We start from the raw sequence: 54761 nt of genomic DNA, 5'->3' as shown, positions 1-54761 counted from the left end.
CGCAGGCCGCCCGTGAGTTCGCCGAGCGCTATCCCGACCTGGTGGTCAAGCCGGTCTCCGGCGCACACCCGCAGGACCCGCCGCGGGCGGTGCCGACCAGCCGGGTCGCACCGGACACCGACTTCTCGGCTGTCGCGTTCGGCCCCACGCTGCTGCAACGGCGGGTCGCCAAACGGGCCGACATACGCCTGACCGTCGTGGGCGAGACCATGCTGGCCGCCCGGAAGCTCACCGGCGCCGATGACGAGGTGGACGTCCGTTTCGCCCCGCCCACCTCCTCCTGGCAGCCCACCGATGTCCCGCCGCGGGTGGCCGCGGCCGTCCGGGACTATCTCGGGGCGGCCGAACTGGCATACGGCGCCTTCGACTTCGCCGAGGACGGGGACGGGACCTGGTGGTTCCTGGAGTGCAACCAGTCGGGACAGTTCGGCTTCGTCGAGGTGGAGACGGGCCAGCCGATCGCGCGCAGCATCGCCGAGTGGCTGGCCAGGCCCGGTCCGGATCCGCGCTCCCGCGCCAACGGGGCGAACACCACCGTGTCCTGAGTCCGGGTCAGTAGGACCGCGGGGCGGCGGGGGGTAGGGCCGGGACCCATCCCTGACCGGGCGAGGCAGGGCGTTCGGGGACGGGCGGGGGCATGAGGGACTGCAGTGGCCGCATGACGTACTCCAGTTCCCTGCGTACGCGCTCGGCCTCCCTGCGGGCTAGAGCCGGGACGTCGCCGCGCTCGGCGACGAGTCGGTCGTAGATGGGGGAATCCTGGAACACCCGTCAACGCGCCTTTCGTTTTCGCGGGCCCACGCGCATGGGCACGGTTGACGAGTCTAGGCGCCTCCACGCACCGGCGTACGAATTCCGACGTCGGGCTTGACGGCTCGCGGGCGGTCATGCGCCGGTGGTGGACCCCGGGCGGACGATCATCAGGACGGTCACGGTTGCCCACAGAAGGTTGAAGATGCCGGTGAACATGGCCAGTTGGACGGTACTGCGGTGTTCGACGCTTCCCTGTCCGGTCAGTTCCTCGAGCAGTTCGCCCTGCCGGGGCAGGACGAAGGCGGCGAGGACTCCGGCGGCCGCGGCGGTCAGGGCCATGGACGTGGTCAGCCATGCGTCGCCCAGGACGCCCATCGCGGCTCCGGTGGCGATGCCGAGGACGGGGACCGCGATGCCGATGCCGGCGTAGACCCGGCAGATGCGGTGCAGCAGCCGTACCGTGCCGACCCCGGCCTCCTCCGCGTGGGCCCGGCGGGCCGCCGGCGGGAACATGCTGGCCGCGACGGTCACCGGCCCCACGGCGACGATGGCGACGAGGACGTGCAGGGTCAGCAGGAACTTGGTCATGGGGTGGCGTGTCCTTCTCGGTGCGGTCGGCAGTGCCCGCCAACCCTAGGAACCCGCCTAATGATCAAACAGGGGCTGAAACGACACGTTCCAACGGATTCCCGCCAACGTACCCGGCAGGGAATTCCCCTCGGTTCCCCTGGTCGTGGCTCTGGCGGGAATCCGCCTATCGTGGCGGTCATGCACTCCGTGGCGATCCTGGTTCTCGACGATGTGGTGCCGTTCGACATGGCGGCACCCATGCAGGTGTTCGACTGGACGCAGCTGCCCGACGGCCGCCCCGCCTACCGCGTCCGGCTGTGCGCCGAGTCACCGGAGGTCCGCGCGGACGGCGGTTTCACCCTGCGGGTCGAGCACGGGCTCGAGGCCCTGGCGGAGGCGGACACGGTCATCGTGCCGGGCTGCTCCCCCGCCGCCGGGCCGCCCTCCCCGCGCGCGCTGACAGCACTGCGGGAGGCCGCGGCGGCCGGCACACGGATCGCGTCCGTGTGCGTGGGCGCGTTCGTGCTGGCGGAGGCCGGGCTCCTGGACGGGCTGCGTGCCACCACGCACTGGGTGGCCGCGGACGACCTGGCGCAGCGCTTCCCCGCCGTCGAGGTCCAGCCGGACGTGCTGTATGTCGACAACGGTCAGATCCTGACCTCCGCGGGTGCGGCGGCGGCCCTCGACATGTGTCTGCACATGATCCGCCGGGACCTGGGCTCGGCGGTCGCCGCGCACGCCGCCCGGATGACGGTGATGCCCCTCGAACGGGAGGGCGGGCAGGCTCAGTTCATCGTCCACGACCACCCGCCGGTGCCCCGTGGGTCGACGCTGGAGCCGCTCCTGGAGTGGGTCGAGGACAACCTGGCCCACGAGATCACCCTCGGGGCGATGGCCGCCCGTTCGGGAATGAGCGAGCGCACCTTCAGCCGCCGATTCCGTGAACAGACGGGCAGCACGCCTCTGCAGTGGCTGCTGCGGGCCCGGGTGAGGCGCGCCCAGTACCTGCTGGAGAACACCGGCCACCCGGTCGAACGGATCGCGCGGCAGGCGGGGTTCGGTTCCCCCACGGCGTTCAGGGAACGCTTCCGCCGGGTCGTCGGCACCACTCCGCAGGCGTACCGCGCGGCCTTTCACGCGAAGGAGGCCGTCCCGGCGGGGGTGCGCTCCTGAACCGCCCGCCGGGTCCGGCCCGGTGTCACCCGGCCAGTGGCAGGCTGTTCTCGCTGTCCGGGTCCGCACATCCGGCGGCCGGCAGCAGAGCGTCCGCCCTGGCGACCGCTTCACGGACGTCGGTGGTGCCCATCATCACGCACAGTGTGTAACTGACGTCCTCCAGCTCACGAGCCGCCGCCGGTCTCTCCCTCTCCGCCTGAGCGATCCTCAATGACGCATACCGGGTCAGCAGGGTCCTGACGGCCTTCGGGTCCGGAACGAGCACGTAGCGCCCCTCTCTCGAATTTTTCGCTGCGTATGCCCCATCTGCACCGGCTCAATCCCATCCGCTGCCGCTCGGCACGCGATTGGCGCAATACCGTGCGGCCGGACCCGCTTCCCCAAGCGCCGCAAACCGTTGAACAAGGGGCATCCCTCGCACCATGAACGGTATACGCCCATGAACCGCTCCGCAGGCCTCCTCAGCGCCCTCTACCTCGCGACGAGCACCGGACTGGCGTGGACCGCGGTCCTCGCGCTGCGTCACGACCCCCCGGGGGTCGTGTGCCTGTTCGCCGCCGCGAGCCTGGTCCCGGTCATCGCGGTCGTACGCGAAAGCGTGCTCTGCGACCAACGGCGTGCCCTGGCCGAAATGTGGAGGCGGGCGGCGGGCCCCGGGGGGCCCGGCGCGGAGGCCGCCGACGACATGGTCCGCGCCGAGCTCGACACAGCGTGCTGTGAACGCTGGTGGACGAGCTGCGGCACCGACCACGACTCGGCGTGCCCCCGCCGGGTGCCCCGGAGCAGCGCGGCGTGACGCCTGGCAGGCGGCCTGGTCAGGCGACCTGTCCGGCGTGCAGCGCGGTGTAGGCCCCGCCGCGGCGCAGGAGTTCCTCGTGGGTGCCGGTCTCCAGGATCCGGCCCTCCCCCATCACCACGATGCGATCGGCGCCCCGCACGGTCGACAGCCGGTGCGCGACCACGAACGTCGTGCGTCCGTGCAGCAGCCGGGCGAGCGCCTGCTGGACGAGCGCCTCGGAGCGGGTGTCCAGGGCCGAGGTCGCCTCGTCGAGGACCAGGACCCGCGGATCACGGATCAGGGCCCGGGCGATGGCCAGTCGCTGGCGCTGCCCGCCGGACAGCCGGGCGCCGCGCTCGCCGACCAGGGTGTCGAGGCCCTGCGGCAGCCGGTCCACGAACTCCAGTGCGTTCGCGTCGCGAAGCGCCGCCCGTACCGTTTCCTCGTCCGCGTCGTCCATGCCGTAGGCGACGTTATCCCGGATCGTGCCGTCGAAGAGGATGGACTCCTGCGGCACGACGGACACGAACCGCCGGTAGGTGCGCAGGTCGAGGGTGTTCATGTCGGTCCCGTCGAGCAGCAGCCGTCCCGAGGTGGGCCGGATGAAACCGATGACGAGGTTCAGGACGGTGGACTTGCCTGCGCCTGACGCGCCGACCAGGGCGATGGTCTCGCCGGGGGTGACGGAGAGGGTGAAGTCCCGCACGGCGGGCCGCCCGTTGTCGTACGCGTGGCCCACGCCTTGGAATTCGACGGCCCCGCGCACCGAATCGACCTGGGCCTTGCCCTCGTTGTCCTCCAGCTCGGGCGCCTGGAGCACCTCACCGACGGAACGGACGGACTCCAGGCCCTTGGTGATGACCGGGGCCAGTCCCGCCAACGTTGTCGTGGAGTTGGTGAGCGTGGTCAGGAACGCGCTGAGCATCACGACGTCGCCGGGGGTGACGCCCCAGACGCCGTAGTACGACACCAGCGCGGCCGCGGCGAGAACGAGCACGCCGACCACGTTGAGGACGACCCAGGCCAGCGAGCCGAAGCGCCCGTTGACCAGGTCGAGACGCATTCCGGAGGTGAGCAGGCGGCGCAGGGTGCCGTCCATGCGGCGCAGTGCCTTGCCCTCCAGGCCGTGGGCGCGGGTGACCGGGATGAGGCGGGTCATCTCCGTGACGCGGGACGACAGGGTCTCGACCTCGTGCCGGAAGTGTTCGTTGTGGGTGCGCAGCCGGGCCCTGAGGCGAGCCACGACGAGGGCGGCGGCGGGCACGACGACGAGGAAGACCGGCACGAACTCCGGTGTCCTTACGGCGATGATGACGAGGCCGCCGACGAGCACGGTGATCGCGCCGAGGCCGGTCTCCGCGGTCTGCTGCACCATCTGTTCGACGGTCTCGACGTCCCGCACCACCTTCGCCTGCAGCACACCGGCGCTGACCCGTGAGTGGTAGCCGATGGACAGCTGCTGCATGCGGGTGCACAGGGCGGAGCGCAGGGTGGTGCCCATGCGGCGGACGCTGCCGTACAGGAGGCGGACGTAGAGGAGATGCAGGGGGTAGTTGACCAGCAGGATGAACAGGATGACGCCCGTGCTCGTCCAGAGCCGGGAGATCGGCTGGTGCTGGACGACGGTGTCGATGATGGACGCCGTGATCAGGGGCAGCAGCCACACCGGGCTGTGCTTGACGGTGAACACCGTGGCGGCCGCGGCCAGTCGGCGGCGGTCGGCGCGGAACAGGTAGGCGAGTGTGCGTATCGGGTGTTCGCCCCGATAGCGGTGGTCGAGCGGTTTCTCCAGCGACGAGGCCATCGTCGGCGGTCCTCCCAGGTTGCCGATGTGAGGGCAAGCGCTTTCTCCCCCTCGTCGGCAAGGGATACACCAGGTGGTGGAGAGGACTCCTACTCGTCCAGAGTGCGAGCGAGTTCCGTGGTGGCGTGGGCGATCGCGGTGTCCTCGTCGGCCATGAGCCGGCTGAGGGCGCCGCTCTTGGCGCGGACGGCCTGACGAGCCCGGCGCTCCCACACCACGGGGTTCTCGCGGTGGTTGAGCAGCTTGGGGTAGACGGCCGCCGTGCTCTCCCACTGGCGGGCGCCGGCGATGCTCCGAAGCAGCTGGATGATCTCCGCCCGGCAGGTCACCTGGGGCATTTGGGCGAGTTCCCAGAGGAAGGGGACCGTGGCGGCGGTGGCCTGCTCCACGACGAAGCCGTACTGGCAGATGCGCTTGCGCAGGTCACCGAGTGCGGCGCTGGCCGTGTCGGGGTCACCCCAGGCCACGCTGTTGAGGAGCAGAGGGATGCCCGCGGCGCAGCCGGTGGAGTCCTGGATCTCGGCCCAGGGGACCCGGCTCAGCGCCGCGAGGGGCGTGGTCGGCGTCACCCCGGTCGTGGACGCGGGGCGGCTGGTGCGCTCGTTGCTCGGCTGGTCCGAAGCGGTGCGCATGACGTAAGACCTTTCCACGGCAGTCATGTCAGGGAGGAGGGGCGGTCGACAGCTTGGCCCAGACGGACTTGCCGGCCGGGGGCTGCGAGGTCCAGCCCCACTCCTGAGCCAGGGCGTCGACGATGTGCAGGCCACGGCCGTGCTCCCGCAGGGCGTTGACGTCGGCGGGCGTGTACGCGGGCGGCTCGTCACCGGGGTCGGAGACGGTCACCAGCAGATGGGCGGGGTCCAGGGACAACCCCAGCCACACCTCGGCCGCACCGTCCGCCGCGGGCCGGGGCACCGCGTGCGCCACGGCGTTGGCCGCGAGTTCGGTGATCACGAGGGTGGCGTCGTCGCTGCGATGGTCGAGGGACCAGTAGCTCAGCGTCTCGCGGGTGAAGGCGCGGGCCCGGGCGAAACCCTCCTTGCTGCAGTTGACGAGCAGCGCGGCGGTGTCGAGGGGGCCCGGGCGCCGCTGTGCGCCGGCGGGACCGGGATGCCGCAGGGTCTCACCGGCCGGGCCCGCATCACCCGCCTCCGGCACAGCCTGGCTCGGCGGCCGGATCGCGTGGTTCGCAGGTGACGACACGGCATCTCCTTGATGCGACGTCAAGACGGGGCGCAACCGCAGGGGTTGACGCTGGAGCTAGTATCCACGCTGAAGGCGCCCGCGTGCAATTGCACGAGAAATTGCGCGAACATTGGGTGGGGCCGCGGAGGTTGCGGTTGTTCACCCCTGTCCCACCCCGCACGGCCGGGCACGGCGCCCGGCGAAGAACGTGAACAGCAAGGAGACTGCAGTGCCACCAGTGCAGAACGGAGTGCGGGCGAGTTCGCTCGACGCCCGCTGGGTCAAGAGCCGGCACAGCAACGCCGAGGGCAACTGCGTCGAAGTGGCCACACTCGTCGACGGCGGCGTCGCGCTGCGCAACTCCCGTGATCCCGACGGTCCCGCGCTGGTCTACACACCGGCCGAGGTCGCGGCGTTCCTCGCCGGCGCGAAGGACGGTGAGTTCGACCACCTCCTGTGAGGTGCGGGATCCGAGGTGCCGGTGGTCCCAACTCCCGTGCCGCCACCGGCACCTACGGAATGATGCGGAACGGCCACACTGCGTGCGATAGTGTGAGTCGTCTCTGTGCCGGTTTACTGGGAGTCAGGATGTCTGCCGCGTCCCATCGCACCTCCCGCCTGGAACCGTATCTGGACCGGTCCGAACCGGCTCCCACCCTGCTGAAGATGCTGGTCGGCGTCCAGTTGGCGGGATTCCGCGAGGATGCCGGACTCGCCCAGGACCAGGCGGCGCGGGCCCTCGGGTTCAGCCCGGCGAAGCTGTCCCGCATCGAGTCGGGCAAGGGCCGCAAGCCCCCGTCGGAGAGCGACGTCCGCGCCCTCCTCGAGCTGTACGGCACCGACGACTACGAGGCCTCGGTACTGCTCAAGCTGTTGCAGCGGGCCGGTGAGCCGGGCTGGTGGCAGCGGTACGACAAGCGACTGATGCCCGAGTGGTTCGACCGTCTGGTCGGGCTGCAGGAGGCGGCCGCGGCGATCCGTACCTTCGAGATCCAGTACGTCCCCGGCCTGCTCCAGACCCCGGACTACACGCGGGCGGTGGTGGAACGCGGCCTGCCGACCGCGGCGGCCGGCGAGGTGGCGCGACGCGTCGAACTGCGCACGCGGCGTGCGCAGTTGCTGCAGCGCGCGGACCCCCCGCAGCTGTGGGCGGTGATCGACGAGTCGGTGCTGCTGCGGGTGCTGGGCAGCCGGGAGGTCATGCGGGCACAGCTGGCGCACCTCGTCGAGATGGCCCGGCGCCCCCATGTGACGGTGCAGGTCGTCCCCTTGGACGTGACCAACGCGTCCGCCCCGGCCATACCGATCACCTACCTCCGCTTCGGGGGCCTCGATCTGCCGGACGTCGTCTACCTGGAGCACATCAAGAGCGCGAACTTCCTGGAGGACCGGGACGAGACGGAGGAGTACCGGCTCGCCCTGGACCGGCTGGCGGACGACGCGCTCAAACCCCGGGACTCGCTGCGGCTGTTGCAGCAGACGATGGAGCAGCGTTACGGCGGCTGAGAATCGGCAGAGGGCGGTTCGTGGGCTGATGTGCACCTCTGGGTGAGGCTGTGGTGGGGCTGGTGGTTCCCGTGCTCGGTCCTGTGTCCTACCAGAGGGTGGATGGTCCCGCGACGACCCAGCCGGCATCGGTGGCTTTGACCCAGAACCCCAACGCCACCTCGATCATCTGTGCGCGGTAGGTGAGCTCGGCGTAGACATGGCTGCCTGTATCACCCCAGTGGAAGTCCGCGACATCGAGTTCGCTGAACCATGACAAGTCCCGCTCCCACGCGTCCACGGCAAGGCCGCCACTCGCCGCGCCGGCCGCGATGGAGCCGTCCCACAGCGACTTGAGCACATGCCGGACGGGCGGGTGATCGACGAGCTGTTCGGCCTCAAGGATCTTCCCCGCTCGGAGCAGACCGAGGTAGTGACACATGGCTGCCTCGACGTCGGTCTTGGCAGGGCGCTCCGTCCAGGTCTTCACCGGCAGGAACGTAGACGTTGGACGGCGCGGACGCGCAAGCTCTCAGTGGTCACGGCCGAACAGTCCTGCCCAGAGGAAGGGTTCGCCGAAGCAGGAGGAGTCGGGCGGCTCGTCGCGCATGCGGCGCAGTTCGATCTCGGTCAGGTCGCGGAAGATCCGGCGCAGAGACCGGGCCGAGTAGGCGAGACCGCCGTCGAGTCGGCCCTGGCGATACACCTCCGCGTCCGGCAGGTCCGATCCCATGGCCCCGTCGGCGAAGCAGACGATGCCGAAGCGGCCGCCGGGCGCGAGGTGCCGTTCCAGGAGTGCCAGGTAGCTGACGCGACGGTGCGGCGGCAGATGGTGGAAACAGCCGGAGTCGTAGATCAGGTCGTAGGGGCCGCCAAGTCCGGTGTCCGGCAGTGAGAAGGCATCGCCGCACACGAAGCGGACGTCGGCCGCCGTCTCGTGCGCACGCTCCCTGGCCCAGGCGATGGCGCCGGGTGAGAGATCGACGGCGTCGACCTCGAAGCCGAGGGAGGCGAGGTGCAGCGCGTTGCGGCCCGGCCCGCAGCCCAGATCGAGGGCGCGGCCCGGGGTGATGAGGCCGCGGTCGAGGTACGACACCAGGTTCTCGTCCGGCTTCGGCACGAAGAAGGGAACGGGCTTGGAGCGGTCCGCGTAGAAGCCGTCCCACCAGGAACCGGCGTCCGCGCTCCAGCGATCGGCCTGGGGAGCGAACAGGCCGTCGAGGAGGTGGAGGACGTCCTCCACCGTGCGTACGGTGCGGTCCATTCGCTCTCCTTCCCGGTCGCGCCGGGGACGCTCGGGTCCGGATCAGACGAGTCGGGCGACGCCGCCGAACTCGATCCACTCGTGGGTGAGCTGGCGGGGGGCCACCTCGGAGTCGGGTCGCCAGGTGGAGACCTCCACGAGGCCCGGGTCGAGGATCTCCAGTCCCTCGAACCACTCGGCGACGTCCTTCTCCTCACGCACCCGGCCCCAGTGACCCTGGGTCACCTGGTCCATGAAGTTGGTGACGAAGTCGCGGACTTCGGGGTCCCCGCTGACCAGCTGGCACATCACCATGAAGCTGCCGGGCGCGAGCCGCTCGCGGACCCGGCGGGCCAGCGCGGACGGCCCGTCCGTCTCGCTGTCGGGGATGCAGTGCATGACGGAGTTGAACAGCACGGCGACGGGCTGCGAGAAGTCGATCAGCCGCTGGGTGTCCTCGTGGGCGAAGATCGCATCGGTCTCCCGCATGTCCGCGTGGATGACGGCGGTGCGCTCGTCCTGCTCGAGCAGCGCCCGGCCGTGGACGAGGACCATGGGGTCGTTGTCGACGTAGACGACGTGCGTGGTGGGGTCGATGCGCTGGGCCACCTGGTGGACGTTGTCCTGGGTGGGCAGGCCGGAGCCGTGGTCCAGGTACTGCCGGATGCCGTAGTCCGTCGAGAGGGTCCGCACCACCCGCTGGAGGAAACGCCGGTTGTTCACGGCGAGCCTGCGGGTGCTGGGGACGACCTTGTCGAGTTCCTCGCAGGCCGCCCGGTCGGCCGCGTAGTTGTCCTTGCCGCCCAGATAGTGGTCGTACATGCGTGCGGCCGTGGGTACGGAGGCGTCGATCTCCGTGGACAGCTTCTTACCGGTGCTCATCTTTCCCCCAGCTTGTGCCGCCAACTGGCCTGGCAGAACAGGGAGTCCATCCTAGAGACACCAGGATCGCCGGTGCCAGTCCGCACGCGGGCCTGGCCACGGAAGAGCGATGTGGCGGACGCGGCGGAAGGCACCGGCGGGGCCGGGCGGGCGAGGGTTCAGGCGGCGTCCAGCTCCGCGAGTTCGTCCGCGTCGAGCACGAGGTCGGTGGCGGCGAGGGAGTCGCGGATAGTCTCGGGGCGGCTCGCGCCCGGGATCGGCACGACCACCGGCGACTTGGCGAGCATCCAGGCCAGGCAGACCCGCTGCGGGCTCACCCCGTACTTCTCGGCGATCCGCGCGAACGGGGCGTGCACCGAGCCGAGTTCGCCCGCCCGGGAGATGCCGCCCAAGGGGCTCCAGGGCAGGAAGGCGATACCGAGTTCGTCGCACAGCCGCAGTTCCGGTTCGCTGGAACGGAAGGCCGGGGAGAACTGGTTCTGCACGGAGACCAGTCGGCCGCCGAGAATCTCGTTGGCCAGCCGGATCTGGTCGGGGTTCGCGTTGGAGATGCCCGCATGGAGGATCTTGCCCTCGTCGAGGAGGTCGCGCACGGCGCCGACGGACTCCTCGTAGGGGACCCGGGGGTCGGGGCGGTGGAACTGGTAGAGCCCGATCGCCTCCACACCCAGCCGGCTCAGCGAGGCCTCGCAGGCCTCCTTCAGATGCCGGGGGCTGCCGTCGAGCGTCCAACTGCCGTCCCCGGGGCGCAGGTGCCCGCCCTTCGTGGCGACGAGGACGTCACCGCCGAGGTCGTGGGAGGCGAGAGCCTTGGCGATCAGGCTTTCGTTGTGGCCGACCTCGTCGGCGTCCCGGTGGTAGGCGTCGGCGGTGTCGATCAGGGTCACGCCCGCGTCGAGCGCGGCGTGGATGGTGGCGATGGAGCGTTCCTCGTCCGGCCGTCCCTCGATGGACATGGGCATGGCGCCCAGACCGATCGAGCTCACTTCGACATCACCGATGCGGCGGGTGTGCATGGCCTTGGACCTCTTTCACCTGTCACGCGGATCTGGGTCTCCTCAGCCTGGCCGCCGCACACGCCGAAGGTCCAATAGAAGAATGAGAACGCATTGAGCGACGGGGGTGCTGAATCCCGGACCGTGCCGCTCCCGAGCCGACCGGGTGGCGAGACGCGGTTGCGTGTCAGCCGTGTCCGTGTGACACCCTCGCCTCGACCGGCGGATGATCCAGTCCGGTCGTCGTGAGGTTCCGCGGTACGACGAGAGGCGGCGGCATGCGTATCGGACTGCTCGGCACCGGTCCCTGGGCCAGGATGGCCCACGCTCCCGCGCTCGGCGCGCATCCGGGGCTGGACTTCGCCGGGGTGTGGGGCCGTCGCACGGACGCCGCCGAGGAGCTGGCCGCCGAGTACGGCACGCGCGCGTACGCCGATGTCGACGCGCTGCTCGCGGACGTGGACGCCGTGGCGGTCGCCCTGCCGCCCGCCGTGCAGGCCGAGCTCGCGGCGCGGGCCGCGCGGGCGGGGTGCCATCTGCTGCTGGACAAGCCCCTGGCGACGACGGTCGAGCAGGGGCGGGCGGTGGTCGAGGCCGTCCGCGAGACCAAGGTCGCCTCGGTGGTCTTCTTCACCTCGCGCTTCCTCACCGAGACCGAGGCGTGGATCGGTGAGCAGGCGGGCGTGGAGGGCTGGTTCACGGCGCGGGCGCAATGGCTGGGGTCGGTGTTCACCGACGACAGCCCCTTCGCCGACTCACCGTGGCGGCAGGAGAAGGGCGCCCTGTGGGACGTGGGTCCCCATGCTCTGTCGGTGCTGCTGCCGGTGCTGGGCGATGTGCGTGAGGTGGCGGCGGCCGCGCACGGTCCCGGGGACACCGTCCATCTGGTCCTGAGGCACACCGGCGGCGCGTCGAGCACCCTGACGCTGAGTCTCACGGCTCCGCCCGCGGCCGCGGGAGTCGGCCTCGAACTGCGGGGCGCGGGCGGAGTCGCCCAGCTCCCGGAGTCGTCCGAGGGTGTCGTGCCCGCCGTGCTCCGGGCCGCCGACGGACTGCTCGCCGCCGCCCGCACCGGACAGGCACACCCGTGCGACGCCGCGTTCGGTCTGCGGGTCACCGAGATCCTCGTGGCGGCGGAGGCCCTGCTGGACGGCGGGACCGGCACGCCCACCGCGTAGGCCGGCGGCTCAGTCGCCGGGCGCGTCCTCGTCGAACGGCTCGTCGCTCCACCGGAACCAGGCCCGGTCACCCTCGATGTGCAGCAGGAACTCGGGCACGGGACCGCCCGGCGCGTGCAGCGACACACGTCGCCGGACCTCGTCGTAGGCCTCCTCCCACTGCTGCTGTCGCTCCTCGTCGTCCTCCTCCACGAGGGCGAGTTCGCGCGCGAACAGCTCGCGCACACCGGCGAATCCGGGTCCCGCCGTGAAACGGCCCGCCAGCCACGGGAAGTCGGCTTCGTCGATCAGGATGTCCCCGACCGCCTCGTCGCCACTGCGCACCTTCCAGACCGCGCCCTCGAACCCCACCACGCCTCCCGGCACCAAGCCGACGATCACCACGACGAGCAGCATGGCACCCGGCACCGACAGCCGGACCGGACCGGCCGTCAGTGCCGGACGAGGGCTCAGCCGGCGTGCGGGGGACGGTAGTTCAGGCGTTCCCGTACGACGGGATAGCCCGCCTTGGCGAAGTTCGCGGCCATGGGGAAGTTCCCCCGGTCCGTCGCGCCGGAGACGAACTCGGCGCCCCGCTCGACCAGATAGTGGGTGCACTCGGCGAGCAGGTCGTAGGCATAGCCGTGACCCCGCTGTTCCGGCACCACCCCGATGAACCCGATGCAGGGCCCCGACGGGTTGTGCGCGGGAATGTGCATCCCGGCCACGTCTCCCTGCGGGGTGTGGGCGATCTGCCACCACTCGCGCGGCGAGGGACACCAGTGGAAGAAGTCGAGTTCCTCCTGGGCGGCCCGGTCGAGTCCGTCCTCCTCGATGGCCTTGAGGGCGTGCGCGTCGAGGGTGGCGGAATGGATGCGCCGCAGCAGGTCGAAGAAGACCGCGTCGTCCGGTTCGGGCCGGAACTCGAGGCGTCCGGGCCGCTCGGGCAGCCCGTGCTCCGGCGTCCACCGGTAGAGGAAGCGCTCGACCAGGAGCTCGTATCCGGCCTTCTGTACGGCGGTGCAGCGGGCCTCGGCGGCGGCCCGCTGCTCCGGATCCTCGCGCCAGCCCGAGGGCAGGTTCATCTCGAGCTCGACCTGCCAGGGGGCGGTGCGCAGGAGTTCGGCGCCGGCCTCCTCCTCGCCCTCGGCCACGTCGAACCAGTTGACGTTGACGGGTGCGGTGTCGTCGGGGCCGCCCCACCAGGCGCCGCGTGCCACGACCTTGCCGTCGCGCAGGGCGACGCGCTTCCAGTCGGGGCGGTGCCGGGTGAGCCGGTGGGACTCACGGGCGCCGAGAGGGTCGGGCAGAGCGTCGAAGAGAGGGGCTTCGCGCTCGTCGAGCGCGCGGATGACCAGATCGGTCATGGGTGGATTCCTCCGGGATGCGTACTGCGTGGAGCGCTCCCGGTCAGACGAGGCACGCCGGGGCGACGGAGAGGGAGCGCTGGACGATGGTGAACTGCACGGCACTCGCCTCCTTCCGCTGGTCTCCGGGCGTGGCGGCTCACGCTACGGGATCTTCGGGACCGGCGTCCATCGGTTTTCGCGGCGTACATCCGGTCTCCCGGCCGCCGCTTAAACGGTCCTTAAGGCCGGATTAAACGCTGTCCGCTCTGTATGCCGTAGAGCCCGCCGTCCGTAACATCGGGCCTCGTCCACACCCTGAGAGCGCTCTCAATTCTCGGAGGAGACCCCCCACATGACACCTCGTCACCAGCGTGATCTCGGCCGCCGCAAAGTCCTCTACGCCCTCGGTGGGGTGATGGCGGCCGCACCCGCCGTCGCCGCACTGGCCCCCCACGCCCTCGCCGAGGGCAACCGCACCACGGCGGCCGGAGCCCTGCCGCTGACCGTCGTCAACGACACCGGCGCCTTCGACAACGCGAACGTCCACGTCTACATCGTGGGCAACCAGGACGGCAGGCAGGTCCGCGTCACCCCGGACGGCACCCTCGCCCCGGTCGCCCTGTCCGACAACGGCGCCGACGGCTACACCGACTACGCGATAGGCCTGGCGGACAGCGGCGAGACCAGCCTGTCCCTGCCCTATCTGTCCGGCCGTATCTACGTGTCCCTGGGCGCGAAGCTGAAGTTCAAGGTCGTCACCGACGGCAACGGCAGCCCCGCCCTCCAGTACCCGGCCGGCTGGGTGACCTCGGATCCGAACCACCCGGTGCTGCACGACTGCGCCGAGTTCACGTACAGCTCGGCGGGCATGTTCTGCAACACGACCATGGTGGACATGTTCAGCGTGCCGCTGAGCATCCGGCTGACCGGGGCGCGGGACCAGACGACGGGCACCCTGCGCGCCTCCGGACGGGCCGGTGCCTTCGACGCCGTACGCCAAGTCGAGGAGTTCGCGCCCCTCGTGGTGGACGACAGGCGTGTCATCGCGCCCGGTCACGGTCTGGACGCCGGCCTGTTCCCGGCGGACTACTTCGCGCCGTACATCGACGAGGTGTGGAGCACGTACACCGGCAAGGACCTGACCGTCACCACGAACGCGGGCACCTTCACCGGCCGGGTGCGCGGCGGGCAGCTCGTGTTCGACGGGCCCGCGCAGGTGTCCTTCGCCCGGCCGTCGACACGGGACGTGCTCTTCTGCGACGGCGCGCTCGCCGCTCCCAACGACGGCACGACAGGGCCGGTCGCCGCGGTGCTCGGCGCCGGGTTCAACCGGTCGACGCTGGTGAGCACCGCCGCCCAGCCGACCACCGACCCCGCCTCCTTCTACCGGGCCGCGCTCACCAACCACTACGCCAGGGCCATGCACGCGGCAACGGAGGACGGCAAGGCCTACGGCTTCGCCTTCGACGACGTGGCCGACTTCGCCTCGTACGTCCAGGACACGGCGCCGACAGGGATCCGGCTGACGCTCACGCCGTTCTAGAGGCGGTCCGGCGAGCGGCTCGGGGTGCGGGGCCGGGCGGGTCGTAGCAGCGTAGTGGTGTGAGCGGAGCGCGCGACCGGGACGGGCGGAGCTGGCTGCGCGGCGCGCCGCCGCCGGGCTGGGTACGGGTGCTGCCCGCCCTACTGCTGGTGGGGGTGTGCGTGGCGACCCTCGTCAGCCCCGATCCGCTCGACATCGGGTTCCTGCTGGGCGCCATCCCGCCGCTGGCCGTGCTGTCGTACGGACCGGCGGCGACCGCGGTGCTCGGCGTGCTCGTCCTGGTCGTGCTGAGCGTGCCGGCCTTCCGGCTGAACGATCCGGGCAGCACGGATGTGCTGACCGTGGGCTTCGTCGCGGCGCTCAGTGTGATCGTGTCGTTCGTACGGAGCCGGCGTGACGCCCAGCTGGTGACCGAGCGTGCGGTCGCGGAGGCCGCGCAGCGGGCCGTCCTGCCGCCGCTGCCGGGAGTGGTGGGAGGCGTGCGGTGCGCGGGGCTGTACCGGGCCGCGCAGCGCGGGACGCTCGTCGGGGGTGACTTCTTCGACGTCCGGGAAGGGCCCTGCGGGGTGCGCGTGGTCATGGGCGATGTGCAGGGGCACGGGCTGTCGGCCGTCTCGACCGTCGCCTCGCTGCTGGGGGCCTTCCGGGAGGCGGTGCTGGACCGGACGGGTCCCGAGTCGGTGGCCGCGCGGCTGGACCGCAGGCTCGTGGTCGACTCCGCGGGCGTACGGCACTCGGAGCTGTTCGCGACGGCGGTGGTGCTGGACTTCGACATCGGCGCGAGGGCCGTGCGGATCGTGGCGTGCGGGCAGCCGGGCCCGGTTCTGCTGCGCGACGGGCGGGCCGTGGAACTCGACGTCCCGGTGGGCACCCCGCTCGGCCTGGGCCTGTCCGGCGCCGCGCCGCCGACCGGGGTCACGGTCCCCCTGCGGCCCGGCGACCGGCTCTTCCTGGCCTCGGACGGGGTCTGGGAGGCGCGGGACACCGCCGGAGTCTTCTACCCGTTGCTCGACCGGATCACCGGCTTCGCGGGGGACCTCCCGGATCTCGTCGAGCGGGTCTGGGCCGACCTCGCGCGCTACGCCCCGGCGCTCCAGGACGACGTCACGATGCTCGTTCTTTCTCCGGGGACGCCGGAGCCCCGCTGACCGCCGCGTTCCCCTCGGCGTCGATGTGCGGGAGCATCCGGTCGAGCCAGTGGGGCGCCCACCAGGCGTGCCGTCCCAGCAGGGTCATGACGGCGGGGACCATGAGCAGCCGTACGACGGTCGCGTCGATCAGCACACTCACCGCGAGGCCCAGTCCGAGCATCTTGACCACGATGTTGTCACTGACGATGAAGGCCGCGAAGACGCTCACCATGATCAGGGCCGCGCAGGTGATGACCCGGGCGGTGATCTCCAGCGCGTGCGCGACGGAGGCCTTGGCGTCCCCGGTGCGCAGCCAGGCCTCGTGGATCCGGGAGAGCAGGAAGATCTCGTAGTCCATGCTCAGCCCGAAGATGATCGCGAACATCATCATCGGCACATAGCTCTCGATGGGCACCTTGCCGGAGACACCGAGCGCCGGACCGCCCCAGCCCCACTGGAAGACGGCGACGACGACGCCGTAGGAGGCGGCGATGGACAGGACGTTGAGGACGGCCGCCTTGAGGGCGACGAGCAGTCCGCGGAAGACGGCGAGGATGATCAGGAAGGCGAGGGCGACGACCACACCGATGATCAGCGGCAGCCGGCTGGAGACGATGTCGCGGAAGTCGACCTGGGCCGCGGTCGTGCCGGTGACGTATCCCTTGGCGTCGGTGCCGGTGACCGCGGCGGGCAGGGTGGTGTCGACCAGACGGTTGGTGAGGTCGGTGGTGGAGGCGCTCTGCGGGGACTGCTTGGAGTAGACGGTGGCGAGCAGGACGTCCCCGTCCGTGGTGGGGGTCAGCTGGGTGACCGTGGCGGCGCCGGACACGCCGCCGAGGGTCTTCTGCGCCTGGGAGGACAGAGACGAGCGCTGGGACGACGGTACGGAGGTCTGGTCGATGACGACGGTGAGGGGGCCGTTGGAGCCCGGGCCGAAGGCGTCGGTCATCCGGTCGTAGGCGCGCCGGTCGGTGAAGGAGGTGGGGTCGGCGCCGTCGCCGATGTGGCCGAGCTGGAGGGAGAACACCGGGATGGCGAGGACGACCACCACTGTCACGCCCGCGGCCAGGTAACGCCACGGCCGCCGCTGGACCCGCTGGGCATAGCGGTGCCACGTCCCCTGCGCCGTCTCGCCCTGGGCGGTGTCGGTCTCGGCGACCGGACGGCGCACCCGGTAGCGGTCGATCCGGGTGCCGACCAGTCCCAGCAGGGCCGGGACCAGGGTCAGGGCGCCCAGGACGGCGGAGACGACCGTGACGGCGGCGGCCACCCCCAGTTTCGCGATGAACGAGACCCCGGACGCGGACAGCCCCGCCAAGGCGATGATCACCGTGCAGCCGGACACCAGGACGGCACGCCCGCTGGTGGCGGTGGCCCCGCCCGCCGCGCGCACCGGATCCTTCCCCTCCATCAGGCTCTGCCGGTGGCGGGTGAGCTGGAAGAGCGCGTAGTCGATGCCGACGCCCAGGCCGATCATCGTGGCCAGGGTGGGCGAAACGGTCGCGAAGGTGGACGCCGAGGCCAGCAGACCGAGGCAGGCGAGCCCCCCGATCACACTGATCAAGGCGGTCACCAGGGGGATTCCGGCGGCGATCACACTGCCGAAGCCGACGAGCAGGACGACGATCGCCACGGCGAACCCGATCAACTCGCTCACCCGGTCGTCGGCGGCGGGCCGCGCGAGTTCGCCGAGCGGTCCGCCGTACTCGACGTCGACGCCGGCCGCCCGCAGGGGCTGTACGGCGTCGTCGACACCGTGGAGGTAGCCGTCGCCCAGGGTCGAGGGCTGAACGTCGAAGCGGACGGTGATGTAGGCCGTCTTCGCGTCCGACGACAGCGGCCCGACCTTCGAGGCGGGCGCGGACAGCGGGTTCTGCGCCGACAGGACGTGCGGCAGCTTCTGGAGATCGGTGACGGTCGTGGAGACCTGCGAGTCGAGCGAGGTGAGCGCCTTGTCCCCGTCGTGGAGAACGATCTGGCTGCCGTAACCCCCGGCCGCCGGGTCGTGCCGTTTCAGGACGTCCAGGCCCTCCTGCGACTGGGAGCCGGGCAGGGAGAAGTTGTCGGAGTACTCCCCGCCGAAGGACCGGTTCAGGGCCTGCAGGGCGACCAGGGCCACGAGCCAGGCCACCAGGACGATCACGAAGTGCCGGGCGCACCACTCCCCCAGCCTGCGCAGGGCGCCCTTGGATCTGTTACGGGTAGTGGACATGTAGTCGTCTTCCCTGCCGGCCCCGAGAGATCAGTACTCCCATTACACGCCCGCCCGATCATCCGGGCATCCCGGCACCCGTCCCGCCGACGACCGCGGACCGGGGCCCGCTCCGGACGCTTCCGGATGCAAGGTCGGCCAGGGCGTTGAATGGTGATAGCGGACCCGTTGACACCACCGGGACCGCACAGCGATCCGGATCCGAGGAGCAGAGATCATGCCGACGTCACAGCCCGACGCGTCCCGGTCGTCCGAGGACCGCACCACCCCGGACGACCTGCTCCACACCCGTACCGGCACCGAGGTGTCGCCGGAGGACCTCGTCCTTGCCTCGGGCAAGGACATCACCCCGCACAGTCTCGAATGGGCCCGGCGCAAGCTGGCGGCGGAGGGCCCGGCAGCGCTCGACAAGCTGCTGCCCTGACCTCGACCCGAATGCCCAGAGGGCCGCGTGGATCTACGGCGACGGCGGCGCCGTAGATCCGGACGCGGCTGTACGTCAGCCCCCGGACTCCTCGTCCAGGCACAGCACTTCGACCCGCTGCACGAGGTTGTTGGCGAAGCCGCCGCGGTTCCATGGCTGTTCGAGCGGCTGGGTGTGCCCCTCGGCGTCGGTGGCCCGTGCGCTGAGTACGTACTCGCCGGGCTCCGCGCGCCAGTTGAAGCGCCAGCGGTGCCATGCCCAGCGGTGACCGGCGTCCGGTTCGAGTTCCGCCTCGTGCCAGGACTGTCCCGCGTCCGTGCTGACCTCGGCCCGGGTCACCGGCGCCCGCCCCGACCAGGCGCGCCCCTCCAGTGTCACGGCCCCTGGCCGGACCACGCGGGCCCGGGACATGAAGTCCGGGAATCCGGGCGGGACGAGCAGGGCGCGCGGCGCGATCCGGGTGACCGGCTCGCCCTCGTCCCCGGGGTCCTGCCGGAGCCGGTAGGCGACGGTCTGCTGGAACCCGGTGAACGGCGCGTCGGTGACGGTGATCTCGCGCAGCCACTTCACATGGGCCATGCCGTACCAGCCGGGCACGACGAGCCGGAGCGGGTGGCCGTGCTGCGGGGGCAGCGGGGTGCCGTTCATCTCGTAGGCGACCAGAACCTCGGGCTCGGTACCGGTGGCCACACCGACGGGCAGGGCCCGCTGGTAGTCCTGTTCGACGCCGCGCTCCACTCCGTGGTCGGCGCCGGTGCACACCACGTCGACGGCGTCGGCCTCCACTCCGGCCTCGGCGAGCAGCAGCCGCAGCGGTACGCCGGTCCACTCGGCGGTGCCGACGGCCTCGACCAGCCAGGGCTGGCTGACCGGGCGGGGCGTGAGCAGGGCCCGGCCGTTGCCCGCGCACTCCAGCGTCACCCTGGTGGTGACCCGCGGCAGGGCGCGCAGCTCGGCCGGGGTCAGGGTGAGCGGGCGGCGGACCCTGCCTCCGAGCCCGAGCTGCCAGGCGGTGTCCTCGGGGACGTACGGGATGTCGTAGTGGGTGAGGACGTAGTGCAGGCCGGGCGGGGTGAGGTCGTGGCGCATCGCCTCGAGCGGCAGACCGTGGTTGCGGGTGGCGAGCGCCAGTTCGTCCCGGCCGATGCCCTCGTCGGGGGCGGCGAGCCGGGCCGGGGTGCTCATGTCGGCGAGTCGGTGGCCCATGGCCGTATCGTCCCGCGGTCCGCCTGAGCTGTCGCGGTCCGGGGCGACCGGTTTCCTGCTCACCCTTTCGAAAGGGACCCTGCGGCTGTCAGACTCCCGAGGGTGCCCGACTTCGACATGCTCGTCATCGGATCCGGCCCGGGTGGCCAGAAGGCCGCCATCGCCGCGGCCAAGCTGGGCCACCGGGTCGCCGTCGTCGACCGCCCCGACATGGTCGGCGGAGTCTCCATCCACACCGGCACCATCCCCTCCAAGACCCTGCGCGAGGCGGTGCTGTACCTGACCGGCCTCACCCAGCGCGACCTGTACGGACAGAGCTACCGGCTCAAAGAGGACATCACCGTCTCCGATCTGACCGCGCGCACCCAGCACGTGGTCGGGCGCGAGGTCGACGTGATCCGCAGCCAGCTCTCCCGCAACCACATCGCCCTCTACGCCGGCACCGGCCGCTTCGTCGACCCGCACACCGTCGCCCTGCGCGAGGTCACCGGTCACGAACGCCTGCTCAGCGCGGAGAACATCGTCATCGCCACGGGCACGCGCCCGGCGCGGCCGGACACGGTCGAGTTCGACGGCCGCACGATCATGGACTCCGACAACGTGCTCGCCCTCGAACGCGTCCCGCGCTCCATGGTCATCGTCGGCGCCGGGGTCATCGGGATGGAGTACGCCTCCATGTTCGCCGCGCTCGGCAGCAAGGTGACGGTCGTCGAGAAGCGGGCCGGGATGCTCGACATCTGCGACGTCGAGGTCATCGAGGCGCTGAAGTACCACCTGCGCGACCTGGCCGTGACGTTCCGCTTCGGTGAGACCGTCGCCGCGGTCGAGCGCCACTCCCGCGGCACGCTGACCATCCTGGAGAGCGGCAAGAAGATACCCGCCGACGCCGTGATGTACTCGGCCGGCCGACAGGGCCTGACCGACGAACTCGACCTGGACAAGGCCGGGTTGGCCGCCGACAGGCGCGGCCGGATCACGGTCGACGAGCACTACCGCACCGAGGTGCCGCACATCTACGCCGTGGGAGACGTGATCGGCTTTCCGGCGCTGGCGGCGACCTCCATGGAACAGGGCAGGTCGGCCGCCTACCACGCCTTCGGCGAGCCGGTCGGACAGATGCACCATCTCCAGCCCATCGGCATCTACACCATTCCGGAGATCAGCTTCGTCGGACGTACCGAGGACCAACTCACGGAGGACAGCGTGCCCTTCGAGGTCGGCATCTCCCGGTACCGCGAACTCGCCCGCGGCCAGATCATCGGGGACTCCCACGGCATGCTGAAACTGCTGGTCTCACCGGAGGACCGGACCCTGCTGGGCGTGCACTGCTTCGGCACCGGGGCCACCGAACTGATCCACATCGGGCAGACCGTGATGGGCTGTGGCGGCACGGTCGACTATCTGGTCGACGCGGTGTTCAACTACCCCACGCTCGCCGAGTCCTACAAGGTCGCGGCCCTGGACGCCACGAACAAACTCCGCCAGATCGACCGGATTGGGGACTGAACGTCCGTCAGGCTTCCTCGGAGGGGTCCTCGACGATATGCACGGCGGCCTCCTCCGCGCCTGCCGCGCCCGCGTCGATGCCCACGTCGGTGGCGACCTCGTCCTTCGTGGTGGTGGGGTGGGCGCCCTCGTCGGGGGCGACGAGGCGTCCGGCGCGGTCGGAACCGGCCTCCGGGTCGACGGGTTCGCCCTCTCCGCCGGGCAGGTCGCCGATCTCGTCGCCGAGGGGCTCGGTCGCCTCGGGGACCTCCTGGGCGAGGCGGTCGTCGAGGCTCTCCCCGTCGTGCTGTTCGGCCGCGGTGGTGCCGTGCCGGGTGACGCCGAGGGGTTTCTCCGGTGGCGAGTAGCCCTCGTCGAGGGTGTCGTCGTAGGTCCGTTCGTCGACGGCGTCCTGGAGGTCGAGCGGGGCCGCGTCCTCCTGCTCCTCGTTGGTTCCGGTGGGCTGGTAGACGTCGTCGGCCAGCGGCTCGGCGGGTGTCGGTTCGGTGCCCATGGGCTGCCTCCCTCGCGCGTCGCGTGCGGTTCGATGCGGTGTCCTGATCCGCGTTTCCCCGTATGCGCTCTCCAACCTCAAAAGGCCGCCGGAGTAAGGCATTCCACGGCCGGAAGGTTACCCCCCAGTCAATCTTGAAGGATCAAGGAATACGGCTATCATCACTCGCATACACGGAGTGACCGGCCGTCCACGCAGCGGTCGTACGGTCTCCCGCGCACCCCCTTCGATTCCCCTCTCCACCGCCCCTGCCCGAGGCCATCCCTCTCAGTGCCCGGGGCGGAGCCACCCCCCACCCCCTTTTGCGCCGCACGGTCCTCCTCCGCCGTGCGTCGTGCCCTACCGAAAGCAGCACAACCATGATCAACAGCAGGGGCAGAGGGCTGCAGGCCAATGCCCTCGGTACCTTCGACACCGTGGTGATGGCCGTCGCGGGCAGCGCACCGGCGTACTCGATCGCCGCCACCACCGCGGTCCTGGTCGGCTCGGTGGGCCTGGCCAGTCCGGCGGCTCTGCTGTACTGCGCGATCCCCATGCTGGGCATCGCGCTCGCGTTCAGCTATCTCAGCCGGATCGACGTCAACGCGGGCGCCAGTTACTCCTGGGTGGGCCGCACGCTCCACCCCTTTCTGGGCTTCGTCAGCGGCTGGGCGCTGGTGATCTCGGCGACCATCTTCATGGTGGCCGGCTCGCTGCCGGCCGGTTCGATGACGCTGGCCCTCTTCGACCAGGACCTCGCGGACAACACCGCGCTGTCGACCGTCGTGGGCGCTGCCTGGTTCGTGCTGATGCTGCTCGTGGTGCTCGGCGGTGCCCGACTGACCGTGCGCGCCCAGCTCGTCATGTCCGGTGTGGAGCTCGCGATACTGGCCCTGTTCGCGGTGCTCGCGTTGTTCCACACGGGCAACGCGCGCGCCTTCGACTGGTCCTGGCTCGGCTTCGGCCACTTCGACGGCATGCAGGGCTTCGCCTCGGGGGCGCTGATCGCCGCGTTCTACTACTGGGGCTGGGACGTCACCAGCAACCTGAGCGAGGAGACCCGCAACAGCCGCCGTACGACGGGGCTCGCGGGGCTCATCGGGGTCGGCATCGTCTTCCTGCTGTTCGAGGTGTTCACCATCGCGGTGAACGTCATCCTCACCTCGAAGCAGATCGAGGAGAACGACGCCAACGTACTCGCCGTGCTCGGTGAGGAGATCTGGCCTGGCTGGGGCGGCAAGCTGCTGATCGTCGCGGTGATGTTGTCGACCATCGCCACGCTGGAGACCACGCTGATCCAGGTCACGCGCTCGCTGTTCGCGATGGGCCGGGACCGTACGATGCCGTCCGCGCTGGGCCGGGTGCACCGCCGCTGGAACACGCCGTGGGTGGCGATCGTGGTGGTCGGCGCGGTGGCGCTGATGATGTTCATCGCCTCCAACGCCCTGGGCTCGGTGGGCGACATCCTCTCCGACGCGATCTCGGCGATCGGGCTGCAGATCGCCGTCTACTACGGCCTGAGCGGCCTCGCGGTCGTGGTCGCGTACCGCAAGATGCTGCTGAAGTCCCCAGCCGACTTCCTGCTCGGCGGGCTGTGGCCGTTGCTGGGCGCCCTGTTCATGTTCTGGATATTCGTCGAGTCGCTGGGCGAGTTGGGCACGGCCGCGATCACGATCGGCGTCGGCGGGCTCGCCGTGGGCCTGATCCCGATGCTCTGGTACTGGAGGCGGGGCAGCGACTACTACCGGCCCGCGAGGCTTGACGCGAGCCGTACTGTCGAGGCGGACTACGTTCCCGACGGCGGGGCATCCGGGCCTTCGCTCGTCCACGACGGTCTCCCCACCGACTTCTGAGGGGTTGTGCGATGGCGAGAGACCGTTTCGCCCCCGAGTTCGACCCCGACTGCGGGGACGTCCCGCTCACCACCGCCCGCCAGGACATCGTCATCGGCCGCTGGCAGGGCCTGCGGGAGCTGTTGCGCGCCACCGGGCCCGAGTGGCTCTCACGGGGGCACCGGGTGCGGACGCTCGCCCAGGCCTGCGCGGGCAGTTCGACGGTGGAGTCATGGCTGGCGGCCGAGCCGCACAACGGTGACGCGCTGGTGCTGCGGGCGGCCACGGAGACGGCCAGGGCGTTCAACCTGGCCATCGCCGCGGGCCGGGGTGTGCCGATCGACCAGCGCCGCATCGACGCCGCGGTGATGGCCTGTCTGGAGGCTGCCGAGGCTTTCGTGGACGACCCGACGCCGTGGATCTCCCTGATCTCGGTGGCGCGGCTGTACCCGGCCGGGGTGCGGCGGCAGGAACTGGGCCGCTGGTGGGACGAGTTGCACGGGCGTGACCCGTACAGCGTCGAGGGCCACCTCCAGGTGCTGCACTACTACTCGTCCCGCTGGCACGGCTCGCACGGCCTGATGTACGACTTCGCCCGCGACGCGGCCGGGGTGGCACCGCCGGGATGCGCGCTGCCCGTGCTGGTGCAGTACGCGCGGGTCGAGGAGTACCGGGCCGCGGCGGACGCGGCCGAGGACAGACGGACGTCCGTGGGGCTGGGGCAGCACTGGAAGAACGACGGGGCCGTCAGCGACGTACGGCGCACCTGGCAGCGCTGGATCATGGGCCGCACCGACCAAGCGGTGGCCCCGGGTGAGCTGCGCGACCTCAACTATCTGACCCACGCGGCCTGCCACGCGGGCCTCCAGGAGATCGCCGTCCCACTCCTGCAGACGCTGGACCGCCGGGGCACCCGTACGCCGTGGTCGTACACCGGGGACCCGGAGCGCGAGTTCACGAAGTGGCGCAGGGAGTTCAGGGTGCGGGCCTGAGCGTGTCCAGGTGCCGATGGTGCGGACCGACGAGGCCCGCACCATCGGCAGGGTCAGCCGCCGGCCCGCTCCCCGCCAATGGCGCCGTCCACTTCTCCTCGATCCGGCCGACCTTCCACACCACCAGCGCGACGACCCACGTGGCGAAGAACAACCCCACGATGACGAAGCCCAGGAGGTTGAGGTCGAGGCCGCTGATCCAGTCCCAGAAAGGGCCGTGCAGGCCGAGTTTGTCGGCAAGCAGGCCCAGGAGCTCGACCGTGCCGATGAGGAGGGCCACCGCGACGGACAGGCCGGTGACCGTGAGGTTGTAGTAGACCTTGCGGACCGGCTTCGAAAACGCCCAGCCGTAGGCGAAGTTCATGAAGGAGCCGTCGATCGTGTCGAGGAGGGACATGCCGGCGGCGAAGAGGACCGGCAGGGTGAGGATCGCGTACCAGGGCAGTCCGGAGGCCGCGCCCGACCCGGCCAGGACCAGCAGGGCGATCTCCGTCGCCGTGTCGAAGCCCAGGCCGAACAGGAGGCCCAGGGGGTACATCTGCCAGGGCTTGGTGATCGACTTCATGACGCGGCCGAGCAGGCGGTTCATGAAGCCGCGGTTGTTCAGCTGCTCCTCCAGCGCGGCCTCGTCGTAGCGGCCGGAGCGCATCCGCCGGAACACCTTCCAGATGCCCACCAGGACGACCAGGTTGACCGCCGCGATCAGATAGAGGAACACGCCCGAGACGGTCGTACCGATCAGCGCGGTCGTGTCGTGGAGGCGGGAGTCGTCGTCGCGCACGGGTCCCGCGAGGGCCTTCACACCGAGCGAGAGCAGCAGCGCCAGGACGAAGACGACGCTGGAGTGGCCGAGCGAGAACCAGAAGCCGACCGACAGTGGCCGCTGCCCCTCCCCCATCAGCTTGCGGGTGGTGTTGTCGATCGCCGCGATGTGGTCGGCGTCGAAGGCGTGCCGCATCCCGAGCGTGTAGGCGGTCACGCCGATGCCGACGCCGAAGGACTTCTCGCCGACGCTGTAGTGGTGCGGGGCGACGATCGCGACGAGGGTGAACCAGCCGATCACGTGCAGCGCCACCACGACCCCTGCCATGCCGCCCGCCCTGACCCACTCCTGCCGCGTCATGGAGCCACGGACGCGGTGCCATACCGAGCCCCTCGCGGGCCCGGCGGCGGGGAGGAGGGACGGAGCGGAGTCAGGGGCGGCCGTCATCGGGCGGAGGATCCTTCATTCGGGGTACGGCCGCACTCAGCAGCCTTGTGCCATACTCCGGCACCTGCAAGCCATGTGCAGTAAAGCCCGTGACAGGTCTTCCCCACGACTGGGGAAAGCGCCCTGTCAGGGCGTCGCGTTCGGCCCGTCCGGCCGATTGCTTCGCTGTTCGACCATCTCGCGGCTGAGGGCCTCGGTCTCCGGCTCGGACAGTCGCTCGAAGCCGTCCTCGGTGATGACGGAGACGATGGGGAAGATCCGGCGGTTGATGTCGGGGCCGCCGGTCGCGGAGTCGTCGTCGGCCGCGTCGTAGAGCGCCTGGAGCGCGGCGAGGGCGGCCTCGCGGCGGTCGAGTCCCTTGCGGAACAGTTTCTTCAGGGCGCCTCCGGCGTACGGCGATCCGGAGCCCTCGGCGTGGAAGCCGGTCTTCTCGTAGAGTCCGCCGGCGATGTCGAAGCTGAAGATGCGGCCGCGTTCGCCCTCGGGCGCGGAGGGGTCGTAGCCGGTGAGGAGGGGGACCACGGCGAGGCCCTGCATGGCCTGGCCGAGGTTCTGCCGGATCATGCCGGCCAACCGCCGCGCCTTGCCGTCGAGGGTCATGGCGACACCTTCGATCTTCTCGAAGTGCGTCAGTTCGACCTGGTACAGCTTGACCATGTCGAGGGCGAGTCCGACGGTGCCGGCGAAGGCGACCGCCGTGTGGTCGTCGGCGGGGTGCACCTTCTCCAGGTCGCGCTGGGCGATGAGGTTGCCCATGGTGGCCCTGCGGTCACCGGCGATGAGGACGCCGTCGCGGTAGGAGAGGGCCAGCACGGTGGTGCCGTGCGGCACCTGATCCGGTGCGGCCCGCACACCGTCGGGCAGGACGCGGCGCGTGCTGAGCAGTTCGGGACGGTGGGCCGCCAGGAACTCGGTGAAGGACGAGGAGCCCGGGGTGAAGAACTCCTCTCCTAACCGTCCGCCGTTCTCGTTCCACGTCATGGCACTCCCCCTCGCCTCGGACCGACACCCGAAGTCCTACCAGAGGCAGGAGGGCCGGAAACGCCGGTTGCGCACACAGCGCCTTGCGGCGGACGAGAAGGGCGAGCACCAGCAGGCCGGGGAGCAGCGCCGGCCACCCGGCCGGCAGCCGGTGGCCGGGCACCGCGGAAGCGGTCCCCGTACCGGGCGCTCCCCCGGCGGTGCGGGCAAGGGCGAGGGCCGCGCGTCCAGGCACCCGGGTCCGGCCCGGGTGGGCAGCAGGGCGGCAGTGCGACGGCCGGGTGGCGGCGATCAGCACGCGCGCGGTACGGCGAAGCCCAGCGAGCCGCCCCACAGGGCTGCTGCCGAGCCCCGCGGGCAGCAACCGGCCACCGGGGCCGAAGCCCTGCTGGGCGAGCGCAGAGCACACCCAGGTCGCGGCGGCCGCCGCGACGGCGAGCCGCAGGGCACCGGTCTCCAGCACGGGCCGGTGACGCCGGGCCAGACAGCCGGCACGATCTGCTCGGACGTCATGCCGGCCCGTGCCCGCTCACGTTCGGCGCGACGTGGATGTCCATCCCGGCGGCGGGCAGGGTGCGCCAGTCGCGGGCGTAGGCGGGTGGCGAACCGCCGGGCCGGGTGAGGACGGCGACCGGCATACGGCGGGACGCCCCGACGATCCCGGACTCGGTGGTGTTGGTGTTGTGTCCGAACGCCGCCACCGAGGTGCACCCGGCGTAGTACGCGACGGGCACCGACAGGTGGCCGGTGAGCAGACAGGGCGGGCGCACCCCGAGGCGGTCCAGCTCGGCCGCGGTACGAGCCCAGTCGCGGTGGTCGCCCGTGGTGCGGTGCACCGCGCGCTCCAGCACGGCGTACTGGACCGCCAGATGCCCCGTCAGTCCGATCCCGAGCAGCACCGCCACGACCGGACGCCACCGGCCCGACGAGGTGGTCGCCAGGTGGAACAGCGCGTCGGCGACCGGGATCGCGAGCAGGGCGTAGGCGGGTAACAGGAAGCGGGGCGCCGCGTATCCGATCAGGAAGAGGTAGGGCACGGCGGCCGTCGCGGCACAGGCCAGCGGGACGAGGGAGCCTCGCGTGCGCCCGGCCCGGACCGCGACCGCGAGCCCGACGGCGGCCAGCAGCGGGAGCACGGCCCACCAGGCCATGACGGCGGGGTCCGGCAGCGGCCCGGTGCACGGGCGGCACAGGGCCCGGCCGCCCAGGCTGCGCAGCTGGTCGTCGACGGCGAACTGCGGGCCGAGGCCGCCCTGGATGCGGGAGCCCTCGTGCAGACGCTCGGCCAGGCCGCCGTAGCTGACGTACGCCTCGATCACCCACTGCGCACCGCCTGCCACCAGTCCGGCCACGAGGGCGAGAGCGGACCGCGGACGACGGCCGACGGCTGCGGCGACGAGCAGCGGGAGGGTGACCCACACGGCGTCGGTGGGCCGCATCCACGCCATGAGCGCGGCACCTGCCACGACACCCCACAGCGCCCTCGGGTTCTGACGCGCCCGCAGGAAGCAGCCGACCGCGCCCAGTCCGCCGACGGCGACCCAGTAGTTGGGCATGGCCTGGGGGCCGTAGAACAGAGTGATCCACAGGGAGGTGAACAGGGCGCCGCCGACGACGAGAACGCGGACCGGGAAGAGGCCGCGCCAGGCGCGCAGGGCCAGGTAGAGGCCGAGGCCGGACAGCACGGCGAGGTAGACGCGCAGGAGTTCGGTCGAGGTCGACCAGCTCGCGATCGGCGCGACCAGCAGCGAGACGCCGCGGGCGCGCGGGGCGCTGAAGAAGGCGGCCGGGGCCTGGACGCCGACCTGACTGACGTAGACGGTCTCGTCCCAGCCGAGGCCCATGCCGGGGCGGACGAGAACGAGTTGGGCCAGGGTGAAGGCGGCGGCCACCGCGGCGAGCGGCCAGGTGCCCCCGTCCCGCCGGGACACGCCGAAGGCGAACGATGACGTACGTCGTCGCTCGCCGACAAACAGGGCGCTGTCGCCGTGAGCCATTGTCACCCCTCACCCCCGCGTGCCGCGGGGACTGATCCATGTCAAAAACATGGACAAAGTAACCCGTGGCAGCAGGGGGTGCAGGGTGGAGTTCGGCCAAGCGGTGCCTGTCCGGATCACGCCCTCGGGGTCAGCGGGCGTGGGGGCTGCGATGCGCCGGCTGGCTCGGGGCCGGGCGGTCCTGCGGTGGCGGGACGGGACGGACGACCGGGCCGTCGCCGTTGACGGTCAGGGCGGCGCCGTGGTGGCGGATCGCCAGGGGAGCGCCCGACATCAGGGTGTACGTCGCCTTGTCCGGGCCGATCTCCACCCGCAGACAGCGCCCGAGGAGCTGGAGGTTGAAGGCGAGGCGGCTGAACCGTTCGGGCAGCCGGGGCGCGAAGCGGAGGGAGTCGCCGTCCCGGCGCAGACCGCCGAATCCGGCGACGAGGGCCGTCCAGGTGCCGGCGAGGGAGGCGATGTGGAGTCCGTCGCGGGTGTTGTTCTCCAGGTCGGCGAGATCCATCAGCGCCGCCTCGGCCGTGTAGGCGTACGCGAGGGACAGGTGTCCGGCGCGGGCGGCGACGACCGCCTGGACGCAGGCCGACAGGGAGGAGTCCCGTACGGTCAGGGGCTCGTAGTAGGCGAAGTTGCGGGCGATCTGCTCCTCGTCGTGGAACTCCTCGAACCAGCCGCTGCACAGGTACATCGCCAGCACCAGGTCCGCCTGCTTGACGACCTGTTTGCGGTAGATGTCGAAGTAGGGGAAGTGCAGCATCAGCGGGTACTGGTCGGCGCGGGTGCTGTCGAAGTCCCACTGCTGGTACCGGGTGAAGCCCGCGTGCTGTTCGTGCACGCCCAGTTCGTCGTTGTAGGGGATGTGCACGGCCTCGGCCGCGTCCCGCCAGGCGGCGCTCTCCTCGTCGTCCACGCCAAGTGCGGCGGCCTGTTCCGGATGGCGGGCGCAGGCGTCGGCCGCCGCGAGGAGGTTCGCGCGGGCCATGAGGTTGGTGTACGTGTTGTCGTCGGCGACCGCGCTGTACTCGTCGGGGCCCGTGACGCCGTCGATGTGGAAGACGCCGTGGTGGTCGTGGTGACCGAGTGAGCGCCACAGCCGGGCCGTCTCCACGAGGAGTTCGACGCCGGTGTCGCGCTCGAAGTCCGTGTCCCCGGTGGCCTCGGTGTAGCGCACCACGGCGTCCGCGACGGCGGCGTTGACGTGGAAGGCGGCGGTACCCGCGGGCCAGTAGGCCGATCCCTCCGAGCCCTCGATGGTCCGCCAGGGGAACGCGGCGCCGTTCAGGCCGAGTTGGACGGCCCGGTCGCGGGCGGCGGGCAGGGTGTTCTGCCGCCAGCGCAGTGCTTCGGAGACGGCGCCGGGCTCGGTGTAGGTGAGCAGGGGCAGCACGAAGGTCTCGGTGTCCCAGAAGGCGTGCCCGTCGTAGCCCGACCCGGTCAGTCCCTTGGCGGGAATGGCCCGTTGCTCCGCGCGGGCGCCTGCCTGGAGCACATGGAAGAGGGCGAAGCGGACGGCCTGCTGGATCTCCTCGTCACCGTCGACCTCGACGTCGGCGCGGGCCCAGAAGTCGTCGAGGTAGCCGCGCTGTTCGTCCAGGAGTCCGTCCCAGCCGCTGTGGGCCGCGGCCGCCAGGGCCGCGTCGACCTGGTCGCTCATCGCGGGTCGGGAGCGGGCCCCGGACCAGCCGTGGGCGACGAGCTTCTCCAACCGCAGCCGCTGTCCCGGCTCCAGGACGGAGGTGACGGTCAGCCGGGCCAGGTCCACCGTCTCCTCGCTGCTCGTGGTGGTGCGTTCGGGTCCTTCGACGACGTGGTCGGCGGCCACGGCGACCCTCAGTCCGCTGTGCCGGGTGCGGTGCACCAGCCGCAGACGGGTGCCGTCGGCGAAGCCCTCCTCGTGTTCCAGCGGCGACTTCAGGGCCTTGGCGGCACGTGGGTCGCCGTTCGCCCCGGGCAGACTCTCGTTGCTGACGAGTTCGGACTGGATCACCACGCGGGTGCGGCTGTCGACGGGCTCCACCTCGTAGGCCACGGCGGCGATCGCCCGCTGGGTGAGCGAGACGAGCCGGGTCGAGCGCACCCGTATCCGTGATCCCGCCGGTGAGATCCACTCGCAGGACCGCTCAAGGACGCCGCGGCGCAGGTCGAGGGTGCGTTCGTGGCCGACGAGACGGCCGTAGCGCAGGTCGAAGGGCTCGTCGTCGACGAGGAGCCGCACGATCTTGCCGTTGGTGACGTCGATGACCGTCTGGCCCGACTCCGGATAGCCGTAGCCGGCCTCTGCGTACGGCAGCGGGTGCAGTTCGTGGACGCCGTTGAGGTAGGAGCCGGGCAGGCCGTGCGGTTCGCCCTCGTCGAGGTTGCCGCGCCAGCCGACATGGCCGTTGGACAGGGCGAACACCGACTCGCTCTGGGCCAGGACGTCGAGGTTGAGGGAGGTCTCGCGGACGGCCCAGGGCTCGACGGTGTAGGAGCGGTGGGTGATCACGCGGGGCCTCCCAGTTCGGCGAGGCCCTTCACGACGATGTCGGCGCCGTGCTCGTAGAGGGCGTCGGCCTGTCCGACGCGGTCGAGGCCGACGACGTATCCGAAGCCGCCCGCGCGGCCCGCGTCCATGCCGGCGAGGGCGTCCTCGAAGACCGCGGACCGGGGTGCGTCCAGGCCCAGGTCGCGGGCGGCGGGGGGGAAGGTGTCGGGGTGCGGCTTGCCGGGCAGGTGCCGCTCGACCGCGACCACGCCGTCGACGCGTACGTCGAAGAGGTCCTCGGCGTCGATCGCGCGCAGTACGTCACGGCAGTTGGCGCTGGAGGAGACGATCGCGGTGCGCAGACCCTGTGCGCGGGCCGCGCGGATGTAGGTCAGGGTGTCGTCGTAGGCCTCGACGCCGTCCGTGCGGATCTTCTCCAGGACGAGGGCGTTCTTGCGGTTGCCGAGGCCGTGGACCGTCTCCGCGCCCGGCGGATCGTCCGGATTCCCGTCCGGCAGTTCGATGCCGCGGGAGGCGAGAAAGGTGCGCACGCCGTCGGCCCGCGGCAGACCGTCGACGTACTCGTCGTAGTCGTGGTCGTCGAAAGGCCGGAAGTCTTCGCCTTCGCGTCCACGCAGGAACGCGTCGAACATCTCCTTCCAGGCAGCCGCGTGCACGACGGCCGTCCTGGTGACGACCCCGTCGAGGTCGAACAGGCAGGCCTTGATCTCTTCTGGCAGACCGAGCTCCGTCATACAGGACACGGTTCCCTGCAAAGCGCTGTGCCAACAGGCGGATTCAGTCGTGAGGGAAGGAGTGGTGCTCGTGGGCCACCAGCCAGCGACCGCGCTCCTTGCGCAGACCGAAGGTGAGTCTGAGCCGGAAACCGGGGTGTTCGGCGAGTTCCTCGGGGGTGGCGCAGCGCACCAGCGCGTGGGCGTAGGCGACGTCGGAGCCGGCGGTGATGTCGAGGGACTCGATGTCGAAGCAGGCCCCCTGGGCCTGCCACGCGAAGAAGGGCGGCCAGGCCGCGCGGTAGGCGGCGAGACCCCGGATGCCGTGGTGGGGCGGCGGCACGTCGAACATCACGAGGTCCTGGGCGTGATCGGCGATCACGCCGGCGAGGTCGCCGCGGTGGACGGCCGCGGCCCATCCGGTGATGAGGGCGCGGATCTGCGCCTCGTCGTCGGAGGCGTCGAAGTCGTCGGAGGCGTCGGAGAAGTCCTGGGGCACGGCTGGGGCTCCTTTCTCCCCTTCCGCCCTCCAGGGTGCCTGGCCGACCTGAAGTCGACGAATGACACACTCGAGGTGTGCCGCTGACCTTCGACGACCTCCTGACCCGCGCCCGTTCCCTCGCCGAAGGCGAGGGGCGGGCCGTCCTCGGCCTCGCCGGTCCCCCCGGCTCGGGCAAGACGACCCTCGCCGAGCATCTGGTGCGGGCGCTGAACGGCTCCGGGGACCCCTGGGTGGCGCACGTCCCCATGGACGGCTTCCACCTCGCCGACGTGGAGCTGGACCGGCTCGGTCTGCGTGACCGCAAGGGCGCGCCCGAGACCTTCGACGCGGGCGGGTACGCGGCCCTGCTGCGGCGGCTCCGCGAGGAGACGGACGGCGACGTGGTGTACGCGCCGGGTTTCGAGCGGGTGCTCGAGCAGCCGATCGCCGGGGCGATCCCGGTGCCGCCGACGGCCCGTCTGATCGTGACCGAGGGGAACTACCTGGTGCTCGGCACCGGCGCGTGGACGCGAGTCCGGCCCGCTCTGGACGAGGTGTGGTTCTGCGCGCTCGACGAGGACGAGCGGGTGCGCCGACTGGTCGCCCGGCACGAGGAGTTCGGCAAGACCCACGAGGAGGCGTTGGCGTGGGTGCTGCGCTCGGACCAGCGCAACGCGGAGCTGGTGGCTGCGACCCGGGACCGGGCCGACCTGGTGGTGCCGGTGGCGACGCTGCCGCGCGTCGACACACAGGTGTAAGCCCTTCAGCAGGCGGACAGCGTCAGTTCCGGCTCACCGTGGGCGTCGCCGCCGGGTCGCCGATGCGTGCGGTGAACGCCTCGGTATGCACCGTGAGGCCGGCGCCCTCGTGCTCGAAGATGGCCGTGAAGGTGCCCCCGGGTCCGTAGCGGACGGCGAAGACGTGCAGGTCGTCCGGGGCATCCGGGACGGGTCCGGCCTCCAGGGCGGTGGAGCTGACCAGGTGGCTCCAGCCCTCGTCGGGGTTGCCGTACCCGCGGCTCGCCGCACTCGGGCTCAACTGGGCGACATCCCGACGCTGTTGGGCGGACTCTGGGTGTTGTGTGCGCCCGGGGTCCTTCGCTTTCCCGGGCCTGCGGCTCGCACTGGAGTGCTAGGCACTGAGCCCTTTTCAGCCTCATTCGGGCTGCTGACGCGGCTCGCCCCTGGGCAAGCCGGGCGGAGGCTCTGGAGCGGGATGGCCTCCGTGCCCACCATGGTTGTTGAGATCCACGTGCCGTTGCTGCCGACGCCCGACCCGCCGGACCGCTCCTACCCGTTTCCCTAGATCGAGGAGGTCGAGGAATTCCTGTCCGATCTCGAAGACCACGAGGAGTTCGGTCCGGGACGACGGGTGGCGCTTCCACTGTCTGCGCCCTGAAGGCCGGTGCTGCGCCTCCGCCCTCCCTGCCCAGGGCAACCGTGAGGCGCTCCGCCCGATGCTGCGGGCCCTGCCCGAACGCGAACGGCAGATCCTCTGCATACGGTTCTTCTGCCACCAGCGGTTCTGCTGCGCGATGACGCAGAACCGCATCGGCCTCGCCTGCGCGACCAGGTGATGGCGGAGGCTTGCGGTTAGGCTCCAGGGACGCGCGGGGGCCGTAGCCCGTGGTCGGCGGTACCCTGCGAGCCCCCAGACGCGAGAGGCGCGCCGCGATGAGCAAGCAGGACAGCCGGGTCATCCATCACCCCGCAGTGGTTGCGCACCGCAACAGCCGTGCCGACAATGTCCAGTTGCGGATCGCCGACGCCATCACCAAGTTCGCCGGTTCGATGCCGTTCGTCTACCTCCACGCCGTCGCGTTCGTGGTCTGGATGCTTTTGCTCGAGAGCAGCCCCTGGCCCACGTTGACGCTCGTCGTGTCGCTGGAGGCGATCTTCCTCTCCGCGTTCGTCATGATCGGTCAGAACCGGCAGGCGGCCTTCCAGCAGATCAAGGCCGACCACGATTTCGTCGAGCAGGAGTTGGAGCTCAGGACCAACACCGAGCTGACGCGAGCGATCCACCTCATGACCACGGAGCTGCACCGCCGTCTGATCGAGGACGCCGCAGAGCAGTAACGGGGCCCCACCGGGGAGCGGGTCAGCCTCCTAGACCGTAGAGGGGTTCGGACTCGTCGATGAAGGCGCGGGCCACGTCGGCCAGGCGACGGTTGTGGGAGCGGGCGTAGCCGCGCAGCGTGGTGAACGCCCGCTCCATGTCGATGCCCTGGCGTTCGGCGAGCTTCCCCTTGGCCTGTTCGATCAGTACCCGGCTGTTCAGGGCGGCCTGCAACTGTTCGTTCAGCACGGTGCTGCGCTGGGTGGTGCGTTGTTGCAGCAGGCTGATGGTGGCGACGTCGGCCAGCGCCTGGGCGACGAGGGTGGCGGGCGGGTCGAAGGGGCCGGGCGCGGCCCGGAAGAGGTTAAGGGCGCCCACGGTCTCCTCCCGCAGGCGCATGGGCAGGGCCTGGACGGCGCCGAATCCCCCGCGGTGAGCAGCCGTGACGAAGCGCGGCCAGCGGTCGATCTCCCGGGTCAGGTCGGGGACGATCACCGGTGCGCCGGTGCGGAAACACGTGAGGCAGGGGCCCTCGTCGTTCTGGAGCTGGAAGAGCTCCAGCACACGCACCTGTTCGTCGGAGGCGGCCATGACGCGGAGTTTGCCGTCCCGGTCGGCGAGCAGCACCCCGGCGGCGCTCGCGTCGAGCATGCCGACGCAGCGGTCGGTCAGCAGGCGCAGGAAGTCGATGAGGTCGAAGTCGGCGACCAGGTTGTCGGCCAGCTCGACGAAAGTCTTGGACAGGAGCTGTTCATCCATCGTGGGCACCCTCGATTGAGACTAGTCCCGGCCCGAAGGGGCGGGAAGTACGGCGCGTTCCTCGATCGGCACCAGCGTCAGGGGTCCTCCCCGGCCCGGTCCGGCTCCGCGTCCGGGGGGAAACGAAGGCGACGGGCCACCACGTCCGCGGCCACGTCGCCCAGTCGGCGTCCCTGCGCGTAGGCGTGGGAGCGGAGCCGGACCAATGCATCTTCGATGCCGACGCCGAGCTGGACCGTGATCATCCCGCTGGCCTGGTCGATCTCCGCCCGGTACGCACCCAGGTCCTCGACGGGGCCATCACGCGGCCCGCCCGTCTCGTCGATGCGCGCATCGAGCAGCACCAGCGTCGCGAGATCGGCGAACGCCAGCGCGTCCGCCAGTTCCTCCGCGTTCAACCGGACCGGAACGCGGGCGTACAGGTCCAGGACTCCCGGGCTGATCGCCCCCATCTGCAGAGGGAGCGCGAACACCGCGCGGGCCCCGGCTTCCAGGGCCGCCTCGGCGAACACCATCCAGCGGTCCCGCAGGTCACGGGCGAGCAGATCGGGTGCCAGCACGGCCGAGCCGTGCAGGAAGGCGTCCACGCAGGGCCCCTCGCCCAGCGTGAGCTGGAGCTCTTCCAGTTGCTCGCTGACGCTGTCGGTGCTGCACAGCGGATGGCTCGGCGCGGTCCTGGACATCGCCGACACCCCGGCCCCGCCGACCGGCAGCGCGGCCACGGCCGCGGTGCACACATCCACCACACCGACTCGGGCACCGCGTCGGGCCGCCTGCTCCGCCACCAGCATCCGAATCCGCCCCGACCGGTCCTCAGGGCCCACCCGGACCACCGCCTCCCGGCATCGTGACAAGGTCCTCCAGTCTCGCCGCGGTACGTTCCTCGGCGGGAAACACCAGCGCGCGGAACGTGGCGGCGCCCAGTGGCCTGCGAAGCTCTCCGACGTCCAGCCACCCCCAGGAGTGGAGCGCGGCGAGAGCAGCGTGATCGGCCCCGACCACCAAGGTGGCGCCGAGCGAGGCCTGGTGGTCGGTCAACAGCCGCTCCTGCATGCGACGGGCCAGGCGCCGGTCCTGCGGGTGGGGGCGGATCAGGATGTCACTGAACGCGAAGGCCCTGCCGGACACCGTGAGGTGCCCGACGGTGCGCGGCATCACTCCGTCGAGACCGAGCCACCACGAGCCGTCGCCGCGGACCGGGAATCCGAAGGCGCATCCCATCAGGACGTCCGACTCGGCGATCACCATGGCGAATCCCGGGCTGCCCATGTCCGCGGTGACACGGTTCAGGAAGTCCTGGCGGCCGGGACGGCGGTACGCGTCACCCGGCGCCGTTGCACGGGAGTCCACGTACAGATCCGCCAGATCCTCACGGATGCCGTCCACCAGCCGACGGTCCAGCCGACGCAACCGCACCGGCGCCACGGCACAGGACTCGCCGTCCCCGGGCTTCCGTGGCCGTCCCCGCCTGGGCACGGCCGTCATCGGACATCACCGGAGAGGACAGGCGCAGGGGAGACAGACCGGCGCGATGGGGCTGGAAGGGGCCCGGCCGGGGTGTCGCCGACAGAAGGTTGCCGGGGGGCGAACTGAGAACCGAGGAGCAGGAACCCGCAGTCGGCGAGGCGGACGATACGCGTGAGCATCGGCGGCGGGTGGTGCAGTCGCAGGGTCCCGCCCGCAGCGGTGGTCTGCTGCGCAGCGTGGAGGAACGTGTTGAGTCCGCTGCAGTCGCAGAAGGTGACGAGGGCGAGGTCGACGTCGATGGTGCGGATGCCGTCGCGCAGGCACCACTCCAGGGACGCGCGCACCAGGGGCGCCGATTCCAGGTCGATCTCACCGACCAGGGTGATCAGCGTCCGTGTCCTTCGGTTATGGCGGTAGACGGTGAGCTGCGGCAGGGGCATGACGCCTCGGTTCAGAAGACCATCCGGCAGCGGCTCCGGTGGCGCCGGGGTTCCGGCCACCTGAGCATGCTCCCGGCAGGGGCGTAGGTTCAGTGGAGACAGAGCAAGGCCGGTCCGAAAGCCCGCACAGCAGGCCAGAAGACCACCCGGTTCCCTCCAGGAATGCGCCGGGTGACGGACCACGAGCCCGCTCCCTGCGACATCTGTGTCGAGCAACGACAAGCCGCCAGGGTCTGGGACGTCTGTACGGCAGCATAGTCCTCGGCGCGGTCCGGCGGGGCCCGGTAACCCGCCTGTTCCCGGCGCCCGGGGATGTGACGCCGTACTCGGGCATGTCCGACGCGTGGCGCGGTACTGGGCAAGAGACGCGAGACGCGGCGGCCGGACGGCCGCCGGGCATGTCAGTCCGTGCACCACCCGAGGAGGTGGCTTCGCATGACGGAACCGAACGGTTCGACCCTGCCCACACCCGGCCCGGGAGAACCCCGCACCAGTCTGGGCACGACACCGCACGCCGCACGCCCCCGGCTCCAGGAACCACCGGAGACCCGCGGCCGTACGACCATCGCCGACGGGGTGGTGGAGAAGATCGCCGGCATCGCCGCACGGGACGTCCCCGGAATCCACGCGCTGGGCGGCGGGTTCGTCCGCACCATGGGCGCGATGCGCGACCGGGTCCCGAGCGGGCATACGAGCGCGGGGCGTGGCGTCAAGGTCGAGGTCGGCGAGAAGCAGACTGCCATCGACCTCCAGGTCGTCGTCGAATACGGGGTGAGCATCACCGACCTCGCCGCGGAGGTCCGTGAGAACGTGATCGCAGCGGTGGAACGGATGACGGGTCTGGAAGTCGTCGAGGTGAACATCGCGGTCAACGACGTGCACCTGCCGGACGAAGACGCGCAGGAGATCCGCGAGGACCGGCTGCGGTAGGGCCTTGGCCGGGCGACACGGGCGCGGCACGGCGTCCGGGCCGCCTCCGCGGCCGGCTCAGCAGGACAGGGCTGGGGACCCTGTCACGGACCCGGCGGCCGTCCCGTCCCGATGCCCTGCAAGTGGCCGCGCGTCGGCGAAGCGGTCAGGTCCGGTGGACCCGGCCGGCCACGTCGTGACCGATCAGCAGGTAGACGGCAGCGGGCAGGCCGTAGTTGACCGCGGTGCGCCAGTTGCCCGACCGGACGGTGAACTCAGAATCGGTGCCGCGATGTCCGCGATGACGGAGGTGACCCCGCGGGGCCTTCGGCCGTAGCGTCTGGACATATCCAACGACTAGCCCTGCCGACGGAGTTGAACCCTCACCGAAGGGCTTGGGTGGCCGCGTCGCAGACGACGCCGACGGGCCGGCCCTCCAGACCGAGGGAGGTCAGCGGCGCGCCAACTGCCGTTCGCCTGCCGCGCCGGACTGGTAAGGCAGTCCGTAGTGCTTGAACACCGCTTCCTCCTGCTCGGCGGGCAGCACGTCGTCGGTGCCGATCGAAGGGGCCTGCTTCACCAGCGTTCTGACATAGCCGACCCTGAGATAGCCCGGCCCGGCGATCGCGTTGTCAATGGGGACGAAGACCAGACGGTGCCGGGTGGGCAGTCCGGTCCGCACCGTGGCCATGGCAGGCTCGTCGGTGGTGGTGTCCACATAGATCGCCTCCAGGACACCGATCTTGTGCGACTCGGCGTCGACGACATCGCGGTTGCGCCACTCTCGGACGTCAGCTGCGTGAATCATGACCTCTCCCTACCTGGACGACTTGCCTGGTTGTCGTGAGTCGCGCCCCTGGCCTTCCACATGAAATCGCCGCACCGTACGACGTAGCGCCCGCTGCATCTGCTCCGGGAGCGACTTGCCCTCCCAGGCGGCGACCAGGGCCGCGGCCACCTCCGGAAGTTTGGTGTCGCACTGCCGCGAGATGTCGACCAGCAGGTTCCTGGCAGCTCCGCGGCTGCAGGGGGTCAGGACCATCACCATGCCGCGAGCCTGGTCGATGACCGCACGGCCGGCCAGCGCCCGCCGCAGCTGATCGTTCTCGGCGCGCAGTGCGACGAGGTCCTGCCCCGCCGATGCGTTCCCCCACGTGGCCTCGGCCCGCAGGTTCCACCAGTCCTCTTGGAGCACGGTTGTGCGTTGCATGGCCTGTACCTCTCTCGAATTATCGAATTCGACCTCTCCGGTCTGGAATTGAGCAGTCCCGGCTGGTGGCTGTCTGCCCACGCACGGGTCACCCGTGGTGTTCATGGTCCCGTCGGTCCTCGCGCCGACGGCGCGCCCAATTCTGGCGGGTGTAGCGGCGGTCCCAGCGGTCCTGACGATCCCTGCGTTCCCGGTAGTCCCGGTAGTCCCGGGGGTTCCGGTAGTCCCCGAGATCGGAGCCGCCGCCACGGCTCCGGCCTCCGCCGCGCTCGCGGCCGTGCCGCGTGGCACCGTAGGCCAGCACCGCCGCGGCCACCCACCAGATGGGATGGAGGAAGCCGAAGCCGAACAGAACGGAGATGAGGATGAGAAGCAGGACGAACACGGTGGGCCTCCCCGGGAGCGGGACACGGCATCGATACCGGGGACTGGGGCCTCACCCCACAGCGTAGTCCTGCCCAGCGGATACGGATACGGATACGGACACGGAAACGGCGTGACGTAAGTGCCTCCTGCCCGGCACGGATGGCTACTTGACACCTGTCGGGAAACTGCCGGGAGGTCTAGCGTGCGACATGCCGCCCCGGCCCCCGGCAGCGTCGCACCGCCAACGCGCTCCCCAGAGGGCGCACCCCGCGCATCGGTGCCGGAACCCGCCGCGTCACGAGCGAGGCCGTTCCCGCACGCGTCCGCCGTCACGAGATCCCGGCGAAACGCCGATGCGCCTCAAGCGGGCAACGACCTGCCGCCCGCCGCGTCGCAATGCATCCCAACCAGGCGGTACACATGTACGCGCCGATTGTTCCTGCTTCGACTCCTTTCATCCTGCTTGTTGTGGTGATGGCTCTTTCATGGTGGGAAGACCACATCCTGCCGTCGCCGCCGACCGAGCCGGCCGAATCCCCCGGCGAGGCTTCACTCACCCCGGCGCAGCTCCCGGAACTCGCCCGTGTCGACACCACGTTGACAGGGGAGGTTGCCGGGCGTTGACTGGCAGCACGGCGTAGGGCCATGCCGCTCCGGAAGGTATCGGGGTGAGGCATTCCTCCTCCCCGCTTCGCCCGGACCCCGCGGAATCAAGGAAGTCCCCGCGATCTGGAGGCCCGGCGATGATCTGGATTCTTCTCCTTCTGCTGATCCTGGTGGTCTTTGGGTTCGGCTTCACGATGCAGATCCTGTGGTGGGTCGCCGCTGTTCTACTGGTCGTCTGGATCGCCGGCTTCGTGATGAGCGGGCGCGGCCGTGGCCGCCGCCGGTAGTCCGTTCCGGAGTTCGGCGCTGCCCGCAGGGACCCACTCACCAGACAAACAGGAGGCCGGCCATGAGTGTCGGACAGACCATCAAGCACAAGACACAGGCGTTCAAGGGCAGGGTCACCGAACGCATCGGCCGGACCACCCGCACCAGGCGGCTGCGGCGCGAAGGCAGGACCGACCGGGTCTCCGGAAAGCTGAAGCAGTCCGGCGACAAGGCCAAGGACGCGTTCAAGCCCTGACCATCAACGCCCCGGGTGGTGCCCACGTCGGGCGGACACCACCCGGCAGGCCCGAACGCCCGATCAGCCGACAGGAATCGACGGCAATGAAGCAGACCAGAGTGCGAACCGAGCGCCGGAACAGCCAATCATGATCATCACCGTGATCATCGCCGTGGCCCTCATCGGCCTGGCCGTCCTCCTCTACCCCGGACGTGGACGAACCCAGGGCGGTGGCGGGCAGGCACTGAAGCGCCGCTTCGGCCCCGAGTACGCCCGCGCAGTCGCCGACCACGACGGCGACACGAGGGCCGCCGAACAGGAACTCGGCAAGCGTGTGAAGGAGCACGGCCTCCTCGCACAGCAGCCGCTGACGCCCGCGGCCCGCGAGCGCTACATGACGCGATGGGCCGCCGTCCAGGAGCAGTTCGTCGAATCACCGCAGCAGGGCGTCACCGAAGCGGACGCACTGCTGGCCCGCCTGGCAAAGGACCGCGGCTTCCCCGACGGCGAGCGGTTCGAGGACCAGATCGCCGCGCTCTCCGTCCACCACGCCCACTACGTCCAGGGCTACCGCAGCATGCACACGGCGGCCCACGAGCCGAGCGGTACCGAGGACATGCGGGAGGTGATGGTCGACGCCCGAAGCCTCTTCGAAGCACTGGTCACCGAGCAACCGGTCAGCCCGCCCCGGCCATCCGCCCCGACGGCCGAGGCAAAGCGCCGTGGCCAATAACCCGGCGTCACGCGAGGGAAGCAGCACGTGATGTCCCACGACGCCGAATCGGAAATCTGGTCGATCGAGGGCCAGAAGACGCAGTTCGCCATTAACTCGCTTCCAGGGGCACGCCTTCGCCTACAAGGCGGCGTTCACGTCGCGGGTGACCGGCCACGAAGCTGTGTGGAGGTTCAACACCACGTACAGCGACGTACGTGAGCTCGCCGGACTGATCTACCGGCGTTCCGGTGACCGGCCTCACCGACCCGTGCCAGCTGTGAAGTGGCGTCGGTCAGGCCGTACTTGGCGATCGATCCAGCGGGACTTCGGAGCCGACCAGGCCGTGGGTGGCGTGGAACACGGGTGTGGTGGCCAAGGAGGCGGGCGTCGGGCCCGGCACCCTGTACCGGCACTTCCCCACCCGGGAAGCGCTGCTGGCGGCTGTGCTGCTGACGCGCTCCGAGGAGCTGGTGGCCCGCCAGGCGGACATCGATCAGGTGCCGCCGATGTCGTACGCCTCCGGGGCGTCCGGGAGGTCGTGCAGCGGGCCGCGCTGGTGAAGCAGGTGCACGAGAGGGTCAGTCCTTCTTGGCGGAGGTGGCCATGGGGCGGTTCGCCGAGGTCACACGTCAGGTGCGGACCGGCGGGCGCGCAGGGCGACGGTCAGGGTTTGCGGGCCGTTTCCCCCGATGTAGACACGGTTCCCGGTCGTCGCGTCGGTGCCGCCCACCACGCTGTAGTCCTGGCCAGGGTCGTAGCGCAGAACGTCACTCCGGTCCGGCCCGGCGAGTGGTTCGCCCGCCTCGACGCCGGCCTCGACGCGGATCTCGTCGTCGCCGACCCGGTAGGTCATCGGCCCGGTCGTCAGGCACCAGCGTCCGTCGCCGATCGGTACGGCGCCCTCTGTCACGCCGCCCGGCCGGAAGGTCAGTTCGAGGGCCCAGGGCACCCGTGGTCCGCTGATGTCGATCCGCAGGTCCGCACCGTCCTCCCGCAGGTCCACCTCGACGCCGGTCGTGTGCGAGACCTCGTCCCGAGGCCGGTCGGGGAAGGCCATCGCGGCCGAGAAGCGGCCCTCGTCCGTCATCCGGTAGACGCCGCCGTCCTGTCGCCGATCCGGTGGGAGCGGCTGGTAGTAGGCGGCCGTGAGGGTTTCGGTGAGCCGGTAGCGGTTGTCGGTGAGCTGTTCCATGTCGGCGGCGCGGAACGGGCCCAGGTCGAAGAACCCCCGCGTCAGACGGACCGCGTCGAGGACGGCGTCGCCGGCGAAGAGCCGCAGGAAGGTGGGATTGCAGGCGAGGCCCGAGCGGATGCGCCGGTGCTCGGGCACGTCGGAGCCGCCGTACACGACCGTGTGCGCGGTGGCCGAGGCGCGTGCGGCGAGGCGCGCGGTGGTGAGGTACCGGTCGCGCGGAAGGGCCTCCGCAGCCGGGGCCGGCAGGGCGTGGCACAGGTCCGGGGTGAGGAGGGTCTCGGCGAGCAGGTCGGGGTCGTCGATGCCGCCGGCGGCCGCCAGCCGCGCCACCCGGGCGAAGTCGCCCCGGCCGGTGCGGATCGCGAGCAGCCGGTAGTGCGGCAGGTAGGGCGCCAGCGGGAACGGGCGGTTCTGGTCCTGCCGTCGCGAGTGGACGGTCTCCACCGTGCCGTCCGGCCTGATCAGGTCCAGGGTCGTGGCGAGATTGCGTTCGACGGCGTACAGCAGGTCGGCGCGGCCGAGCACTTCGGCCAGCAGCAGCAGCGAGGGGTTGGACACGTGGGCCGCGTAGTTGGCGCTCCGTTCCGAGTACAGGCCCTCCGCGTCGATGTCGACGCCTTCGGCGAGCCACTCCTCGATGCGGTCGAGCAGCCGGTCGTCGGGGAACGACCGGTGCAGCCGGGCCAGCGCCGCGCACAGTTCCCAGCGGTGGTTGGGGGTGTGCACCCCACCGGTCAGGAGAGCGCCGGAGGCGGCGCCGGCGATCTCGGCGAGCGCGGCCGTGACCTCGCTCAGTTCCGGCCCGGCGCCGGCCGCGAGGACGTGCGCGTCGCACACGTCGTTGACGGTGAAGGCGGAGTCGGGCGGGGACTGCACGTTGTCGCCGCCGGCGAAGAGGCCGGTCGTGGTCTGCGTGGCCCGCAGGACACGCAGATGGGTCATCGCGGCGGCAACGGCCTGCCTGCTGCCGTGCAGAGCCGAGTCCGGGGAACGGTGTGCCGCGACCAGGGTCTTCACCCGCCGCGCCAGACCACGGTGCGGCACACCGGCGGGTTCCTCGTCGGGGCCGGCCGCCAGCGGGGCGGCCGTCCGGTCGGCGGCGCGGGCCACCGCGCGGACGAACTCGTGATCGAGCGGGGTGGGCACGGTCAGTCCTTCAGTCCGGCGTTGATGTCGGCGCTCATGACGTAGCGCTGGAAGACCAGGAAGATGGCGATCAGAGGGATCATGGAGATGACCGATGCGCCGAGCAGTACCGACCAGTTGATGTTCTGCGCGCCGACGATGCTCTGGATGCCGATCTGCACGGTGAACTTGTTGGGGTCGTTCAGCATCAGCAGCGGCCAGATGTAGTCGTTCCACCGCCACTGGAAGGACAGGATGGCGAGGGTCAGCATGATGGGCCGGGAGAGCGGCACCATGATCCGCAGGAAGATCGACAGTTCGCGGGCGCCGTCGATGCGTGCGGCTTCCACGAGTTCGTCGGGAACCGTCAGGAAGAACTGGCGGAACATGAAGCATCCGGTCGCGGTGAGCACGGCCGGGAGGATGATGCCGGCGAAAGAGTTGTAGAGGCCGAGGTTGCGGACCACCAGGAACTCCGGGGCGAGCATGACCTCGGACGGCAGCATCGTGGTGGCCAGGATGCAGAGGAAGAAGACCTTGAGCCACTTGTTGTCGTACTTGGCCAGCGCGTACCCGGTGCAGCAGCTGACGCCCACCGTGAGGATCGTGGTGATCACGCACACGATGGCCGTGTTGATGAAGTACTGGGAGAAGTTGGCACTGTCCCACGCCGCCTTGAAACCCGACAGGGTGGGATTGTGCGGAACCAGCGTCAGCGGATAGGAGAACAGATCCGAGGCCGGCTTGAGCGAGCTGAGGATGAACCACAGCACCGGCAACCCGTAGAGACACGCCATGATCCACAGCAGTGTCGTCGCGGGCACCGCCCGCCGGAGCCCACCGCTGCCCGTGCTGCGGGGGCGCTTCTTGGAGACGGCCCGTCCGGGACCGGCGTCGACCGGGCGTGGGATGTCTGTGGTTGTCATCGGTTCTCCACCCGCCGGTTGACGATCAGCTGGATGATCGCCACGGCCATCAGGATGAGCATGAGCACGAACGACGCGGCGCTCGCGTAGCCGATCTGGCCCCGTTTGAAGCCGGTCTCGTAGATGTACTGGACCATCAGGTTGTTCGACGTTCCGGGTCCGCCGTTGTTGAGGGCGACGAACACCGGGTATTCCTTCATCGCGTTGATCGTGTTGAGCAGGATGACGATGAACGAGGTGGGCGCGATGCTCGGCAGCGTGATGCTGACGAACTGGCGCCACGGGCCGGCGCCGTCGAGCGAGGCCGCCTCGTAGTACGACACCGGCACGTTCTTGATCGCCGCGATGAACAGCAGCATCGAGAAGCCCGTCCAGGCCCAGGACGCCGCCATCACCACCACGAGCAACGACAGGTCCGCGTTCGACTGCCACGGAACGGCACTTCCGCCGAGCTTCTCGATGACGTAGTTGACCAGTCCGAAGTTCTCACCGAACAGCCAGCGCCACAGGACACCCACGACGATGGGCGACAGAAGCCACGGGATGAAGAAGATGACGCGGGCGACCGACGCGCCCTTGGCGTGCTTGTTCACCACCAGGTTGGCGGCGAGCAGCGCGAGCGCGAAGTTCAGCGGCACGAAGAGCACGGCGTACAGCAGCGTCCGGGTCAGCGCGTCGTAGAAGGTGGAGTCCCCGAACAGGTTGTGGTAGTTGTCCAGTCCGATGAACTGGAACGCCCCCACACCCGTGTAGTTCGTGAAGGAGTAGACGAGCCCGATCACCGCCGGCCAGACGAAGAACAGCGCGAAGAGCACGACATTGGCCGCGATGAGGACGAGCGGCGCGACGATGTACTTGTTGCGTCTCCTGGGCGGGCTCACGGACACGTCCGAGGCGCGTTTTGTCATCTTCCTGACTCCGTGCTGGTGGAATGGATTGCTGCGGGCTCAGTCCATGAGCCCGGCATCACGTGGGCGTCCAGGGCCGGGCGGCGGTGGATCGGCTCCGCCGCCCGGCCCTGTGGCCCACGATCAGCCGCCGACCTGCTGGTTGTAGCCGTCCACGATGTTCTGCAGGGCCTTGTCGGCCGACTGCTGGCCGTTGATCGCCTTGCCGAGCTCCGTCTTGGTCGGGTCCTCGGTGAGGCTCTTGCCCTTCAGCACCCAGTTCGTCTGCGCGGTGTTGAAGTAGCCGGAGATCGGGGCGTAGAGCGGGATCGACTCGTTGTACAGCTTGAACGCCGCCTGCGCCGCCTCGGACTTGAAGGGGTACTTCGGGCTCAGACCGCTCTCGACCGGCAGGAACCCGGACGCCTCGCACAGCGCCTGGTAGTGGGCCGGCTCGTACAGCCAGGACAGGAACTTCGTCGCGGCGCCGGCCGCGTCGCCGTTGTTGTTGAAGCCCACCGTCAGGCCGCCGCTGTTGACGTCGCTTGCCTGCACCGGCTGGGCGGGGGTCGGAACGCTCGCCCACTCGAACTTCTTGATGCTGTCCGCGAAAGCGGGAACCTGCCACACGCCGGACCAGTAGGCGACGACGTCACCGCTCTGGAACATGGCCGACGGGTCGGCGCCGCTGGTCCACACCGACTTCGGCATGGTCTTGTCGTCGTTCCATCCGACGAAGGTGTTCACGGCCTTCTTGGTCGCCGCGTCCGCCGAGAACTTGCCGGAGGAGTCCGCGTGGACGTACTTCCCGCCCATCTCGTACACCATGGCGCGCAGCCGGGACGGCGACTGGTCGAACGTCAGAGAGTACTTGGCGCCGGTCTTCTCGCGGACCTTGTTCGCCGCGGCGATGAAGTCGGTCCAGGTCCAGGTCTTCGACGGCGAGGCCGGGAAGGAGACGCCCGCCTTCTCGAACAGCGACTTGTTGATGAACAGGCCGGACGCGGTGACGTCCGAGGGGATGGCCAGCACCTTCCCGGACGAGTCCTTGGCGAGGAAGTTCGAGTTGATCTTGTTGCTCTTGTTGTTGGCGATGGACTTGAGGTCGATCAGCTTGCTCGACCAGATCGGGTCCAGCGCCGGCACGGTCGCCACGTCGGGCAGGGAGTTCGCCTGCGCGGCGTTGTGCAGCTTCGTCGTGTAGCCGTCGTAGGGGATGTTGACGAGCTTGAGGTTGACGCCGGTTTCCTTCTTGTACTGCGCCACCATCTTCTTCCAGCCCGCGTCCTGCCCCGGAACCGTGGAGATCCAGAACGTCAGGGACTTGGAGGTGCCGCCCGAGTCGCCTCCCGACCCGCAGGCGGAGAGCAGCATGACACCTGCCGTGCCTATGGCAGCGAGGGGGGCCAGGCGGTGCATGCCGCCGCGGCCGAGTCGGCGGGAGCGCCGCACACCTACAGTGGTCATCTTCGATCCCTTTTTCGTCGTAGGGGACGGAGCACGGCGCCGACGGAGGCGGCACGGGTGCATTGTGCAGGAGGGTCTGCTTTCCGAGGGCGCGGCCTCGCCCGGCCGCGTCATCCTGAAGGGCGAGGGTCCCCGGCCGTCATGGCCGCTGCCGCACGAGCACGCCCTGGTGCGGTTGCCGTACCTCGAGTACGGGCGGGACGCTCGCTCCAAGCCGGCGTCCCGGCCGACTTAGAAAGCGCTTGTCCGGACATTGGCAGACCGAGTCCGAAACCGTCAATCCTTCGTCCGTGCCGCCTGGGTCACGGTTTGGACTCCTCGGGCGACCGCGAGCCGGGCGGCGCCCACGACGGTGCCGAGATCACCGACCTGGCTGCTGACCACCTCGGTGGGCCAGCTGAGCCGCTCCAGCTCGGCCCGCACACCGGGCAGGAGCTGCGGATACGCGCCGGTGCTGCCGCCCAGCACGAGCAGTCCCGGGTCCAGTACGGCGGTCACGGCGGCGGCCAGTCGGCCCACGTCCACGGCGTGTCTGTCGACGACCGCGCGGGCCGCGGCACTGCCCTGTCCGGCGAGGGCGAAGAGCCGCTCGGCGGTGCGGGGGCATGCGCCGTCGGATGCGGGCCAGGCCGCGGCGGCCCGGCGCAGCAGGGACCGGGAGCCGATGTATTCCTCCAGGGCCTCGTGGCGGGGCTCCAGGCCGTCGTCCCAGGGGTAGGGCAGCCGGGCGACCTCTCCGGCCGCGCCGTTGGCACCGGCCAGCACGTGTCCGCCCACGACGATGCCCAGACCGATACCGACGCCGATCCGCAGATAGCCGAAGGTGTGACGGCCGCGGGCCGCGCCCTCGTGCAGTTCCGCGAGCGCGGCGCAGTTGACGTTGTTCTCGAGGTGGACGGGCACTCCTGGCGGCAGCGCGACGGCCACCGCGTCGAAGACGGGTCCGGCCTTGGCGGTCGCCGGACGCACGGTGCCCTCTTCGGCCCGTGCGGTGACGTCACCGACGGCCACGACGATGGCACGCAGCGGAGCGTCGGAGCGCAGCGCGGACAGGGCGTCGCGCACCACGTCGGCGGCCTCCTCCCGGGGGCCGGTGGCCTCGGCGAGGAGGGTGCCGTCCAGGGCGCAGGCGCGGACCCGGGTGACGGCGGGGCCGAGGTCGACGGCGAGTACGGCACCCGCGGCCGGGCCGAGGCGGTAGACGGCGGCGCTGCGGCCCGTACCGCCGGAGGAGGTGCCGGAGTGGGCGGCGAGGTGGACGCCCTCCAGTTCGGCGACGGCGGAGGAGACCGTCGGCTTGGACAGCCGCGCGAGGCTCGCCAGCTGCGGCCGGGTCGCGGTGCCGGCCTGGGCCAGCACCGCGAACACGGCGCTGGCGCTTTCGGTCAGACGGGGGGTTCCAGCCACGTCGTGTTCCACACTTCCCCCAGGTCACAGGCCACTCTCCCGAGCCGAGCGGCTCGGCGGGAGGCGGCGATGGGTTGCTCCGGCGTCTTGCGTTCCCGCCCGGGACGGGGGGCCCGGGAACTCGAGTGCGTGACGCCTATTGACACGCACTGTACTTCGTTAGTTAACTTCCTAACGAACGTCACGGTACTCGCCTGCCGTGGTCCGTCAGAGGCCCGTCCCGGGGCTTCCCTAGCTCTCCAACTGCCTTGCCCTCCGGCCCGGTTCGCCCACCGTCGCAGCACACAGCGCAACGACGAAAGAGGTTCCGTGCAGGACACCGCACCCCTGGTTGTCGGCATCGACGTGGGCGGCACCAAGACACAGCTCCGCGCGTTCGCGGGCGACATCCCTGTCGCCGATCACGTCCGGTCCAGCGGCGGCTGGCGGCCCCACGACCCGGTGGCCGCCGCCGGGTGGCTGGCCGCACTGGCCGCGGACGCGCTTCCCGCCGGCGCACGCCCGTCCGCCCTCGCCGTCGGCGGGCACGCCTGCGAGACCCCGCGCCAGTGCGCACAGATCCGCACCGCTCTCCAACTGCACTTCGACGCGCCCGCGCTCGTCGTGGGCGACGCCGAACTGCTCGCTCCCGCGGCGGGACTGGACAAGGGCGTCGGCCTCGTGGCCGGCACCGGATCCGTGGCCGTGGGCCGGTTCGCCGACGGCACACCGGTCCAGGTCGGCGGCTGGGGCGCGCTCCTGGGCGACGAGGGCGGAGCCGCCGGCCTCGTCCGCGAGGCCGTACGAGCCGTATGGGCGGCGCACGACCGCGGGGAAGAGCCCGACCCGCTGGCGCTCGGTCTGCTGTCCGGGTTCGACGTCCCCGAAGTGCCCGCGCTCGGCGCCGCGCTGGAGCACGCCACGGCCGCCTCCGCCGAGTGGGGCCGGCACGCCCCGGCCGTCTTCGCCGCCGCCGAGGCCGGATCCCCGCTCGCCCGCACCGTGATCGCCGAGGCGGGCCGCGCCCTGGCCGGGCTCGTCGAACGGCTCGCCGCCCGCGGGGTGGTGGTCGACGATGTCGTGGTCGCGGGCAGTACCGTCCTCGCCCAGCCGTCGCTGTACGACGCCTTCGTGTCGGCGCTGGCCGACGGCGTGCCGTCGGCACGGCCGCGTCCTCTGCGGGCGCCGCCGGTGGACGGCGCGGTGGCGATGGCTCGTTCACTTCTGTGACATCCGCCGGACGCCGAGTCTCCTCCGGTCCGACATGACTCGCCCGTAGATCTTCGCTCGTACGACGTCAGAAAGCGCATTCGGCGCACGTGTCGTCTGACGCATCATGAGTCGCATCCGCACCACCTCCCCGGCCGTACGGCCGCAGAACTCCAGAGAGGCAGATCCATGCCGTCATCCGCCGGGCAGCACTCCCCCTCGTCGCTCACCGAACGCGGCGTGAAGCGAAGGGGATTCCTCAAGACGTCCCTGGGCGCCTCGGCCGGCATCCTGGCCGCGCCCACGTTCGCCTCCTGGCTGGGCGCCGCGGACGCCAAGGCCGCCACCGCCCCCGCCGCTTTCGTGGACGACTACAAGTCCAACGTCATGGCGAACCTGACGCCCGAGACCAACGCGGTGGTGCGGGTCCTCGGCGGTTTCGCCCGCATATGGAAGACCGGCGACACCTGGAACACGGGCACCCCGCTGCGGCCCGAGGTGCTGCGCGCCAACATGCGCTACTGCGCTCGCCTCACCCAGGCGCGCACCGAGGCGCAGGCGAAGGAGGCCTTCCTCTACGACCGCCAGCACCAGAGCTACGCCATGATCGGCGGCCTCGGCCCGCTCGCCGGCCTCTACCGGTCCGGCGCCAAGGCGGTCACCTCGATCACCAGCGCACCCGACACCGCCCCGCCGACCACGATCAGCGACGCCGTTCCGGCCGACGCCCCCGCGGGCTCCGCGCTCGGCGCCGGCTCCTACGACTCCTCGCTCGGCCAGGTGGCCAAGCTGGTCGACACCGTGCGCGGCCCGTACGCCTCGGGCAACCCCGGCAAGTACGCCTTCCAGTACCCGCGCCCGTGGCGCATGAACGAGGACAGCGAGGTCGTCGACACGGGCGCGAAGGACGCGCTCGGCTTCCCGGTCTACGACTCGGAGGTGATCGTCGCCACCCAGCTGCTGCGCCAGCGCAGCACCTCGCCGGTGGACGACGGCGGCTTCCCCAGCGGCCACACCAACGCCTTCCACCTGGCGGGCCTGGCCTTCGCGTACGCCGTACCGGAGCGCTTCCAGGAACTGGTCACCCGCGCCTTCGAGCTGAGCCACACCCGGATCATGTCCGGCATGCACTCGACGGTCGACGTCATGGGCGGGCGCATCATGGCCACCGCGCTGGCCGCCGCCACCCTGGCCGACGCCGCGAACGCCGACCTCAAGGCCGCGGCGCGGGCGCAGGCGCTGAAGTACTTCACCGAGCAGACCGGCACCACGGCCGACACGCTCTTCGCCTACGCCCACTCGGACGCCGCCGACGCGTACGCGGACCGGGACGCCAACGCCCGTTCCGTGGGGCCCCGGCTGACCTATGTGCTGAACCGGGACGGCGGCAACCAGCCGTTCACCGTACCCAAGGGCGCGGAGGTGCTGCTGGAGACGCGGCTGCCGTACCTGGACGCGGCGCAGCGGCGTGAGGTGCTGCGGACCACCGGGCTGCCCTCCGGCTATGTCCTGCTGGACGGCTTCGAGCAGTGGGGCCGGCTCAACCTGTTCGCCGCGGCGGACGGGTACGGCTCCTTCGACTCCGACGTGACCGTCACCCTGGACGCGGCCTCGGGCGGCTTCCACGCGGCGGACGCCTGGCGCAACGACATCGGCGGCTGTGGCGGTCTGACCAAGCGGGGCAGCGGCACGCTCACCCTGACCGGCCACAACCGGTACACCGGCGGAACCGTGCTCAAGGAAGGTGCGCTGGTCGCCGGTTCGGCGCACGCGCTCGGCCACGGCGACGTGCGGGTGCAGGGCGGGAAGCTGACGGTGGGCGGCACGTCTCTGCAGGTCCACGGGACGTACAGCCAGGAGGGCGGCGCGCTGGAGCTGACCCTGCGGTCCGGTCAGGAGCCGGTCCTGGAGGTGACACGGCGCGCGGTGCTCGGGGCGGGCAGCGTCCTCTCGCTCGAGCTGGACGCCGACAAGCCGCCGACGGCCGGGCGCACGGTCCGTGTCCTGGGCTGCCAGGGACTGCGTGGCCAGTTCGACCGCGTCGAACTGAACTCCGACACTCTGCGGGCCGTACCCGTCTACACGGCGGAAGGTCTGTCGGTACGACTCCTGAAGCGGTGACGTCCGCGCGGGGCGGGAGCTGATGCGAGAGTGGCCCTCATGAGCCGGCTCCGGATCGCTCCCGCCACCGCCAGGCCGGTCTCACCGCGGGGCGGATGATGGCGAGCGAGCAGCAGACGGCCCTGGACCCGGTCCCCGCGTCCAGGGCCCGCGACGGCAAGGTGCGGCAGCCGCGACCGGCCCGGCGGTGGCTGGTACCGCTCCTCGTCGTCGTGCTGCTCGCCCAGATGGCCGCCGTCATGGCGACAACCGCCGTACAGCAGACCCCGACGATCGACGAACCCGTCTACGTGGCCACGGCCGCCGAGTACCTCCACGGTCAGGGCATCCGCTACAACCCCGAGCACCCGCCGCTCGGCAAGCTGGTCGTCGCCGTCGGGGTGGCGATCACCGACCCGCACGTGGACACGGCGTTCGACGGGCCCCAGATCGACCTGGGCCCCCACCTGCTGTACGAGTCGGGCAACGACCCCTGGCGGCTGATGTTCTGGGCCAGGCTCCCGGTGATCGTGCTGACGCTGCTGTTCGGGCTGGTCGTGTTCGCCTTCGCCCGGGAACTCGCCGGCAGGGCGGCGGGCCTCACGGCGCTCGCCCTGTACGCCTTCTCCCCCGACGTCGTCGCCCACGGTTCCCTGGCCACACTCGACGTGCCGACGGCCGGGTTCCTGCTCACCTCGGTGTGGCTGCTGTGGCGGGCCCGCCTGCGGCCACGGCGGTACGTGCCGCTCGCCGGTCTGGCGCTCGGCGCGGCACTGGCGACGAAGATGAGCGCGCTGCCGGCCGTGCCGGTCCTGGTGGCACTGGCCGCGCTCTCGGTGTGGAGCGCGCGTCGCGGTGACGAGACACGCCGGCGGCTGCTGCGCGTCCTCGCGGGGGCCACCGTTGTGGCTCTGGCCGCCGTCGCCGTCGTATGGGCCTCGTACCTGGTGGTCGATCCGCGGCTGCGGTGGACGTCCCAGGACCAGGTGCCCGTGGTGCACGGCCTGCGGGGGACCCTCGTCGATCTGCTGCCGTTCCCCCAGGCCTACGCGGACGGGATGCGCCTCCAGTTCCGTTTCGAGAACCACCCGTGGGAGGGCTTCCTGTTCGGGCGGATGTACACCGGGCACCTCTGGTACTACCTGCCGGCGGCGCTCCTGGTGAAGACCCCGCTGGGCCTGCTCGCCCTGTGGGCCGCCGGTGCCGTGGTGCTGGTCGCGGTACGGCGGCTGCGGCCCGCCGCGCCGTATCTGCTCGTGCCCGCCGGGGTGCTGCTCGCCTCGGCCATGACAGGGTCACGCGACTTCGGCACCCGGTACGCGCTCTTCCTGCCCATGTTCCTGGCGGTGGCCGCCGGGTGTGTGGTGGCGGTGCGCCGACGCCTGTCGAGGGTCGTGACCGGGGCGCTGGTGCTGTTCGTCGCGGTCAGCTCGCTGCTGACTTTTCCCTTCTACCTGCCGTACTCCAACGAGGCGTTCGGCGGACCGGCCCGCACCCATCTGCGGCTGCACGACTCCAACGTCGACTGGGGACAGGACCTCGGCGGGCTCGCCGAGCGGCTGCGCGAGCGCTATCCGGACGAACGGATCTGGCTCGTCTACAAGGGCAGCGGGCTACCGTCCGCCTACGGCATCGAGGCGTCCGATCCGCGCGAGGTCCCGGTGGACGACGTGCACGGACTGCTGGTCGTGTCGGACTCCTCGGTTGCCAAAGCGAAGGGCCGACTGGCCGAGCTGATCGACAGCAGCCGTCCGGTCGACGAGGTCGGTCACTCGATCACGATCTATCGCCGATGATCGCCGCACTGGGCGTGAGACCCGCCCGCTCAGCGGATCGCCTGCTGGAATCCCTCAGCGCTCACATGCGGCATCGCCGCGCTCGTCACGCGGTAACGGCCGTTGGGCACGTGGTCGGACCTGGAGATGTGCACGGTGAGCGGGCCCGCCCATTCGTAGCCCTGCCGCTCGCCGTGCCGGGCCAGGCTGTCCGTGAGCGCCTGGCCCACGCTGCTGCCCCGGCGCACCAGTTCGTCGTAGGCGAAGTCCGCGAGCTCCACGTCGTACGCGTTCGGGACCACCACCCGGCTCTCACTGCACACGACCACGTGGCTGTCGCACTCGCGCCGCAGCGCCTCGACGAGTTCGACGGGCTCCCGGTCGAGGACCCTCGCCCACAGTGCCTCCCATCCGTGCTCCATGGCCTGTTCCAGCGTGCTCAGCGCACTCATTGCGTCTCTCCTGCCCAAAGATCCGGTTTCGCGTGCGGCGTCATTCCTGGGCGAAGTCGTCGGGCTCCACCCGCGCCTCCTCGAACGCCTCGCGCAGCGTGCGGCCGCTTCCGCCGGGGGCCAGGGGTGTGTCCTCGTCGCCGGTCCGCAGCTCGGGCCGGTCCTTCTCGGGGACGGTCATACGGGATGCTCCTCGGATGTCGTCGAAGGGGGTGCGCAGGGGCGGGTTCCCGTCCGGCGGCCAGGTATCCGTCCCTCCCGGTGCAGCCGGATGCTTTCGTACAAGCGCTGGTCACCGAGGGGTGTGAGCTATGTTGACTCCCCGTGGCAGACAAAGGAGGCGCCTCGGTGTCATCGCCGCAGCAGGCACGCGCACAGGCATCCGCGATCACCTCGGGCAGGACCGCACCGGAAGCGGAGGCCGCCCCGGCCTCCCAGCTCAGGACTCTCTTCGACAGGCCCCGGCTCTCCCCGGGGCAGCGGCGCATCGCGCAGTACCTGATCGAGCACATCACCGAAGCGGCGTTCCTCTCCATCACCGATCTCGCCGAGCGCGTCGGCGTGAGCCAGCCCTCGGTGACGCGGTTCGCCGCGGCCGTGGGCTTCAGCGGCTACCCCGCCCTCCGGGAGAAACTCCAGTCGA

58 protein-coding genes and 2 pseudogenes (2 of these 60 only partly in view) are annotated in these 54761 nt (G+C 70.7%); 24 read left to right on the top strand and 36 right to left on the bottom strand.

Going from position 1 to position 54761, the window contains the following annotated elements; all coding sequences use genetic code 11:
- A protein-coding gene (tgmB, locus tag QF027_RS45360; protein WP_307081354.1) for an ATP-grasp ribosomal peptide maturase crosses the window boundary here: on the top strand, positions 1-545 show its 3' portion. 430 nt of this gene lie to the left of the window's left edge; only the last 545 of its 975 coding nucleotides appear in the window; the start codon falls outside the window, past its left edge; it ends in the stop codon at positions 543-545.
- Positions 546-552: 7 nt separating this feature from the next.
- Here the strand turns inward: tgmB and QF027_RS45355 are convergent, their stop codons facing one another.
- A complete protein-coding gene (locus tag QF027_RS45355; RefSeq protein ID WP_306973006.1) occupies positions 553-768 on the bottom strand; it encodes a hypothetical protein in 216 nt (71 codons plus the stop codon).
- A gap of 117 nt (positions 769-885) precedes the next feature.
- The gene (locus tag QF027_RS45350; protein WP_306973007.1) at positions 886-1341 is read right to left on the bottom strand and encodes a hypothetical protein; all 456 of its coding nucleotides are present in this window, start codon (positions 1339-1341) and stop codon (positions 886-888) included.
- Between the two features lie 180 nt (positions 1342-1521).
- Between QF027_RS45350 and QF027_RS45345 the strand changes: the two genes are divergently transcribed.
- Positions 1522-2496 (top strand): GlxA family transcriptional regulator, encoded by a 975-nt coding sequence (locus QF027_RS45345; RefSeq protein WP_306973008.1) that lies wholly within the window; start codon positions 1522-1524, stop codon positions 2494-2496.
- Between the two features lie 25 nt (positions 2497-2521).
- On the opposite strand, the gene QF027_RS45340 is transcribed toward QF027_RS45345, so the two are convergent.
- The gene (locus QF027_RS45340; RefSeq protein WP_306973009.1) at positions 2522-2764 is read right to left on the bottom strand and encodes a DUF5133 domain-containing protein; all 243 of its coding nucleotides are present in this window, start codon (positions 2762-2764) and stop codon (positions 2522-2524) included.
- A gap of 174 nt (positions 2765-2938) precedes the next feature.
- Between QF027_RS45340 and QF027_RS45335 the strand changes: the two genes are divergently transcribed.
- Positions 2939-3295, top strand: a complete 357-nt coding sequence (locus tag QF027_RS45335) for a hypothetical protein (protein ID WP_306973010.1) — start codon at positions 2939-2941, stop codon at positions 3293-3295.
- Between the two features lie 19 nt (positions 3296-3314).
- Here QF027_RS45335 and QF027_RS45330 read toward each other — a convergent pair whose 3' ends face one another.
- The 3 genes from QF027_RS45330 to QF027_RS45320 form a co-directional block, all read right to left on the bottom strand.
- Complete coding sequence (locus tag QF027_RS45330) at positions 3315-5081, bottom strand: ABC transporter ATP-binding protein (RefSeq protein WP_307081352.1); 1767 nt, start codon at positions 5079-5081, stop codon at positions 3315-3317.
- A gap of 89 nt (positions 5082-5170) precedes the next feature.
- Positions 5171-5713, bottom strand: a complete 543-nt coding sequence (locus QF027_RS45325) for a hypothetical protein (protein ID WP_307081351.1) — start codon at positions 5711-5713, stop codon at positions 5171-5173.
- A gap of 28 nt (positions 5714-5741) precedes the next feature.
- Positions 5742-6284 (bottom strand): ATP-binding protein, encoded by a 543-nt coding sequence (locus QF027_RS45320; protein ID WP_307081349.1) that lies wholly within the window; start codon positions 6282-6284, stop codon positions 5742-5744.
- Positions 6285-6495: 211 nt separating this feature from the next.
- On the opposite strand from QF027_RS45320, the gene QF027_RS45315 reads away from it, so the two are divergent.
- Both QF027_RS45315 and QF027_RS45310 read left to right on the top strand, forming a co-directional pair.
- Positions 6496-6726 carry a DUF397 domain-containing protein gene (locus QF027_RS45315; RefSeq protein WP_306973014.1) on the top strand — a complete coding sequence of 77 codons (231 nt, stop codon included), beginning with the start codon at positions 6496-6498 and terminating at the stop codon, positions 6724-6726.
- A gap of 128 nt (positions 6727-6854) precedes the next feature.
- Entirely contained in the window at positions 6855-7772 is a 918-nt protein-coding gene (locus QF027_RS45310; RefSeq protein WP_307081347.1) for a helix-turn-helix domain-containing protein, read from the top strand.
- A gap of 88 nt (positions 7773-7860) precedes the next feature.
- Here the strand turns inward: QF027_RS45310 and QF027_RS45305 are convergent, their stop codons facing one another.
- From QF027_RS45305 to QF027_RS45290, 4 genes are all read right to left on the bottom strand, one after another.
- Complete coding sequence (locus tag QF027_RS45305; RefSeq protein WP_307081345.1) at positions 7861-8241, bottom strand: hypothetical protein; 381 nt, start codon at positions 8239-8241, stop codon at positions 7861-7863.
- Between the two features lie 42 nt (positions 8242-8283).
- A complete protein-coding gene (locus QF027_RS45300; protein WP_306973017.1) occupies positions 8284-9015 on the bottom strand; it encodes a class I SAM-dependent methyltransferase in 732 nt (243 codons plus the stop codon).
- A 42-nt stretch (positions 9016-9057) separates the two neighbouring features.
- Positions 9058-9876, bottom strand: a complete 819-nt coding sequence (locus QF027_RS45295) for an SAM-dependent methyltransferase (RefSeq protein ID WP_306973018.1) — start codon at positions 9874-9876, stop codon at positions 9058-9060.
- Positions 9877-10034: 158 nt separating this feature from the next.
- Entirely contained in the window at positions 10035-10892 is an 858-nt protein-coding gene (locus tag QF027_RS45290) for an aldo/keto reductase (RefSeq protein WP_306973019.1), read from the bottom strand.
- Between the two features lie 257 nt (positions 10893-11149).
- Here QF027_RS45290 and QF027_RS45285 point away from each other — a divergent pair, with 257 nt between their 5' ends.
- The gene (locus tag QF027_RS45285; protein WP_306973020.1) at positions 11150-12049 is read left to right on the top strand and encodes a Gfo/Idh/MocA family protein; all 900 of its coding nucleotides are present in this window, start codon (positions 11150-11152) and stop codon (positions 12047-12049) included.
- Between the two features lie 9 nt (positions 12050-12058).
- Here QF027_RS45285 and QF027_RS45280 read toward each other — a convergent pair whose 3' ends face one another.
- Together QF027_RS45280 and QF027_RS45275 are read right to left on the bottom strand one after the other, a co-directional pair.
- Positions 12059-12400, bottom strand: coding sequence for a hypothetical protein (locus QF027_RS45280; RefSeq protein WP_307082715.1), 342 nt, complete (start codon positions 12398-12400; stop codon positions 12059-12061).
- 98 nt (positions 12401-12498) lie between these two features.
- The gene (locus QF027_RS45275; protein ID WP_306973021.1) at positions 12499-13395 is read right to left on the bottom strand and encodes a GNAT family N-acetyltransferase; all 897 of its coding nucleotides are present in this window, start codon (positions 13393-13395) and stop codon (positions 12499-12501) included.
- A 334-nt stretch (positions 13396-13729) separates the two neighbouring features.
- Here QF027_RS45275 and QF027_RS45270 point away from each other — a divergent pair, with 334 nt between their 5' ends.
- Together QF027_RS45270 and QF027_RS45265 are read left to right on the top strand one after the other, a co-directional pair.
- Positions 13730-14920, top strand: a complete 1191-nt coding sequence (locus tag QF027_RS45270) for a glycoside hydrolase family 64 protein (RefSeq protein WP_306973022.1) — start codon at positions 13730-13732, stop codon at positions 14918-14920.
- Positions 14921-14979: 59 nt separating this feature from the next.
- Positions 14980-16068, top strand: coding sequence for a PP2C family protein-serine/threonine phosphatase (locus tag QF027_RS45265; RefSeq protein WP_307081344.1), 1089 nt, complete (start codon positions 14980-14982; stop codon positions 16066-16068).
- On the opposite strand, the gene QF027_RS45260 is transcribed toward QF027_RS45265, so the two are convergent.
- Positions 16025-18262: an MMPL family transporter gene (locus tag QF027_RS45260; protein ID WP_306973026.1), complete on the bottom strand. Its 2238-nt coding sequence runs from the start codon at positions 18260-18262 to the stop codon at positions 16025-16027. The genes QF027_RS45265 and QF027_RS45260 overlap by 44 nt on opposite strands.
- A gap of 217 nt (positions 18263-18479) precedes the next feature.
- Here QF027_RS45260 and QF027_RS45255 point away from each other — a divergent pair, with 217 nt between their 5' ends.
- Positions 18480-18686, top strand: coding sequence for a hypothetical protein (locus tag QF027_RS45255; RefSeq protein ID WP_306973027.1), 207 nt, complete (start codon positions 18480-18482; stop codon positions 18684-18686).
- A gap of 75 nt (positions 18687-18761) precedes the next feature.
- Here the strand turns inward: QF027_RS45255 and QF027_RS45250 are convergent, their stop codons facing one another.
- Positions 18762-19892 carry a sulfite oxidase gene (locus QF027_RS45250; protein ID WP_307081342.1) on the bottom strand — a complete coding sequence of 377 codons (1131 nt, stop codon included), beginning with the start codon at positions 19890-19892 and terminating at the stop codon, positions 18762-18764.
- Between the two features lie 102 nt (positions 19893-19994).
- Between QF027_RS45250 and sthA the strand changes: the two genes are divergently transcribed.
- Positions 19995-21398: a Si-specific NAD(P)(+) transhydrogenase gene (gene sthA, locus QF027_RS45245; protein ID WP_307081340.1), complete on the top strand. Its 1404-nt coding sequence runs from the start codon at positions 19995-19997 to the stop codon at positions 21396-21398.
- Between the two features lie 7 nt (positions 21399-21405).
- Here sthA and QF027_RS45240 read toward each other — a convergent pair whose 3' ends face one another.
- Positions 21406-21891 (bottom strand): DUF5709 domain-containing protein, encoded by a 486-nt coding sequence (locus QF027_RS45240; RefSeq protein WP_307081338.1) that lies wholly within the window; start codon positions 21889-21891, stop codon positions 21406-21408.
- Between the two features lie 359 nt (positions 21892-22250).
- Here QF027_RS45240 and QF027_RS45235 point away from each other — a divergent pair, with 359 nt between their 5' ends.
- Positions 22251-23723, top strand: coding sequence for an APC family permease (locus QF027_RS45235; protein ID WP_306973031.1), 1473 nt, complete (start codon positions 22251-22253; stop codon positions 23721-23723).
- Positions 23724-23734: 11 nt separating this feature from the next.
- On the top strand, positions 23735-24694 hold the full coding sequence (locus QF027_RS45230; RefSeq protein ID WP_307081337.1) for a hypothetical protein: 960 nt from the start codon (positions 23735-23737) through the stop codon (positions 24692-24694).
- On the opposite strand, the gene QF027_RS45225 is transcribed toward QF027_RS45230, so the two are convergent.
- The 6 genes from QF027_RS45225 to QF027_RS45200 all read right to left on the bottom strand — a co-directional run bounded on the left by QF027_RS45225 (position 24678) and on the right by QF027_RS45200 (position 32579).
- Positions 24678-25904: a HoxN/HupN/NixA family nickel/cobalt transporter gene (locus tag QF027_RS45225; RefSeq protein ID WP_373432479.1), complete on the bottom strand. Its 1227-nt coding sequence runs from the start codon at positions 25902-25904 to the stop codon at positions 24678-24680. The genes QF027_RS45230 and QF027_RS45225 overlap by 17 nt on opposite strands.
- A 126-nt stretch (positions 25905-26030) precedes the next feature.
- A complete protein-coding gene (prcB, locus tag QF027_RS45220; protein ID WP_307081333.1) occupies positions 26031-26885 on the bottom strand; it encodes a proteasome subunit beta in 855 nt (284 codons plus the stop codon).
- A gap of 509 nt (positions 26886-27394) precedes the next feature.
- Positions 27395-28882, bottom strand: a complete 1488-nt coding sequence (locus QF027_RS45215; protein WP_307081331.1) for a hypothetical protein — start codon at positions 28880-28882, stop codon at positions 27395-27397.
- 130 nt (positions 28883-29012) lie between these two features.
- Positions 29013-31367 (bottom strand): glycoside hydrolase family 65 protein, encoded by a 2355-nt coding sequence (locus tag QF027_RS45210; RefSeq protein ID WP_307081329.1) that lies wholly within the window; start codon positions 31365-31367, stop codon positions 29013-29015.
- Positions 31364-32101 (bottom strand): beta-phosphoglucomutase family hydrolase, encoded by a 738-nt coding sequence (locus QF027_RS45205; protein ID WP_307081327.1) that lies wholly within the window; start codon positions 32099-32101, stop codon positions 31364-31366. The genes QF027_RS45210 and QF027_RS45205 overlap by 4 nt, the downstream gene beginning before the upstream one ends.
- A 43-nt stretch (positions 32102-32144) precedes the next feature.
- On the bottom strand, positions 32145-32579 hold the full coding sequence (locus tag QF027_RS45200) for a YybH family protein (protein ID WP_306973040.1): 435 nt from the start codon (positions 32577-32579) through the stop codon (positions 32145-32147).
- 77 nt (positions 32580-32656) lie between these two features.
- Here QF027_RS45200 and QF027_RS45195 point away from each other — a divergent pair, with 77 nt between their 5' ends.
- On the top strand, positions 32657-33319 hold the full coding sequence (locus QF027_RS45195; RefSeq protein ID WP_307081325.1) for a nucleoside/nucleotide kinase family protein: 663 nt from the start codon (positions 32657-32659) through the stop codon (positions 33317-33319).
- A gap of 5 nt (positions 33320-33324) precedes the next feature.
- Here QF027_RS45195 and QF027_RS45190 read toward each other — a convergent pair.
- A pseudogene (locus QF027_RS45190) lies at positions 33325-33587 on the bottom strand (hypothetical protein); the annotation flags it as partial.
- Between the two features lie 647 nt (positions 33588-34234).
- On the opposite strand from QF027_RS45190, the gene QF027_RS45185 reads away from it, so the two are divergent.
- Positions 34235-34639, top strand: coding sequence for a DUF1003 domain-containing protein (locus QF027_RS45185; RefSeq protein ID WP_306973044.1), 405 nt, complete (start codon positions 34235-34237; stop codon positions 34637-34639).
- Between the two features lie 22 nt (positions 34640-34661).
- Here QF027_RS45185 and QF027_RS45180 read toward each other — a convergent pair whose 3' ends face one another.
- The 4 genes from QF027_RS45180 to QF027_RS45165 form a co-directional block, all read right to left on the bottom strand.
- Positions 34662-35378, bottom strand: a complete 717-nt coding sequence (locus tag QF027_RS45180; protein WP_307081321.1) for a GAF and ANTAR domain-containing protein — start codon at positions 35376-35378, stop codon at positions 34662-34664.
- Positions 35379-35455: 77 nt separating this feature from the next.
- Positions 35456-36169 (bottom strand): ANTAR domain-containing protein, encoded by a 714-nt coding sequence (locus QF027_RS45175; RefSeq protein WP_307081319.1) that lies wholly within the window; start codon positions 36167-36169, stop codon positions 35456-35458.
- Between the two features lie 22 nt (positions 36170-36191).
- Positions 36192-36764, bottom strand: coding sequence for a hypothetical protein (locus QF027_RS45170; protein WP_307081318.1), 573 nt, complete (start codon positions 36762-36764; stop codon positions 36192-36194).
- A 95-nt stretch (positions 36765-36859) separates the two neighbouring features.
- Positions 36860-37285 carry an STAS domain-containing protein gene (locus QF027_RS45165; RefSeq protein WP_306973051.1) on the bottom strand — a complete coding sequence of 142 codons (426 nt, stop codon included), beginning with the start codon at positions 37283-37285 and terminating at the stop codon, positions 36860-36862.
- Positions 37286-37720: 435 nt separating this feature from the next.
- On the opposite strand from QF027_RS45165, the gene QF027_RS45160 reads away from it, so the two are divergent.
- Positions 37721-38215 (top strand): Asp23/Gls24 family envelope stress response protein, encoded by a 495-nt coding sequence (locus tag QF027_RS45160; RefSeq protein ID WP_306973052.1) that lies wholly within the window; start codon positions 37721-37723, stop codon positions 38213-38215.
- A gap of 430 nt (positions 38216-38645) precedes the next feature.
- Here QF027_RS45160 and QF027_RS45155 read toward each other — a convergent pair whose 3' ends face one another.
- The 3 genes from QF027_RS45155 to QF027_RS45145 form a co-directional block, all read right to left on the bottom strand.
- Entirely contained in the window at positions 38646-39002 is a 357-nt protein-coding gene (locus QF027_RS45155) for a PRC-barrel domain-containing protein (RefSeq protein ID WP_307081316.1), read from the bottom strand.
- A 9-nt stretch (positions 39003-39011) separates the two neighbouring features.
- Positions 39012-39404 carry an ANTAR domain-containing protein gene (locus tag QF027_RS45150; RefSeq protein ID WP_306973055.1) on the bottom strand — a complete coding sequence of 131 codons (393 nt, stop codon included), beginning with the start codon at positions 39402-39404 and terminating at the stop codon, positions 39012-39014.
- 88 nt (positions 39405-39492) lie between these two features.
- Complete coding sequence (locus QF027_RS45145; RefSeq protein ID WP_307081314.1) at positions 39493-39789, bottom strand: hypothetical protein; 297 nt, start codon at positions 39787-39789, stop codon at positions 39493-39495.
- Between the two features lie 401 nt (positions 39790-40190).
- On the opposite strand from QF027_RS45145, the gene QF027_RS45140 reads away from it, so the two are divergent.
- From QF027_RS45140 to QF027_RS45120, 5 genes and pseudogenes are all read left to right on the top strand, one after another.
- Entirely contained in the window at positions 40191-40394 is a 204-nt protein-coding gene (locus tag QF027_RS45140) for a hypothetical protein (protein ID WP_307081312.1), read from the top strand.
- Between the two features lie 119 nt (positions 40395-40513).
- The gene (locus QF027_RS45135) at positions 40514-40663 is read left to right on the top strand and encodes a hydrophobic protein (RefSeq protein ID WP_307081310.1); all 150 of its coding nucleotides are present in this window, start codon (positions 40514-40516) and stop codon (positions 40661-40663) included.
- Between the two features lie 62 nt (positions 40664-40725).
- Positions 40726-40899, top strand: coding sequence for a CsbD family protein (locus QF027_RS45130; RefSeq protein ID WP_306973058.1), 174 nt, complete (start codon positions 40726-40728; stop codon positions 40897-40899).
- A 130-nt stretch (positions 40900-41029) separates the two neighbouring features.
- On the top strand, positions 41030-41614 hold the full coding sequence (locus QF027_RS45125; RefSeq protein WP_307081308.1) for a hypothetical protein: 585 nt from the start codon (positions 41030-41032) through the stop codon (positions 41612-41614).
- Positions 41615-41964: 350 nt separating this feature from the next.
- Positions 41965-42090 (top strand): annotated as a pseudogene (locus tag QF027_RS45120) (helix-turn-helix domain-containing protein); the annotation flags it as partial.
- A gap of 128 nt (positions 42091-42218) precedes the next feature.
- On the opposite strand, the gene QF027_RS45115 reads toward QF027_RS45120, so the two are convergent.
- The 5 genes from QF027_RS45115 to QF027_RS45095 form a co-directional block, all read right to left on the bottom strand.
- Complete coding sequence (locus QF027_RS45115) at positions 42219-43937, bottom strand: hypothetical protein (RefSeq protein ID WP_307081306.1); 1719 nt, start codon at positions 43935-43937, stop codon at positions 42219-42221.
- Between the two features lie 2 nt (positions 43938-43939).
- On the bottom strand, positions 43940-44842 hold the full coding sequence (locus tag QF027_RS45110) for a carbohydrate ABC transporter permease (protein WP_306973063.1): 903 nt from the start codon (positions 44840-44842) through the stop codon (positions 43940-43942).
- Complete coding sequence (locus tag QF027_RS45105) at positions 44839-45750, bottom strand: carbohydrate ABC transporter permease (RefSeq protein ID WP_306973064.1); 912 nt, start codon at positions 45748-45750, stop codon at positions 44839-44841. Before QF027_RS45105 ends, QF027_RS45110 begins: the two co-directional genes overlap by 4 nt.
- Before the next feature lie 123 nt (positions 45751-45873).
- On the bottom strand, positions 45874-47196 hold the full coding sequence (locus QF027_RS45100; RefSeq protein WP_306973065.1) for an extracellular solute-binding protein: 1323 nt from the start codon (positions 47194-47196) through the stop codon (positions 45874-45876).
- Between the two features lie 276 nt (positions 47197-47472).
- The gene (locus QF027_RS45095) at positions 47473-48603 is read right to left on the bottom strand and encodes an ROK family protein (protein ID WP_306973066.1); all 1131 of its coding nucleotides are present in this window, start codon (positions 48601-48603) and stop codon (positions 47473-47475) included.
- Positions 48604-48912: 309 nt separating this feature from the next.
- Between QF027_RS45095 and QF027_RS45090 the strand changes: the two genes are divergently transcribed.
- The 3 genes from QF027_RS45090 (at position 48913) to QF027_RS45080 (ending at position 53687) form a co-directional block, all read left to right on the top strand.
- On the top strand, positions 48913-49812 hold the full coding sequence (locus QF027_RS45090) for an N-acetylglucosamine kinase (protein ID WP_306973068.1): 900 nt from the start codon (positions 48913-48915) through the stop codon (positions 49810-49812).
- A gap of 168 nt (positions 49813-49980) precedes the next feature.
- Positions 49981-51912 (top strand): phosphatase PAP2 family protein, encoded by a 1932-nt coding sequence (locus QF027_RS45085; protein WP_307081304.1) that lies wholly within the window; start codon positions 49981-49983, stop codon positions 51910-51912.
- 95 nt (positions 51913-52007) lie between these two features.
- On the top strand, positions 52008-53687 hold the full coding sequence (locus QF027_RS45080) for an ArnT family glycosyltransferase (RefSeq protein WP_307081302.1): 1680 nt from the start codon (positions 52008-52010) through the stop codon (positions 53685-53687).
- Positions 53688-53716: 29 nt separating this feature from the next.
- On the opposite strand, the gene QF027_RS45075 is transcribed toward QF027_RS45080, so the two are convergent.
- Positions 53717-54118, bottom strand: coding sequence for a DUF3662 domain-containing protein (locus QF027_RS45075; protein WP_306973074.1), 402 nt, complete (start codon positions 54116-54118; stop codon positions 53717-53719).
- Positions 54119-54158: 40 nt separating this feature from the next.
- A complete protein-coding gene (locus QF027_RS45070; RefSeq protein ID WP_306973076.1) occupies positions 54159-54299 on the bottom strand; it encodes a hypothetical protein in 141 nt (46 codons plus the stop codon).
- Between the two features lie 167 nt (positions 54300-54466).
- Here QF027_RS45070 and QF027_RS45065 point away from each other — a divergent pair, with 167 nt between their 5' ends.
- A protein-coding gene (locus QF027_RS45065) for a MurR/RpiR family transcriptional regulator (protein ID WP_307081300.1) crosses the window boundary here: on the top strand, positions 54467-54761 show its beginning. It continues 629 nt past the right edge of the window; the window shows 295 of its 924 coding nt (coding positions 1-295); it begins with the start codon at positions 54467-54469; its stop codon lies beyond the right edge, outside the window.

The organism is Streptomyces canus, from assembly GCF_030816965.1.
GTDB classification, from domain to species: domain Bacteria; phylum Actinomycetota; class Actinomycetes; order Streptomycetales; family Streptomycetaceae; genus Streptomyces; species Streptomyces canus_E.
The sequence above is the reverse complement of the archived record's forward strand: the minus strand, read 5'-3'. Positions and strand labels throughout refer to the sequence as shown.

Bases quoted from the DNA above. Each gene is read 5' to 3' on its own strand.
- QF027_RS45350 (WP_306973007.1), bottom strand. From the start codon at position 1,341: ATGACCAAGTTCCTGCTGACCCTGCACGTCCTCGTCGCCATCGTCGCC.
- QF027_RS45345 (WP_306973008.1), top strand. From the start codon at position 1,522: ATGCACTCCGTGGCGATCCTGGTTCTCGACGATGTGGTGCCGTTCGAC.
- QF027_RS45335 (WP_306973010.1), top strand. From the start codon at position 2,939: ATGAACCGCTCCGCAGGCCTCCTCAGCGCCCTCTACCTCGCGACGAGC.
- QF027_RS45330 (WP_307081352.1), bottom strand. From the start codon at position 5,081: ATGGCCTCGTCGCTGGAGAAACCGCTCGACCACCGCTATCGGGGCGAA.
- QF027_RS45325 (WP_307081351.1), bottom strand. From the start codon at position 5,713: ATGCGCACCGCTTCGGACCAGCCGAGCAACGAGCGCACCAGCCGCCCC.
- QF027_RS45310 (WP_307081347.1), top strand. From the start codon at position 6,855: ATGTCTGCCGCGTCCCATCGCACCTCCCGCCTGGAACCGTATCTGGAC.
- QF027_RS45300 (WP_306973017.1), bottom strand. From the start codon at position 9,015: ATGGACCGCACCGTACGCACGGTGGAGGACGTCCTCCACCTCCTCGAC.
- QF027_RS45295 (WP_306973018.1), bottom strand. From the start codon at position 9,876: ATGAGCACCGGTAAGAAGCTGTCCACGGAGATCGACGCCTCCGTACCC.
- QF027_RS45290 (WP_306973019.1), bottom strand. From the start codon at position 10,892: ATGCACACCCGCCGCATCGGTGATGTCGAAGTGAGCTCGATCGGTCTG.
- QF027_RS45285 (WP_306973020.1), top strand. From the start codon at position 11,150: ATGCGTATCGGACTGCTCGGCACCGGTCCCTGGGCCAGGATGGCCCAC.
- QF027_RS45275 (WP_306973021.1), bottom strand. From the start codon at position 13,395: ATGACCGATCTGGTCATCCGCGCGCTCGACGAGCGCGAAGCCCCTCTC.
- QF027_RS45270 (WP_306973022.1), top strand. From the start codon at position 13,730: ATGACACCTCGTCACCAGCGTGATCTCGGCCGCCGCAAAGTCCTCTAC.
- QF027_RS45260 (WP_306973026.1), bottom strand. From the start codon at position 18,262: ATGTCCACTACCCGTAACAGATCCAAGGGCGCCCTGCGCAGGCTGGGG.
- QF027_RS45255 (WP_306973027.1), top strand. From the start codon at position 18,480: ATGCCGACGTCACAGCCCGACGCGTCCCGGTCGTCCGAGGACCGCACC.
- QF027_RS45250 (WP_307081342.1), bottom strand. From the start codon at position 19,892: ATGGGCCACCGACTCGCCGACATGAGCACCCCGGCCCGGCTCGCCGCC.
- QF027_RS45240 (WP_307081338.1), bottom strand. From the start codon at position 21,891: ATGGGCACCGAACCGACACCCGCCGAGCCGCTGGCCGACGACGTCTAC.
- QF027_RS45235 (WP_306973031.1), top strand. From the start codon at position 22,251: ATGATCAACAGCAGGGGCAGAGGGCTGCAGGCCAATGCCCTCGGTACC.
- QF027_RS45230 (WP_307081337.1), top strand. From the start codon at position 23,735: ATGGCGAGAGACCGTTTCGCCCCCGAGTTCGACCCCGACTGCGGGGAC.
- QF027_RS45225 (WP_373432479.1), bottom strand. From the start codon at position 25,904: ATGACGGCCGCCCCTGACTCCGCTCCGTCCCTCCTCCCCGCCGCCGGG.
- prcB (WP_307081333.1), bottom strand. From the start codon at position 26,885: ATGACGTGGAACGAGAACGGCGGACGGTTAGGAGAGGAGTTCTTCACC.
- QF027_RS45215 (WP_307081331.1), bottom strand. From the start codon at position 28,882: ATGGCTCACGGCGACAGCGCCCTGTTTGTCGGCGAGCGACGACGTACG.
- QF027_RS45205 (WP_307081327.1), bottom strand. From the start codon at position 32,101: ATGACGGAGCTCGGTCTGCCAGAAGAGATCAAGGCCTGCCTGTTCGAC.
- QF027_RS45185 (WP_306973044.1), top strand. From the start codon at position 34,235: ATGAGCAAGCAGGACAGCCGGGTCATCCATCACCCCGCAGTGGTTGCG.
- QF027_RS45180 (WP_307081321.1), bottom strand. From the start codon at position 35,378: ATGGATGAACAGCTCCTGTCCAAGACTTTCGTCGAGCTGGCCGACAAC.
- QF027_RS45175 (WP_307081319.1), bottom strand. From the start codon at position 36,169: ATGCTGGTGGCGGAGCAGGCGGCCCGACGCGGTGCCCGAGTCGGTGTG.
- QF027_RS45165 (WP_306973051.1), bottom strand. From the start codon at position 37,285: ATGCCCCTGCCGCAGCTCACCGTCTACCGCCATAACCGAAGGACACGG.
- QF027_RS45160 (WP_306973052.1), top strand. From the start codon at position 37,721: ATGACGGAACCGAACGGTTCGACCCTGCCCACACCCGGCCCGGGAGAA.
- QF027_RS45155 (WP_307081316.1), bottom strand. From the start codon at position 39,002: ATGATTCACGCAGCTGACGTCCGAGAGTGGCGCAACCGCGATGTCGTC.
- QF027_RS45150 (WP_306973055.1), bottom strand. From the start codon at position 39,404: ATGCAACGCACAACCGTGCTCCAAGAGGACTGGTGGAACCTGCGGGCC.
- QF027_RS45140 (WP_307081312.1), top strand. From the start codon at position 40,191: ATGTACGCGCCGATTGTTCCTGCTTCGACTCCTTTCATCCTGCTTGTT.
- QF027_RS45135 (WP_307081310.1), top strand. From the start codon at position 40,514: ATGATCTGGATTCTTCTCCTTCTGCTGATCCTGGTGGTCTTTGGGTTC.
- QF027_RS45130 (WP_306973058.1), top strand. From the start codon at position 40,726: ATGAGTGTCGGACAGACCATCAAGCACAAGACACAGGCGTTCAAGGGC.
- QF027_RS45125 (WP_307081308.1), top strand. From the start codon at position 41,030: ATGATCATCACCGTGATCATCGCCGTGGCCCTCATCGGCCTGGCCGTC.
- QF027_RS45110 (WP_306973063.1), bottom strand. From the start codon at position 44,842: ATGACAACCACAGACATCCCACGCCCGGTCGACGCCGGTCCCGGACGG.
- QF027_RS45105 (WP_306973064.1), bottom strand. From the start codon at position 45,750: ATGACAAAACGCGCCTCGGACGTGTCCGTGAGCCCGCCCAGGAGACGC.
- QF027_RS45100 (WP_306973065.1), bottom strand. From the start codon at position 47,196: ATGACCACTGTAGGTGTGCGGCGCTCCCGCCGACTCGGCCGCGGCGGC.
- QF027_RS45085 (WP_307081304.1), top strand. From the start codon at position 49,981: ATGCCGTCATCCGCCGGGCAGCACTCCCCCTCGTCGCTCACCGAACGC.
- QF027_RS45080 (WP_307081302.1), top strand. From the start codon at position 52,008: ATGATGGCGAGCGAGCAGCAGACGGCCCTGGACCCGGTCCCCGCGTCC.
- QF027_RS45075 (WP_306973074.1), bottom strand. From the start codon at position 54,118: ATGAGTGCGCTGAGCACGCTGGAACAGGCCATGGAGCACGGATGGGAG.
- QF027_RS45070 (WP_306973076.1), bottom strand. From the start codon at position 54,299: ATGACCGTCCCCGAGAAGGACCGGCCCGAGCTGCGGACCGGCGACGAG.